We start from the raw sequence: 56,397 nt of genomic DNA, 5'->3' as shown, positions 1-56,397 counted from the left end.
CGTCAGCAGCGTGTCGAGCCGGTAGTTGGGCAGACCCGGTACGAGGTATCTGGCCAGCGGGACCGTGTCTAGGAGGTCGATGCGGGCCAGCGCCGGGCAGTGCTCACGCTGGTTGTGAACAAGGTTGGCCTCGGTGGCGGCGTGTTGAGCGACCAGCAGGTACGGCTTGCCCGCAGCGAACCGCCGATCGAGCGCGCCCAGCGCCTGGGCCGGGCTGGGGGCCTGGCTCACCTGCTCGGCGGTCAATCCGGTTTGGGCTGTGACGGCCGGTGTCACCGGGGCGAACGCGGGCGGCCTGATGAGCGAGGAAAACGGCTTGCCGGCTGTCGTCCAGGCGCCCGCCTGGTAGCGGAGTGCGAGAGCGGCGACCTCAATGGGCTGGGCCGGGTAACCCTTGGGGGTTGTCGCCTCGAAGTCGATGACCACGAACGTCGTCGCCGCGAAGGCGGGGTCGTGCGTCAAGCCGCCCATGTGCCCACCGTTCTCCCGGGTTCCGTCGCGGTGCCGGCCCGCGCCCGCCACATCGAGGAGAGCATGCCTGAGTGCTGCCCGTCGTGTGCCGTCATTGACCGATGAGGTTGGTTACTGCCTGTGTGGCGGCGTGCAGGTCCGGCGCGTTCCACCGGCGCTCGCCAGTCCAGGTCTCGCTCAGGGACCGGTAGAGGTCCGACATCGCCGGCAGGAACTCGGGCGGAAGGGATGCTGGCTGTGGCCACTGGCTCCGGGGCACGCCGTCGGCGATCAGTTTGCCAGTCGGCACCTCGAGCCCGTTGGCCACGTACCAGTTTCGCAGGACCTGCTTGCCGCAGTGGACGCCGTCGTACATCAGGCGGCTTTCGTCGGGTGTGCCGGGACTGTCGGCCAGCACGATGCGCGCATCGCTCGACACCAGGAACTCGGCCTTGCCGTCGCAGTGGCTCAGCCCGAGCTTGGCGGCGTGCCCGGTCAGCACCTCGTTGACCTTGATGGCGGTGTCGTGCATCGCCTGGAAGGGCTCGTCGCTCAGCCCGGCCAGGCGCTGGGCCTCGGGCCCATTGATGAACTGGTTGACGTCTTGGAGCATGGTGGCGTACTCGATGAACGGTCGTTCCAGCTTCTCGCCGGCTTCGGGAATGGTGCGGAGCCCGACCTCGGCCGCTGTGAGCTCGCCGGTGGCGAGGCGGCGGTGCACGGAGCTTCCTTGCGGGAGTTCGTTGCGGAAGAGGACCTGCACGGGAACGAGGTAATTGCCTTCGCCCGGGGCGAGCGGCCCAGCATTCGGATCCGGGACGCGCGCGAGGTTGAACTCGATCGTGTTCGGGGGGATGAACCGGCGGAAATGCGTTGGCACGCCCGCCTCCTCCAGCATGCCGAAGTTGAAGACGGCCATGCGGCAGATCGCCTCCCCCTTGCCGGGGATCGGGTCCGGCATCCGGCCGTAGTGAAACACCGTGTAGGTGTCGGTGTACTCGAAGTGTCCAATGCCCTCCCGGGTTGGCGTGGGAGGTTCGACGATCTGGAGGTTCTTGGTCGAGTGGAGGACAGGCATCATGCTCCCCTGGAGCGACGGCACATGCCGTCATCGGGCGGAATCTGTGCATCGTGGCGTCGTGCTGCCGGGCGCGGTGCACGGCGCGGTGTCGTGTCTTCGTCGGCGGGGGCCAGGTGGCCGTCGGCCACCGTGATCACGTGCTGTATTCCGGCGGCGCGAGCGGAGGCGACGCCGTCAGGAGCGTCATCGACGGCCAGGCAGTGGCCCGGCGGGACGTCGAGGCGTTGGGCGGCCGCGAGGTATAGGTCGGGGGCTGGCTTGCCGTGCGTGACGTCTTCTCGTGCGACGACAGCTGCGAACTCGTGCCTCAGCCCCACAGCGTCGAGCCCGGGATGGACGAGGACTCGGCTGGCGCCTGAAGCGACGGCGCAGCGCAGTCCAGCCCGGCGTGCGGCGTGCAAGAGCGAGACGACGCACGCGATGGCGGTGGTGTGGTGCACGGTGGCGAGCAGGTGGGCGCGGCTGGCTCGGATGATCTCGTCGTAGGGGAGCGACCGGCCGCCCGGTAGCGCGGCCAGCAGGTCGTGGATGGACAGGCCGACGTGCCGGCGATACCAGTTGTGGTCGAGGTCGTGGCCGTGCGGCTGCAGCGCCGCTCGTAGTGCCTGCTCGTGGCTGGGCGTCGTGTCGGCGAGAGTTCCGTCGAAGTCGAGGATCAGGGCCTCGATGCCGTCGGAGATCGCGGGCGCACAGCACCTCGCGCAAGGCGGGCCCAGGCAGCGCGAGGGAAGGGCCGCCTCGTTCATGCCGGTGCCAGTTCCGCGGGGTGGCCGCAGCACATGCAGCGGGCCCCCGAGCCCTGCCATGGCTCGCGCACGCAGCCCAGGCCGGTCCTGGCGTTGTGAATCCAGGCCCGGATGAGCTCGGCCGCCTCGTGCTCGTCAACGGTGCGCCGGTCGACGACCCGGTAGCGTGCCGGGTCGGTGGCGGCGAGGCGCTCGTAGAGCGCGCACGCCTCACCCATGAACGCGGCTTGCTCGGAGGTGAGGACGCGCCGGTCACGCTGGTGGATGCGCGCGATGGCCTGGCGGGCGTCGTCGGTGATGAGGATGGTGAGATCGGGCAGGGGCCGGTAGGCCGACGCGAAATCCAGCAGAGCCTTTGCCGTCTTCAGGGCCGCGTCCGGGTTGTCGGGGTGCAGCAGCAGAGCCTGGCACACCGCCGTGGTGTCAACGCTTCGGCCCTCGACGACGGCACGCCCGCGCGACAGCTCGGCTATGACGGTGTCCAGGTCATAGCGCTTGATGGCCAGCAGGAGCCAGGTCTCGGCCAAAGGGGTGCCCCCGCGCAGGAACGGGTCCCCTGCGCTGGCCTCCCGCAGGGCGCGGAGCAGGGCTTCGCCCAGGCCGGGGTGCCCGTCGGCCCGCTGGGAGAACCCGTCGAGCAGCACCGGCTTGGCGCCAGGGGCATCAATGGCCTCGATGGCGCGGTGGGTGAGATACGTCTTGCCGACTCCGGTGATGCCATCGACCGCGATCAGCGGGCCTCGGGTGCAGGAATGCCGTACCGGTGTGATCGTCATGCGGCAGGATCCGTTCAGGAGCGCGGGCAGGGCGGCGCCGGAAGGGTCGATCCGGCAGCGTTCGTCGGTGTAGGTTCCGGGGCGTCGCGGCATGTGTTCCATGCGGCGGCCGCGTGGGCGATGACGGCGGCGTAGCGGTCGAGGGTGGCCTCGGTGTCGCGTTCGGTGAGGATGACCGCGAGCGTGCGATCGAGGATCTCCGCGGCGCCGCGGCACGGCCGGTCACTGAGGGCGAACATGGGCCGGCTGTCGCACGGCACGAGCCCGAAGCTGCCGGTGGAGTTCGGCACTCCCTGCTGCGCGAGGTGTTCGGCGAACCCCCGGGGGTTCGGCAGGTCGATGTGCAGCAGGGGAGCGAATCCGTTCCACTCCTCGCGCGTCGCCGGGGCGACGGCGGCCAGGCCGGGCACGTGCTCCAGGGCGTGCAGCAGGTGGCGGGTCTGGGCGCGGCGCAGTTCCACCAGGGTTGGGAGCTGGCGGAGGTTGGCCAGGGCGATCGCGGCGAGGGGAGCGGCGAGGCGGGCGTTGGTGGCCAGGCGGCTCTGCGGGGCCTGGCCAGGAGGGGGCGGCTGCCAGTGGCTGCGGAACGCGGCCGTGTGCTCTGCCACGTCGCGGCTGGCGGTGAGCAGGAAGCCGCCCTCGCCGCTCCAAAGGATCTTGCCGTCCTTCATGCTGAAGCAGCCAGCGGTGCCGACGGTGCCGGCCCGCTGCCCGTCGCGTGAGGTGCCGGCGCTCTGCGCGGCGTCCTCGACCACGGCGAGCCCGTGCTCGGATGCGAACGCCGCCAGGGCCGCCGGGTCGCCCATCCGGCCCCATAGGTGCACCGGGATGATCGCCCGGGTCCGCGCGGAGACCTTGCGGGCCGCGTCGTCGTAGTCCAGGTCCAGGGTGGCCGGGTCGCTATCGACGAACACCGGCGTTGCCCCGACGGCGCCCAGAGGCGCCACCGTCATGACGACGGTCAACGCCGGCACGAGCACTTCGTCGCCGGGGCCGATGCCGCAGGCCGACAGGGCGACATGCAGGGCCGCAGTACCGGAGGAGACCGCGATGGCGTGCGGGACGCCGAAGGCCTCAGCCAGCTCACGTTCTAGCTGCCCAGCGACCGGGCCGCCGCTCGGGTCGGGCATCTGCCCGAGCACGGCGGCGAGCTGATCGGCGAGCAGCAGTGCGCCGTCAGCGACCGCGGGGAGCGTCATCGGACGGCCCTCGCGTTCAGCAGCCGCGGCATGTCCAGCACGAGCGGCCACATGTTCACGCAATCCCGGCTGAACAGCTCGCAGTTCGTGCACGCGGGCCGGTCGGCGAACAGGATGCGTGCGTCGGCGTCTCGGATGGTGCGCCGACGCGCGGTCGGGGTGGCGGCGATCCGGCGATCGGACGGGCAGTCCCAGACCGAGCCGTCGGGCTGGATGAAGAACAGGCGGGCGCCGCCGAAGCAGTCGGGCACGTGCCCGCTGTCCTGGGTGGAGACCGCGTCGATGAAGCGCCGCACGTAGGAGGGGTCCGGCAGCGCCAGCATGCCCGGCTCGTCGTAGAGACGACTGAGTTGCTCGGCCACAGCGGGGACGTCTTCGCCGCGGTGGGTCAGCGCGGCGAAGAGCTTGTGATCGGGCGCCAGGGAGATCGGCTGGGGAACGTAGTAGTCCACGCCGAGCTGGTCGGCCAGATGGGCCATGTTGGTGATCTCCTGTGGGCGTTCCCGCATCACCACGGTGTAGATCCCCACCCGCGGTGCTTGCCGGTCGCCCCGGGCCTGAAGCAGGGCGCGGATACCGGCCACGACATCGTGGTAGCCGAAGCGGCCCGACCGCGAGGGGCGCAGCCGGTCGTTGACGGCCGCGTCCGCGCTGTCGAGGGAGACCGAAACGCCGTCGACGCCGAGATCGATCAGCCGCTGGACCACCTGCGGGCGAGTGAGCGGGATGCCGTTGGTGGCGATCACGACCTGACAGCCTGCCTGTTTGATGAGGTCGATCACCTCCAGCGTGGGGGGCCAGTCCAGCGGTTCCCCGCCGGCGATGACCACCCGCTCGACCGGCGAGCCGGCCAGGGTCCGTGCGAACGCCTTGAGCGTCTGAGGCGGCAGGTCGGTGCGGGACAGGTGGGACAGGACGCCGGCCTCGGTGGGCAGGCCCTGCTGTTTGTGCTCCTCGATCGTGCCGAAGTAGCAGTGGGGGCAGGCGAACGCGCAGGGGGAGCGGAGGCCCCACAGCAGGGTCGCGTCAGGCGTCCGAAGCACGTCAGGCGGTGAGAACTCATCAGGCGGCACGGTAGGCCTCCCTCTGCTTGGCGAGGTTCTGCACGACCGCGCCGACCGCGTCGGCGACGGCCTCGGCCGACCGCCCGGCGGTGTCGATCACGGTGTAGCGGCCGGGCTCGGCGGCGGCCAGCCCGATGTAGAGGGCGTCGGCCTGCTCGATCACGCGCGCGTCCTGTGGGGCCAGTGTCCGTTCGATCCGGTTGGCGAAGCGCTGGATGCACACCTGGCGGTCGCCGGTCAGCAGGACGGTGGCGTCGGGCCGGGGCAGCCAGGCCGACATCGTGGAGAGGATGTGCCGGGCGATGTGCGCGGGATCGGCGTCGGGGGCCTGTTCGCAGAGGATCGCAGCCTGGTAGACGGCGACAGTGTCGACGCCGCGGTCCTCGATGATTACCTCAGGCATGATCGGCAGGCCGGCGAGGAGTTCGGCCTCGCGGATCTTCAGCGCGAGCAGCGCCAGGGTCTCCGCGACCGGGTGCCCGGTGCGCAGACACACGGGGTCCTGCGCGGCCAGTGCGGAGATCACGCGTCCGGTCAGGGTGTCGCTGGCCTGGTCGGTGATCTCGTCCAGGAGCAGGCATCGCTCGCCGAGGCGGGAGGCGACCGCGCGGGCCGCAGTGGTCTTGCCGACGCCGTTGATGCCTTCGATGGTCACCCACAGCGGCCGGGCGGGGGCGCTTTCACGGCGTGGCGCGGGAATGGCGGAGGTCATGCGGGCCTCCGGCACACGTACAGCAGTTCGGTCGCCGTCTTCGGCGCCGACACCGCCGAGATCGTGTTCAGCAGCGCCGCAGGGACGCGCTCGGCGGTGTCGCGGTACCAGTCGGCCGCTCCCGGCCCGTACCGTTCGGCGAGTTCGCCGGCGACCACGTCCGGTTCGGGCGGCAGCAGGCCCATCACGTCCTCGATGAGCAGGCCCGCCTCGCTGACCACCTGCTCCACCTCCTCCCGTGACCACTCGCAGACGTGGACCCGGTACTGCAGAGGCCGCGGGCGCGGGCCGAACCCTCGCGGCGTGGACAGGTACAGCACCCCGCCGGGCGCGAGCGCCTGCGCCGTGCTGGCCAGGCTGCGCGCCCCGAGATCGAAGGGCAGATGCTCCAGCGCGGAGGTGTACAGCGCCACGTCGAAGGAGGGCAGGGGCGGCCAAGGCTCGGCCACATCGCATTCGACGAGGTCGATCGGGAAAAGCTCGCCGTACGTCTCGCGTACGAACGCGATGCGTTCGCGGGCCTCGGTCAGGTTGCCGGGGCTGATGTCCAGCCCGACGTACCGTCCGATCTGCGGCGCGTACCGGTGCAGCAGCGGCAGCGCCAGCCCGCGGCCGCAGCACACGTCCAGCACCGTCGCGCCCGGCGCGCACCGCTCGGCGACGATGAGGTGCTGCATCAGGTTCATCAGCCCCGACGGCTTGGCCTCCCCGCGGTGCAGCGCCGCGTAGAAGTCGTCCATCTGGTTGACGCTGTACGGGCCGATCATGGGGGTCCCGGGCCGGGTGCGGAACTGCTCGGGAAGCTGATCAGTGCTCGTGCTCATCGTTGCTCCTCCCAGGGGAAGACCGTCCACCCGCGGGTGGTCGTGCCGATGTAGGTGACCGTCGCCTCCGCCGGATGGCGGCCGGTCCAGTTGTCCTTGTTCACCACGCATACCGCGGTCCGCACTCGCCCGGCTCCGGCGTCGGTGGCCAGTTGTGCCGCGGCGTTGAGGGTGTCTCCGGTGCCGGCGACGTCGTCCACGATGAGGACGTCCCGGCCGGTGAGGTCGCCCAGCGAGGCCGGGTTGACGACCAGGGGCTGCGGCGTCTTGGCGGCGTTGGTGCTGTCGTCGGCGGTGTGGGTGACCTCGACCGTCCGGAGGTCTCGCAGCGGGAGTTGGTGGGAGAGGCAGACGGCCGGGATGGCGCCACCGCGCAGGACTGCGACCAGCGTCTGGGGGGTGCCGTCGTTTCGGATCGCCTCGGCGATCTGGCCGATGAGCTCTTCCACTTGGGGCCACGTCAGGTGTGTGACCGCGCGCCCGTCGCGCCCCGTCGCCGTCGCCGTCGCTGGCAGGATTGCGGCGGCGAACCGCCCGGGGTTGATCGGCATCACGCTCTCCTCCCGCCGCCAGCGGTGGTGAGGGTGAGGAACTGCTGGGAGAGCAGCGGATCGGTCCTGAACCGGCCGGCGGCGTGGACGGTGGAGGTGCGAGCACTTTCCATCCGGACGCCGCGCATGCTCATGCACAGGTGCACGCCGTGCACCGTGACGGCCACGTCCTGGCTGCCGATCGCTGTGGCCACCTCGTCGGCGAGCTGGCGGGTGAAGCGTTCCTGCATCTGGAGCCGCCCGGCGTAACGCTGCGCGATCCGGCCGAACTTCGACAGCCCCAGGACAGTGCCGTCGGCGAGGTAGCCGACGTGCGCGTCCAGCTGCATCGGCAGCAGGTGATGCTCACACAGCGACCACACGTTCAGCCCGCCGACCACCACCAGCTGGTCACTGGCGCGGGTTTCGGTGAAGCGGGTCGCCGTCGCCAAGGGGTCCGGCGACAGGAAGCTGTGCCACCAGGACGCGACGCGGGCCGGCGTGTCGAGCAGGCCCTCGCGCTGGGGGTCCTCTCCAAGAGCGATGAGCAGTTCGCGGACGAGTTCGGCCACGCGCGGCGTGTTCACCGTCGAGCCTGGGACGTGCTCGGGTGGCTGTGAAACGGCTCGGCCGAGATGCGCCGTCTCAGGGGACCGCACGGCGTTGGTGGTCATGGTCCTTCCTCGCTTCCAGGGGCGGGGCCGGTAGGCGCGGAGCGACGGCTGTCATCGGCCACGTTCGTCACCCCACAGCAGGACGTGCAGGCGCAGGGACAGCGACCAGCCGCGGGCGATGACCGCCTCGGCGAGCTTCTGGGCGCGGCCCAGTACGTGCTCGGCGGAGACGCCTTCAGGCATCACCCACACCTGCTTCATCCCGAAGCGCTCGGCGAGTTCGGCGATCTCGTCCAGGTCGGCCGGGTCGCTGACGACGAACTTGAACACCGCCTGCCCGCTGGCCGACAGCGCTTCCAAGGCGGCGGGCTTGATGCGCCGCTTGCGTGGAACGTTCGCGTTGGCCAGTTTCGGGGAGACGTTGAAGCGCAGCCCGTCCACCAGCAGCGCTGGATCGGGAGCAACGGTACCGTTGGTCTCGATCTCCAGGCGGCGGCCGGCCTGCAGCAGCGGCTCGGCCAGCGCGGGCAGGTGGCGCTGCTGCAGCAGAGGCTCTCCACCCGTGATGACGATCAGCGGCACAGGGTGGTCCAGCGCCCACGTGACCAGGTCGGCGACGGAGACGAGCTCGCGCTGCTCCCGCAGGTTGAACCGCCTGGTGTCCCACGTGTACGGGGTGTCGCACCAGCTGCATGACAGATTGCAGCGTGATAGCCGGATGAACAGCGCGTTCATGCCGATGCTGGGTCCTTCGCCTTGCAGCGTCGGGCCGAATCGCTCGGCGATCAGGAGCGTCGCGTCGCGGGACGGGGCGGACACGGTGGTGGTGGTCACGTGGCGTTTCCGATCGTGCAGCGCGCCCACGTTTTCGAGGTCTCGCTCACGGTGACGGCTGCCAGCCGCCCGGGGATGCCCGGCTGCACGTTGTCGAGGAACCACCTGGCCAGATGGAGAGCCAGGTGTTCGGAAGTCGGCTCGACCTTGAGCACCTCGTTCAGGTCGCGATGATCGAAGTGCTCGGCGAGGTGGGCGGCGAACGGGGTCAAGTCCCCGAAGTCGGTGATGAATCCCGGGTCGACGAGCGCGTCGGAGGTGAGCTCGACGGTCACCTGGTAGCTGTGACCGTGCCGACGGCCGCACTTGTGCCCATCAGGTAGTCCGTTCAGGCGGTGGGCCGCCTCGAAGGTGAAGGTCTTGCCGATGGTTAGTCCGACGCTGCCCAGGTCGCGCAGATCAGGGTGCGACTCGACAAGAGCTGGAGAGGGGCGGGGCGATGTCATCGTGGTCTCCGTTCTGCTGCCGGCCGTCTCATGGGGATGGCGACGTGAGGCGGCTCGTGCTGCGGCACGGCTGTGGCCGTGGGGTGAGGGTCTGATGAAATCCGCTGCTTTGCTTGATCTCCGGGCTTACGCTCCGATCAACCTTCTGTAACGCATCGTCACCCGGCGGGGTGCGGTCCGCTAGAGGAGCGTTGGGGCAGTCTTGGGGCATGCTCCGAGCCGCGATACAGCAGAGGAGCTGATCGGGGTGTCTGAGCAGGTGGATGAGCGGCGCGCGTGTGTGGCGCACCTGATGGGACTGCTCCTGCGGCATCTGCGCGAGAGCGCTTGCCTGACGCAGCGTCAGCTCGCGGAGCTCGCCCGTTACGATCGGGCCTGGCTGGGCAGAGCCGAACGGGGCGGGTACCTTCTTCCCGAGCACCAGGCCGCAGTGTTGGACGCACTGTTCGACACCCAAGGGCTTCTCTGGCGGTGCGGCCTGGCGGCGTAGCGCATGTGAGCCGCTGACGGCGCACGAGGCGCCGCCGGGTGAGAACGGGCGCATGACCACCACCTCTCGGCTACTCGCACCTGAGTCAATGGCTGTTAGTGCTCTGGTCTTCACTGAACATGGTGGGTATTGGCGGGTCGACCCCGGCTCGCGGGGAGAGCCCCGAGTTTCGCCGCTCCCCGCCACGAGGGGAGGACCGCGCCCAGCGGGGCGGGTTACTGTGGGGAACGAGCCTCGCCCGCGATCCGGGAGGTGCCGCAGATGGGCGCTGAGGCGCGCAAGATGATCAGGGAGCTGGTCACGACGATGCGCCGCACCGGCTCGACCACGCCCACCATCGTCCGCACGATCATGGATCGCTGGGGGACGCCTCCTCTGGTGGCCTACCGGCACGCGTTCGCGCTCAGCCAGACGCAGATCGCCGACCGTTACAACGAGCGCTGGCCGGAAGAGACACCGAAGACATTCAAGCAGGTCTCCTACTGGGAGAGGTGGCGCGGCCCGGGAGCGCCGGCATCCGGTTCCGCGCGGCCGCCGTCCTTGCAGGACCTGGGCCGCCTGGCGGTCCTGTTCGGGTGCCGCGTCGATGACCTGCTGTATGGGCCGCGTGACGCCTCGGGCCCGCCTGCGCTGATCGTCTCTCACGACGTGATCGGCCACATCGTGTCCGCCCTTCAACGGGATGGGCAGCCGGACTACCCTGAAAGTGACGACGGCAGCGAGCCTGTCGCCGTGCGTTCCATCCTTGGCGAAGGGACCATCACCGTGACCATGTCCCGCCGTGCGTTCAGCTCGCTGCTCGCAGGGGGCGGGTTGGCGGCGCTGCTGCCGGGCGCCGTTTCCTCCCCAGCATCCGCCGAGCCGGGCACCGCGGCGTTCTTCCGGCGGACCCTGGTCGGCCATCAGGCCGGCCATCACCTGCTCACGCCCGGCGCTCACATTGCCTCGCTCGTGGAGACCTTGCGCGACATTGCCGACCGCCGCGACACCGTCAGCGGCCCATACCGCCGTGATCTGCGCGCGGTGCAGGCCGAGATCGCCGAGCATCTGTCGTGGTTGCATCGTGAGATCGCCGACACCGAAGCGTGCCGCCACTGGGCTGGCAAGGCCAGCGCGTGGGCGATGGAGGCCGGAGACACCAGCATGGCCACGTACATGATGCTGCGCACGGCATCCCTCGCTCTTGATCACCGTGATTTCGCCCGCGTTCTCGACATCGCCCAGACTGTCCGGCATACCGAGTGGCCCACCCCTCCCGTCCTGCAGGCTGTCGCGTGCCTGTATGAGGCGCGCGCCCAGGCAGCGGCCGGCACGATAGATGCTGCAGCGCTGGATGCCGCTGATGAGCTTCTCGCCGCTCCGCGCAGCGCCGATGACCCGCCTTACCTGCGTTTCTATGGCACCGCCTTCGGCGATCTCCAACGAGCCACCTGCTACGTGTCGGCGGGCGAGCACGAGCGAGCGGTCACCATCTTCCAGGCGCAGCTGACTGGATTGCCCGCCACGCACTATCGTGATCGAGCCGTTCATCTGGTCCGACTCGGCCTGGCGCACGCTGTCGGCCAGGCGCCCGACGCTGCGGCGCTCGCCGGGCTCGCGGGTCTGACCGAGGCACGCCGATCGGGCTCCAAGCACGTCCTCACGGAGTTGAAGCCGCTTGCCGATCTGCTGCAGCGGCGCTGGCCCGACCAGCAAAAGGTACGGGAGTTCCGTGCGGCCCTTGCCGCGGTGTGACCGTTGCCCACCGGTGCAGTCCTGCCACGCTGGACGGTGATCTTGTCCGGAGGTGGCCGGGGTCATGTCGCCGCGGCGACGTTCCATGACGCTCTTGTCAGTGTGTGAGCCTGCCGCCGCATGCGGCAGGTGGCGCGTCGGATGGGCAGACATGAACGCCTCTTGTCTGATCGGCCTACGTCGGGTTCTTAGCGCGTGCAGGAGCGGCATGGTGCGTGGCGGGCTCCCCCGAACGTCCTCAGGCGGGATTATTGCGGCGGGTTCTGAAAGTCTCGGGCCAGAAGACGGCGACGCTTCCGTGCCACTTGCGCAGCAGCCCGCTCTGCTGCGGCGCCCGCTCAGGCGCTGTGGCGGCGGGGGCGGGCAGGTACCGGATGGAGGCGGCACTGTGGCCGTCTCGCGGGCCTTGCGCCCGAGGCGGCTCATTTCTTGATGTCCTTGGCCGGCAGTTTGACCCCGGCCTTCTGTAGTGCCTCAGCGTGCTGGGGTGCCAGGCGGCCTTTTCCGTGGCGGTTCTTGCGCTGGGAGAGCCATCGGCCGAGGGTGAGGTTTTCAGGTGGAGGGGTGACATATTTGACTGGTACGTCGACGCTGCCCTTGTTGGCCTTCTTGTAGGCGTACAGCGCTTTCATGTAGCGCTTGAACCGCCACTCCGGGGCGTTCCAGATGAAGCCGAGCTGTTCGAGTTCGTCGACTTCTTCCTGTGCCAGGGTGCCTTCTCGTCGGTTTCGGCGTACGCCGACGACCTGTTGGCCCAGCTTGCGGCCGTTGGGTCCGGGGGTGACGTAGTTCTGGGGGACGTCGAGATCGCCATGTTGGGCGCGGTAGTCGATCAGATCGGACAGGAGCTGCTCTCGCTCTGCGTCGCGGACGTTCCAGACCACGCCGAGGGCGGTCAGCTCTGCGGCGAATGCGGGATCCAGGGTTCCGGCGCGGTAGCGGCTGCGGAAGCCGTAGAGGTTGGAGCCGAGCGGGTACGGAGGATCGTCGTCAGTATCGTCGTGAGCGACGTACGCCTTGGGGACGAGCAGGTTGCCGTACTTTTTGCGGTACTTGCGGCATTCGGCGAGCAGACGCTGCCGACCGTCTGCGCGGACATCCCACACCATGCCGATGGCGTCCATGCGGGCGGACCACTGGGTTGAGAGGCTGCCTTCCCTGCGCAGGATGCGCAGCCGCTGGACCCAGCGGCCGAGGCGAAGACCGGACGGCGTTTCCCAGGATTCCGGGACGAGAAGGTCTCCGGACTCGGCCACGTAGGCTTCCGCGGCGCCGAAATACTCCTCCCAGGAGTGGCTGCCGGCACGGATGGTCTGCACCGTGATGGCTCTGGCGAAGTCAGGTGGCACGGGCACGCCGGTAATGGCAAGCCACTCGGGAAGCTCCGGCCCGCCATCCGAAGCCGCAGCGCCAGCGGTTGACTCGCTGCCCAGACGGCGGCGCAACCTGCCCAGATGGGTGGCCAGGCTGTCGTCATGGGCGGCCAGGGCGCGCACGATCTGCCACACAGGAGCGAAGGCAGAGCCTTCGAGAGCGGTTTCGGGATCCTCGTCGGGGCCGAGGAGAGCCGGGACGATGATGGAGGCGATTTTGGGTCCGGCCTCGGGGTTGCTGCGCAGGGCCCGTCCGATGGCTTGGATGATGTCGATGGGAGATTCGCGGGCGTCGATGAAGGCGACCGCGTCGATGGCAGGCACGTCGATGCCCTCGCCCAGGACGCGGGCGTTGGAGATAACGATCAGGCCGTCGTCGTCGGAACGTAGCCGGTCCAAGATCGCGCGCCGTTGGTCGAGCGGCTGGCCGCCGTGCACATGTCCGGTCCATAGGCGGGCCGGGCGTTCGGCCGCATCGAGCAGCGCGGCGGCGTGGCTCAAGGTGGCGGCGAACCACTTGGCGCCGGCTACACGACTGTGGAAGGTGATCATACGGCGGATGCCCTTTTCGTGGGCGGCCCGCAGCACGGCGATCTGGGTGGCGAGCATGTCGGGCGACAGCGCCGATGTTCCGTGCTGGTAGAACTCCTCAGGCTGAGGCTGACGGGCGGCGGCGCGAATCTGCTCGTCGGTCACCACGGGCACCACGGTCTGATACCTGGCCAGCAGTCCCATGTCCTGCGCCGCGGAGAAGGTCAGCGGGCGGGTGACCTGGCCGAAGATCTTCGCATCGTCCATGCTGACGACATCGTCATCGCCGCTGCCGCCGATCACCTTCGGCGTAGCGGTCAGGTACAGCCGCCGATCCGCCGGGATATGCGCGTTGCTGTGCACGATGGCCCACGGATTGTCCATTCGCCCGACGCTGCGATGGGCCTCGTCGACGACGATCAGGTCAAACATCGGTAAGCGCTGCTCGTGCGCGGCGGCGATCACCGGCAGGCTGTGGTACGTGCTGGCCACGATCATCCGGCCTGGGCCGGAGGCGAGCTGTACGAGCTCCCCGGCGTCACAGGTGACGCTGACGCGCTCGTCGCGCAGATCACCCCGATGCTCATCCAGCACCCGCTGATCGGAGCAGACCGCGATGAGCCGGCCCAGCATCGCATCACCGAGCAGCGCCCGCCACTGCCGGATCGTCTGCGTCAGCAACTCCAGGAACGGGGCGACGATCAAAATCCGGTCAGCGTCGGCGCGTTCCATCCGGGCGGCGGCGACAGCAGCGCCGACCCAGGTCTTGCCGCCGCCGCAGGGCATGGCGACCGTTGCGCGTTCCTCATGGGTGAACGCGGCCGCGGTCGTGCTGACCGCGTCGAGTTGGTGCGGACGCAGCTTGTCGGCCCATGTGCTGGAGTAAGAGTTCATGACTTTCTGAAAGGGAGGAGGAAGGGGGCAGCCGCCGGACGCCGGTGCTGAACCCGTGGGACGTCAGCAGAACCCGCGGGACTGGGACAGACCCGGCAGAACCTCGCGGGCCAGCTTGACAACGTCCGCTCGGCCGGGCCGCGTACCGGCCATCGCAAGGTGTGGAGAGCGTGCTCGGCCGCTTCTCGCCGGGTGCGGCACGCGTGGGTCATTCCCAGTCGATCACGAGTCGGCTGTTCGGCCGGTCGAAGACGAACTGGCCGTCGATCTGCTTGCAGGCGTCGGCGCGTTGCAGATCGATCCGCACGGAGTTCTGGCGGTACTCCCGCGCCCACAGGCAGATCGCATCGGCCACGCAGGTGGCCAGGCTGTAGCCGTCGCGGCCGTGCCCGACGACGCCGATCTCGTACATCAATTCGCTGGCAGCAGTGGTGGTGTGGGTGGGCCGCAGAGTGATGTAAGCGAGGTCGCCAGCGCCGGGGACGGCCATGGCACCCCACTCGAACGGCGGCGTGATCGTCGCGGTGGTGATCGCGTCCGTGGTCGCCGTCATGCGTGACAGGCCCGCCTCCATGGCGCACGCGAGGTACAGGTGGAGCAGCTCGATGCTGTCGGTGTCCCTGGGGATGCGCACGCCTGTCCACACGTCGCTGCGCTTGCGATCCAGGACACCGAGGAGGTCGGCCGCGTCGACCTGCTGGTCCTGGTGGAGGTGGAGGATGACCGTGTAGGTCTCGTTCAGTGCCGCCAGGCGCAGGGGGTCGTCGGCGATCCGGTCCTGTGGCGGCGTGAACGCGGCCGTGTCGGAGTATTGCGCGGTCCAGTGGTCGTTGGTGCGGTCGAATCCGATGAGGCGGTACATGCTGCCGCGCAGGCGCAGCGGCATGACCAGGCGGCCGTTCGGTGAGATCTGCGGTAGCCAGGCCGGTGGCACGTCCCAGGTGGCGTCGGAGGTGATCAGCCGGTCGTATGGAGCGCCGTCGGCGTAGCCGGCGGCCGCCTGGCTGCTGACGACGCGGATGGTGCTGGAGCCGGTCTCGGCCAGGCTGGCGATGGCTGTGCGGACGAGGTCGGCGTCGGTGTTCACGGTTGTCACGTGGCCGTGCTCGCCGACCAGGTGGGCGAGCAGGGCGGCGGGGTAGCCGGTGGTGGCGCCGATGTCCAGGACCCGCATGCCGGGCTGTACCTGTGCCTGTTCGAGCAGGGCGGCGGCGACGGCCGGCTCAGCGGTGATGGAGCTGGTTGCGGTGGAGTCGGCTGCGGTGTGCGCGGGCATGATCGCGTAGGCCTGCTCCAGCGGCACGCCGGGCGCGAACGGGTGGCGGGGCACGGTGCGTAGCGCGTCCTGCACTGCCGGGGTCCGGACGATCCCCTGCTGGCGGAGCCGGTCGGCGAAGGCGCTGCGCATCCGCTGGATCGTCTGGCCGGTGTCGTGGCTGGTCTCGCCGGCGGCAGCGCCGCTCGGGACGGTCGTCGGGATGCTCGGCGTGGTGTTTTGTGCGGTCATGATGACCTCTTTCGGTGGTGGGCCATTTCTGGCGCTTAGCGGGTCCAGGAAGAGGACTGCGGGGATGGCCGGGCCCAGTTGGGGTCCAGCGCATCGAGCACGGCACGTTGCTGGGCCGTGAGGGGACGGTAAAAGGAGGACGAGCGCCAACGGTTCAGCCGCCTGCCGAGGGGGTAGCCGTCGCTGGTGACGTAGCGGGCGACCGGGCGGAGATGGCCGTGCTCGTTGACGTAGGCGGTGGCGGCGGCCACGGCTGCTTCCCAGTCGGCCTGGTGCGCTTTCGCAGCCTCCTGGCGCGGCTTCCAGATCATGTTCAGCGCGTCCAGACGCTGCCGCTTCCCTCCGGGGAGGCCGTCTCCGGCGGCCCGCATGGTCCGGATCCACAGGCCCAGCCGGATGCCGTCCGGGGTGATGTAGGCGATGGGAACCTTGAGGTGGCCGTGCTCGCGGTGGAAGGCTGCCGCGGCGGCGTAGTTGCATTCCCACGCGCTCGGGCCGTCGTTGATCTTCACGCCCAGCATGTCGAGTTCGGAGCGCTGCTTGGCCGTCAGCGCCTTGCGTCCGCTGTGCAGGCGGCTGGCCCACACGCCCAGGCGGAACCCGTCTGCGGTGACGTACGCGTAGGGCACGTCGGCGTGGCCGTGCTGGCGGTGGTAGGCGGCAAGCGCGCCATACTGGCGTTTCCACTCGGCCTCGCGCACGCTCCAGGCCATGGCGATCGCGTCCAGCAGCGTGATCCGTTCGGGCCGCAGGTGGCCCCGCGTGCGCTGGGCGCGCTGGGTGATCAGCCACTTGCCCACGCGCAGCCCGGTCGGGCTCACCCACTCCTCGGGAATCAGGAGGTCACCGTGGGCCTCGGCGTAGGCGCAGGCGGCCCCGTAGTACTCCTCCCACGAAGCGGTCGCGGACTCGACGATGCCGACCGTGATCTGTTCGGCGAACGCTTGCGGCGCGTCGGCGCCGCCGTCGATGGTCAGCCAGCGGATCGGCCGCGGCCGGCTGTCGCCGCGGCCGCGAGCGCGGCGCCGCTGATCGACGTCGGCGGCCACCTCGTCGTCATGGCTGCGCAGCGCGCGGACCACCTCCCACACGGGGGCATAGTCGGAGCCGTCCATGGCCGCGGCCAGATCGGCGTCCGGGTCGGCCATGAGCGGCACGATGATTGTGGCCACCTTGTCCGGGCGGTCGCCGGGACGCAGGGCCCGTCCGATGGCCTGGGCGATGTCCACGGTGGAGCGGCGTGGGTCGGCGAACAGCACCGCGTCCACGGGCCGCACGTCGACGCCCTCGGACAGCATCCTCGCCGACGACAGCACCGCCAGCCCGCCGGCGACTCCGTCGGCGAGCCGTTGCAGCCGCTGGCGGCGCACCGCGGCGCTCTGCTCATAGCGGATGTGGCCGGCCCACAGCGCGGCGGGCCGCGCGTCGGCGGCCACCAGGCCGGCGACTTCGGGCAGCGTTGTGGCGAAGTGCTGGGCGTCGTTGTTGGTGGTGTGGAAGGTGATGGCGCGGCCGACGCCGTACGTGGCCGCGGCGCGCAGCATCGCGATCTGCGCGGCGAGCATCCGGGCCGCGATCTTCTTCCCGCGTACGTGCACGGCGGCGCGGCCGTGGGTCTGGTCGGTGATCGCGCGTATCTGCGCGTCGCTCACCAGCGACACCACCAGGCGGTACGGGACGACCAGCCCAAGGTCTCGGGCGGTTCCGTATCCCAGCCGGTAGACCGTCGGCCCATACACGGCTTCGTCGTCCATGCCCACCACGCCGGCCTCCCGGCGGGCGCCGACGAGCTTGCGCGGGGTGGCCGTCATGTACAGGCGTTTCCTGGCCGGCAGATAGGTGTTGTCGTGAACCCGCCGCCATTGCAGCCCGGACACCGTCCGGTGGGCTTCGTCAGCGATCAGGATGTCCACCGGCGGCATGGCGTGCTCGTGATGGGCTCGGCTCAGCGTCGCCACGCTGGCGTACGTGGACAGCACCGTCACCGGGCCGGGTTGCGACGCCGCTGCCGCGATCACGGCCGGATCGGTGGTGACGCGGACATGCAGGGCCTGCAGCTCCTCGACACCGGCTCGTTCGGCGGCATCGTAGTCGGAGCAGACCACCAAGACGGTGCCCAAGGCGGCATCGCCGAGGGTAAGGCGGTACTCGCGCAGCAGTTGGGCGAGCAGCATCACGGTCGGCGCCAGCACCAGGCGCAGCCCGTTCGCGGCGAGGGCCGCCGCGACGGCGGCGCCGATGCGGGTCTTGCCGGTGCCGCACGACAGCACCTGGGTGGCGCGGTCGCCGTCGGCGAAGGCCTTGAGGGCGTGCTCGACCGCTTCGAGCTGGTGCGGCCGCAGCCGGTCGGTCCACGTGTCGGACGAGGTCATGGCTTTCCGCGTGGGAGAGGTGGGAGGGGCGGTCGTCAGGGTGCGAGCTGCGAGGCTGCGCTGGAAGAGCGGCAGCCTCGCAGCCCGTTCCGCCCCGGCCGGACCACCGCCAGTCCAGCGGCCCGGGGCGGGTCGGCTGCGAGCTCGCCTCAGCTCGCAGCGTGGAGCAGGGCGGCGAATCCTCCGGATTCACCGCCGGAGCTCTTTACTGGTCTGCCAGCCGGGCGACCATGAGGGTCTGCCCGCACGGCAGCGGGTTGGTCCTTCGGATGCGCAGCCCGGCCTGCCGCGTCAGGCGGTAGTAGTCATCGGAGACGCGCACCCCGTCTCCAGGGAACAGCGCGAGCATCCGGATGTCGGTGCTGTACCAGCGGCTGCGTGCGCCTGGCAGCCTCGGCAACATGCCTTCGGCGATCCACAGCTCCGCAACGTCGCTGGCGCGCGCCATCGCATCGGCCACCATGGTGAACAGGTCGGCGACCTGCTCGTCGGAGTAGTTGTGGCAGACCGATGACAGCAGGTAGATCTGCGCGCCGTCGGGGATGGTGTCGAAGAAATCTCCGGGGGCGAGTTGGACGCGGTCGGCCAGTCCGTTGTGGGCCAGGCGGTCGTGCGCGCGAGCCAGGACGTCTTCGCGGTCGGCGAGGATTCCCCGCAGGTGCGGATGCGCCTGCATGATGGCGGCGAGGACGCCGCCGAGGCCGCCTCCCAGATCGGCGACCGTCCGTGCCTTGGCGAAGTCGTCGAACGCCGCCAGGTCCTGGCCGAGGGCGGTGCTGCGGGCGTCCATGAACTTGTCGAACTCGGTGCCCAGCTCGGTGTTGTGCGCGAGGTAGTCGTAGGGCGACAGGCCACGGCCCGACCACGTGGGGTGGCCACGGCGGACGGCCTCCGTCAGGTCGCCGGTGGCCTCCCACCAGTAGGACGAGCCGGTGACCAGAACGGCGTGACGCATGGACGGCTGAGCAGCGGCGGTGAGGACCTGGCCCAGTTCGGTCAGCTGGTAGCGCTCGCCGTAGGTGGCGACGAAGTCGCGGCTGTGCAGCCAGCGCATCAGCCGGCGCATCGCGTCAGGGTCGGCTTCGCAGGCGTTGGCCAGTTCGTCGCTGGTCAGTTGGTCGCTGGCCAGATACTCGAAGATGCCGAGGTCGACCGCGGCGTGCAGGGCCATGAAGTCCGGTACGCCGTCCATCATGAACTGGACCAGTTCGGCCGCGGGGATGTCGAGTTCGTCGAGCAGGTGGGCGGGGACGGTGGTGGAGCGTCGCCGCTGCGGCAGCGCGGGTGTCGTCTCCAGGTCGTTGCGGGGTTCCTGCGTGTCGGTGGACGGGTCGGTGGCGGTCATGGAAGCTCCTGCTGAAGTCGGCTGGGGGATGGCGGCGGCGGGAGCGTCGAAGCGGCCGGTGTGGCTGGCAGTGGGGGCTCGGGTATCAGCAGGTTGCCGGCGTCGACGGTGCCTTCCTTGATGTAGCCGTACTCCGCCATGAGGTCGATGACTCTCTGGATCCTGCTCTTGGCGAGGCCGAGGGGGAAGGTGCCGATGACGATGGTCGTGGCCGCCTTCTTGTCGATCTTGGTGTAGGTCGGCAGCAGGTTCGTGACGAGCTGCCGGTCATTGGCGACGTCGCGCTGGGCGCGCAGCATGGCGCGTTGGAAGGCTCGGACGGTGGCGGGGTTGCTCTTGGCGAACTTGCCGGACGTGGCCCACCCGGCGATGGGCAGGTTTTCGGTCTGGCCTTCCATCATGTCTGCGAGCTTGCGGCCGCCCTGCATGGCGTAGGCGGTGATGAAGGGCTCGGTCATCCACGCCGCGTCGATCCGCCCGTACTCCAAGGCACTGATCATGTCCGTCACGGGCATCTCGGAGACGCTCACGTCCTTCTTCGTGAGACCGTAGATTTTCAGCGCGGCTTCGACGGTGAGGGTGCCGACCGAGTTCAGGGTCAGCACTGAAACGTGCTTGCCTCGTAGGTCGCCGACGGACTGGATGGGGCTCTTCTGGGGGACCATGAGGACGAATGCGCCCTTGATCGCCTGGTAGGCGTCCGAGACGAGTTTGATCGTGCCGGGCTCGCGGGCCTCATCCTGGATGGCGGCCACGTGATTCATGATCGAGAAGTCCAGTGCGCCGCTCTTGAGCTTGGGCAGGGCGATGCCGCCGCCTTGGACGATCTCTTTCTGAACGCGGAGGCCTTCGGCCGCGAAGTAGCCCTTCTGCTCGGCTACGAAGAGGGGGGCGCAGTCCGGGATGGTCATGATGCCGACGTTGATGGTCGTCACGTTGCCGGTGTTCTGCTTGGAAGGGGTCGCGGAGCTTCCGCACCCCCCGATGGCCACAATTAGTAGCGAGGCTAAAACTGTGCGTAACAGTCGCATGCGTCGTTGATTTCTCTGAGGGGATGAATCGAACTTCAGGCGCCCGGGGCGCTGGGTGCGCTCACAGGCGCTTCGGGCCAGCCGCTGACACCTGCGCCGCCCAGCGGGCACCGTGGGTGTTGGCTGGAAGCCGTCATGGCGCCTCGGACAGTTCCTCGGCCGACCGCTCCGGAAGGCCACACCCACCGTTTGCGGTGCTCGAGGAGCCCTTAGCCGCCGCCGCGTAGGACGCCGCCCAGGTGGCGGCGTTTCCGTAGCGCTGCCTCAGCTCCTTCTCCATCAGGTTGAGGGCGATGATGATGGCATCCATGGCGGCGGTTCTCCTTTCCGAGTGGCGGATGTGGAAGCGCGATCGCGTCGCACGCCTGCGCCACTCGCCCGGGCGGAGCGGTGATCCGCTGATCCGGGCGGGTCGTGCGAGGGAGTCGCGCAGGGCGGGGCTGCGCGACGGATTCGGGCCGCGAGGCAGGCGAAGGTGTGCGGCCTGCCTGCCTCGCGGCCGGTGGGAGCGCGGCGGCGGCTCGGCGCCGGCTCCGCGGGGGTGTGGCACGGCTTTGGGCGGGGTTTGGGGCGCGTGCCACGTGAGGTCTGATCATGCCGCCGCTGCTCCTGCCGGGCTGGGCTTGCGTGGAGGCGGGATGGCGATACCGCCGACGACCTTGGCCCGCGTCGCGTTGTTCTTCGCCTCGTCTGCGTGGGTGCGCCACTCCGCGACGGGAACGAGCCCGGGCGGCTCCCATTCCCACCCCGGCAGGAGGGCGACGATGCGCTTCTCGTCGCGCGGGGTCAGGGGCGCGTTCGTCCCCTTGTAGAGCTGCGTGCTTGCTCTCAGCTGGTTGTCCGTGAGCCCTTCGGGGCTGACATGTGACAGCACCAGCCGGCTCTTGTCCGCCAGCTTCTGGGCGAGCACGTCGTAGATTGCCGCCACTTCCGCGTCGTCTTCGATGAAGTGCGTCAGTGCCACGGTCAGCATGGCGACGGGCTGGTCGAAGTCGATCCGTCTCGTGACCTCGGGCATGAGAAGGACAGACTGGACGTCGCGCACGTCCGCCTGGATCATGACGCTGTTGCCGTCGTAGGCCAGCAGCGCGCGCCCGTGCACGCACACCATGGGGTCGGTGTCCACGTAGACGGTGCGGGAGTCGGGGTTGACCCCTTGCGCGATCTCGTGCACGTTCTTCGCTGTCGGCAGCCCGGACCCAAAATCGATGAACTGGTGGATGCCGGACTTGGCCAGCGCTCGTACGGCGCGGCCCAGGAATCTCCGGTTGGCTTGGGCGACCAACCGCACCTCCGGCACTTGCTTGGCGACCAGTTCCGCCTGCTCCCGGTCGGCGGCGAAATTGTCCTTGCCGCCGAGGAAGTAGTCGTACATGCGGGCCACGTTGGGGATGTTGGGGTTGACGCCCTCGGGCGCCTTCTCGACCTGTGCGGCAGCGGCGTTCATCGTTGCTCCGGCCTGGGCGGGCAGTGGCACGAGGGACAGGCGTGGCCGATGACCAACGGGGCGAGGAGGTCGTTGCTGCGCAGGCTTGTCGGTGGCGTCGCCCCGGCTCCGGCCGTGTTCGAGGGCAGGCGGCCGGTGTCCACGCGCCACTGCAGTCCGGGCGGCTGGAGCGGCAGTCCCTTGAGCGCCAGGAGGAGGTCCAGGGTGAGCGCTTCAGGGTGGCCGGTCGGTATGAGCAGGTCGCCGCTGGATGTCCACGCCTGTCCATGATCGGCCGACCAGTACACGCGGGCTCGGGAAGACTCGCCCGGCGTCCACGCGCGGCCGGCAGCGCGGAAGCCGCCGTAGCCGGGCGCCGCGTTCGATGCGACGGCAGCGGTATTGCGGACGGCGGTTGCGGCGCCGCCAGAAGGCAATGCGCATGGCACTGCCGCGGCAGCCGATGCTCGTCTACTGTTCGTCATTGTCGGATCTCCTACATCCGATGGGGCTGGGTTACGCCGCTGCGGTGGCGTGACCCAGTTCGTTTACTGTCCAGGGCGCCGTATGGCGGGGGCCTGGTTGCGCAGGTGGCCGCGGACGAAATGGAGCTCGCCGCCTGCGGCGCGGATTCGCTGCTCACGTCCGGCACGGAGCGGCGTAGGCCCGAGATGCGCGGGCGACGGCATCACCACGCCCACGACCTCGGGGATGGCGAGGACATCGAGCAGCGCGGTGAACGCGATCGGCGGCTGGCCGCACGCGGGTCGGACGCGTTCGGTGCACACCGCTGCCAGCAGCAGGCCGTGCTGAAGGCAGTAGTCCTCCAACGCGGCCCGAAGACCGGTCGCCTTTCTCGTCGGCACCCCGATGAGCCGGAGATAACCGCATACGACACGGTGTGGGGTGCGCTGTTCGACAGGCGTCATGGTGCATCCCCCAAGGTGTCGACGGAGTTTTGCCTGGTGAGAGGTGCGTGCATTGATGATGCAGCTCCTCTTCTGATCCGGGGAGAGGAGCGGTGCTGCAGTTCCGTTGCAGGTTGCTGCAGGTCCCCTACGTCTCACAGGGCGTGGCCGCCTCGGACAAGATTGACGGCGCCGCCCCTCCACCGTCGGCTCCCCCATCTGCCCGTCGCGCACGACGGTTAGATAATGGGATTTGCGGAAGTCCACAAGCGACCGGACGAGGCACCGCGACGCCCGCGATCTCGCGCATGGCGATAACGCCGAGCGGTGGCACGGATCCTTTTCGAGGTGCGGCCGCAGTGGCTCTGTCAGTCATTGTTGCTGCAGCCGACCGAGGGCAAATCTCGGCAGGTGCCGCGGGCGGGCCGCGGTTGACGTACCTGCGCAGAGTGGCGCCGTCGGCAGGGATAGTGCCTGGAGTCCCCTGCCAGGCTGCGCAAGAGATAATCACGCTGCCCTCCGAATCCGATCCGAATCTCGTGCTGGCCACAGGCGCGCTGCCCAGCTTTTTTGTGGCCGTTTCAACCTTTCCATTAAAGCGCGATTAACGCGCGTATTGAAAGGTTATTCGCACTGGGCAATGCGGAAGGATGCGGAAGAATGCAGGAATAAATGCGAAAGGATTGCTCCTCAATGTTTCCGCGTTTCTTCCGTACGGAGCGGACGGCGCTTCCGGCGACGGGGCTGACACGACCGTCGGCGAGGTCCGACTGCTGGACATGGCCCATCCCTGGCAAGCGGGGGGCGTGGAAGACCTCCCTGTGCGATCGAGCGGGGTAGCGACAGCCGCCGAGTTCGGCAGTGCCATGGTGGTGGGCGGCCGAACGGAAGAAGATGGAAGCGCAGTGTTTCCGACTTCTTCCGGGACGAGAGGTGGCCATGGGTGAGGCCGTGCCGACGTGGGCTCGACGGTTGCGGAGGTTGCGCGAAGACCACTTCGTCGACACCCGGGAGTTCATCAGCCGTCTGTACGAGGTCGCCGACAAGAGCCTCAAGCTGCCCAGCCGAGCCACCATGGAACGCAACCTGCGCAGCTGGGAGTCCGGTACGACGCCTCGCGGCTACTACAAGAAGCTCCTGGCCACGGCTCTGGGCATCACCGTGCGGGAACTTTTCGGAAGCGAGCAGCCGCGGGCGAGCGCCACCGTCGACGACATGGCTCTACCATCAAGCGGAGCGGATGCCGACGGTCGCGCACCCTGGCTGCCCCAGCCACCACACCTCGCCGGCGACCTCGCCGAGCTCGGAGGAACTGCCCTGTTCCAAGCCCTCGTCGGTCCGCCGGCGCCGCCGGACGACGGGCAAGAACTGGAGCGCCTGGCCGCGGCCTTGGTCGGCATCTCCCCGGTGCAGGACGGGCAGATGGATCTGGCGGCCTTCGCGAGCCGCGTTGCGGCGGTCCGCCGCCAGTTCCAACGGTCTCAGTATCGGCAGGTCATCGGCGCGTTGTCCGTCCTGCTACCGCTCGCCGATCACGCCTGTGACACCTTGGACGGCGATGAGCGGCTGCTCGCCCATGCGCTAGCGTCGCAGGTCTACCACGTCGCGGGATCGGTGCTGCTCAAGCAGGAGGACCAAGGGCTGGCGTGGCTTGCCGCCGACCGGAGTGTCCGAGCGGCGCAGGCGAGCGGAAACGCGCTGGCCCTCGGGGCGAGCACGCGCGTGATCGCACGGGCGCTCATGGACGGCCAGCACCATCAAGTCGCGGCCGATACAGCGCGTACCGCTGCCGAGCGCATGGACTCCGAACTTGAACAGCCGTCCGCTGAAGAATTGTCGGTGTACGGCTCGCTGCTGCTGTGCGGAGCGGTCGCGGCGGCTCACCTCGGGCAGCGGCACGTCGTCGGGGATTTCCTCGACGAAGCCGAGCAGGCGGCTCAGCGGCTCGGCCATGACGGCAATCACGAGTGGACGGCGTTCGGACCGGCCAACGTGCGATGCCATCGTGTCAACGTGGCGTTGCGTCTCGGTGACGCCGGCACCGCGATCGACCACGCTCGCCATGTCGCACTCGAGCAGCTGCCCACGCCGGAGCGCCGGGGCACTGTCTTGATCGACACCGCCGAGGCGTTCTACATGTGGGGCAAACACGACCGGGCGCTGCACGTGCTGCGGGTCGCAGAGGAAATCGCTCCCCAGGAGGTGACCAGCCGACCGGCCGCGCTGCGGCTGGTGCGCGACATCGCCGTCACCGCGCCGCCCACCGTGCGCCGCGCTGCCCAGGAGTACGCCACCCTGCTCGGTGTCCCGGCATGACGGACCACGGCAAGACGCTGTACATCGTCGTGTGCGCCGCCGGAGCGGCCCGAGACGTCGGCCGCCTGGTCGGCCACGCGCTGAACGCCGGGTGGACGGTTCAGATCATCGCCACACCGGCGGCGCTGGATTTCATCGACGTGGCCGCCCTGGAGGAGCAGACCGGCCAGCCGGTCCGTAGCCAGTACCGCAAGCCCCACGAGCCTCGCCCGCCGCGAGCCGACGCCATCATCGTCGCCTCGGCGACGTTCAACACCATCAACAAGTTCGCCGGCGGAATCGCGGACACCTACGCGCTCGGGCTGCTCGCCGAAGCGCCAGGGCTGGGAATCCCTGTGGTCGTGTTGCCCTTCGTCAACAGTGCCTTCGCCGCCCGGGCGCCGTTGCGTCGAAGCATCGACAGCTTGCGTGCTGAGGGAGTCACGGTGCTGATCGGTCCCGGCCAGTTCGAGCCGCACCCGCCCGGCAGCGGCGATGACCAGCTGAAGGACTACCCGTGGGCGCTGGCGTTGGAGGCCATCGAGCGCGTCTGAGCCAGTAGGTGCCCCGGCGGGCTTCCTGCGCGCTGTGGACCTGACCTGCGTGGGGTCGGCCTGAGCGCAGTCGGCAGGAACGGACGTGGCGGGCACGCCGAGCGAGTCGGCGCACCGGCCCCCAGTGGCGATCGTTGTGGGCGATGGCCTTCCGACGCCGGGGGGAAGCTGGCGCGAGCTGGGTCTTCGAGGGACGAAGGGTGATACGGGCCTGAGGATGTCGCCTGGCGGGTGATGCAGTTCCGTTGCAGGTTTCTGCAGTTCGGCGTCTGCGCGTGTTTCCATAGGGGGTGTGGCGACGGTCGTGGAGTGGACGGGCGCAGAAGCCGCCGCGCTGCGCAAGGCGTTGCGGCTGAGCGTTCGCGCCTTCGCCGACTTCGTAGGCGTAGCCGTGCGTACGGTGGCCTACTGGGAAGACCTGGGGGCGCTCACGCGCCCGAAGCAGGACACCCAGGCACTTCTTGACGTGGCGCTGCGTCGCGCCGACGACGATGCGCACCGCCGGCTTGAATCGCTTCTGACCGCCCTGGGCCGGTCGCAGTCGCTGTCGTCCGGCGGCAGCGTGGAGCGCGTGAAGATCGGCCAGCCGGCACCGGGGCGCGGTTCTACGCCGGGCGGCAGCGCCTTCGCGGCCGCTGGCGGAGGGCTGGACTTCCTCACCTCGCGAGGCGACATGCTCGCCGCAGCGCAGATGCTGTGGCTGAGTGACCTCGACCAAGCGGAGTGGTTGCGAATCGATGAGGTGCCTGCGTCGATGCTGCTGGCGCCGATGGGCAGGTGGCTGGTTGCTCTGCCGCCCGCTCCAGCGGGGCAGGTGAATCGGACCCGTCACGTTACCGCCGCCGATGTCGAGGGGGTGCGCGCCACCGTCCGCCGATTCGAAGCTCTCGATCATCGCTACGGCGGCGGGCATGCCCGCAAGGCGGCGGTGCTGTTCTTGCAGGGAGAAGTTGCGTCGCTGCTGCACGGCTCCTACACCGACCGGGTCGGCCTGCAGTTGTTCGCCGTGGCGGCCCAGCTGACGTACAAGACCGGCGCGATGGCGTACGACCTGGCCCTGCACGCGACCGCTCGGCGGTACTTCCTGCAGGCGCTCAATCTCGCCCACGCGGCCGACGATCGGCCGCTGGGCGGCAAGGTCCTCGCCTTGGCCTCCCATCAGGCCAACTTCGTCGGCGAGTACCAGGAGGCGGTCGATCTGGCCCGGGCCGCCAAGTACGGCGCCGCCGGCCGGGCGACGCCGACCGTGCACGCGATGTACTGCGCGATGGAGGCGCGTGCGCTGGCCAGCCTCGGTGACCGGCGCAACTGTTACGCCGCCTTGGCAGAGGCCGAGCGGGCGTTCGCGCAGCGGCGCGAGGGAGAAGATCCCGACTGGATCGGCTATTTCGACGAGGCGGAATTCCACGACGAGTTCGGCCATTGTTTCGCGGCCCTGCGGGACACGCGCGAGGCCCTCGTTCACACCGAGCTGGCACTCTCCGAGTCGAGTGCCACCTACCGGCGTTCGCGGACGTTCTGCCGCCTCATTCAAGCCGGCGTTCACGTCACCTCGCCCAAGCCCCGAAGGTGCGACGTGGAACAGGCGTGCGCGACCGCCACCACGGCGCTGGCCATGGCCGGCGAGCTGAAGTCGAAGAGAGTCCACACCTACGTCGATCGGTTCAACGCCCTGCTCGCCCCTTACGCGCGCGAGCCGATCGTGGCCGACTTCCGGGAACAATGGCACGACGCCCTCGTGCCCGTGTAGCGCCCCGAGACTCGCGGTGCGCCGCTGTCGCCGCGGCGCGGGCCACCTGCAGGACCAGTCAGGTGCCCGGCATCCACGGACGGTGAGGACCCCCCGGGTCGCGCAGCGTCGCGATGCGGTTGAGCGCCTCCGGAATCAGCCGCGGCTCCCGGCCGGTGCGGCCCGCCAGCCAGGTCGTCATCCTCAGCTGCCGCACCCTGGCCAGCGTGGCGAACCCTTCCCACTGCGTGATGTCGGCGCCGTACGCGTCAACAAAAGCGCCGTACTCGGCGGCGGTGTACCAGCCCACGACGTGGTAGTTCGCTACGACGACCAGGTCCCATTCGACGGGGCCGATGGCGAACCGTTCGAGGTCCAACATGACGGCGTGGCCGTCGGAGCTGCGGACGAGGTTCTTCCTGTGCGGGTCGCCGTGGATGGCGCGCGGCGCATGAGCAAACGGCAGGGCGGCGTACGCGGCCCGCAGCTCCTCCAGGAGGTCCAGCAGGAAGCGCCGGTTGCGCTCGTCCAGGCCGGCGGCGTCGCGGATGTGGGAATCCTGGCGGTAGAACGGGTCGAACGCGGGCAGCATGCCGTTGGGCGGGGCGGGGAGCGCATGCAGGCGGCGCAGCAGCGCGCCGATGTCGGCTGGCCGCCCCTGCTGCGGGTCGGGGATCTCCTCCCAGAACGTGATCACCCGGCCGTCACTCAGCACCGGCTGTTTCGCCACCACGAAAGATGGCCGCACGGCAGGCAGATGATGCTCAGCGAGCCACGCGGCCACGCGAAGCTCCCGCTCGACCGATTCCAGTGCCGACATCCCCCATGCCACCCGGGCTACGATGCGTTCGTTGGGAAGCCTGAAGACGCCGTTGTCGCCGACGGGGCCGAGCAAGGTGGCGCCCGACCAGTTCAGTTCCTTCTGCTCGCACACGAGCCGAAGAGCGTGGAACGCAGCCGCTGCAGTAAAAGATGCGGCTTGGCCATCAGTCGTCATGGCCTGGGGCAAGGGGTGCTGAAGTTGGTCATCGCGTCAAGGATACGAGCGGGCCTACCATTGGCCGCAGGGTGGTCGACCAACAGGTACCGCAATCTGCCTACCTAGGGGGTCAGTTCCCACATAAGCCCAAGACCCACATTGGGATGATCTTGGTGACAAGGGCTGAGTGGCGGGCGTTCGTGCTGGCCGGGGCCGGGTGTTGCTACGGATAACGCCCTATTATCTGGGCATCGTTGATCGCGACCTGCGGCGACGGTTCCGATTGCTACGCGAAGCGGCCCTGTTATCTGTGGCAAGGGGAAGCGGTGGCCACCGTCGCGCAGCTGCCCGCTGGGAAGGGGCCCCTGAGCAGCAACCAATCCGTCAGCGGCGATAGCGGGTTTACACCAGCGGACCTACCGCTCGCCGAGCGTCGGTGTCCGGCGGGCGCCGGACACTCCCCCGCTCACTCCCGCCCCTCGGTCGGGCCCGAACCGGCGCCGTGGGCGAGCGCCGCGTGGGCGGCGTCCTCGGCGCTCCAGGCGGTGCGCACCTGGCCCAGTAGCGCGCCGTTGCGCTCAAATCCCGCCTTCGCCAGCCTCGCCATCTCGCGGCGCAAGGCGCGGCCAACACGGTCACAGATGGCGCTAGCCCCATCGCGAGCTTGGCGGGCACTGGCGATCCGGCCCGGATCGCCAGCGGCTGTCGCGGCGGCCAGCTCGGATTCCGCCTGCTCGTACCGCTCGTGTAGCGCCTGGTGCTCGGCGACGAGGTCGGCTACCCGGACGCGGGAGACGATGCTCTCGGCTTGGCTGATCGTCACGATCTCGTTCACCGCTTGATGTGCGGCGTCGGCCCGGTCGAGGAGCGCGTCAACCTCGGGTTGCCCGGTCCGGCGCCGGTCTGGATCCGCCATCACGGCTCTTCGAAGTTAAGCGGGGTTGAGGCAGCCGCGGCTTTTTCGTGTGGTGGCGCAGCGAGTGCGCAGTCGTTGTGATTCGGGGTTGCGGAAACCGTAGGCGTCACGGGCGACGGTCTTGATCACGCGGTTGGTCCCCTCGGAGCCCGCGTTGGTGATACCGGTCCGGATGAAGGCGAGGATCTGTGGCCACCAGGTCTCGATGGTGCTCGCCAGCCGTTCGAGTTCGGGCAGGCCGGAGGCTGCGCACCGATCGTAGAAACGGAACAGCCGGTCGGCGATCACGGTCCGGTCGGGGTGGGTGCGCGCCAGCGCGAGCACATCCAGCAGATCTTCCTTGGCATTCCACGCAGCCAGAATCGGCGCTCCGAGCCGTCTGGGCAGGGCCGTCAGATCGTCGAGCATCGGGTCGAGCTGCGAGCCGTGCATCCGGGCGGCCGAGCGCGTCAGCCGGTTGCGTAGCTCCCACTCCCGGTTGCCCTTACGGCCACGCCGCCCGCGCACCTGCACGGTCAGGCGCCGCCGGACCTCGGTGACAGCGGCGTTGGCCAACTGCACCACATGGAAGTGATCGACGACCAGGACCGCGTGCGGCAGCGCAGCCCGCACGGCCGCCTTGAAGATCGTGCACATGTCGATCGCGACGTGGGCCACCTGCTCCTTCCACTCCTGGCCACGTGCCTCCAGCCAGTCGACGACCGCCTGCATGGTGCGGCCCTCAACCTGGCCGAGCAGGCCCTGACCGTGGGACAGGTCCACGAACCCGACATGCCAGCGGTCCACCACCGCCTTCCACGCCTGCGCCGCCTCGTCATAGACCCAGCGGGGACGGCCACGGCGCGTCTCATCGATCCCCAGTACGGCGACCGGCTCCGGCTCGGCCGGCAGCACCCGCCCGGCATGGACGGTGAACGCCGCCGAGACCACCGGCCAGGACACACCGTGATCCCGTGCCGACTGCACGATCGTGCGACCGCCGTCGGCCACCGCCGCACCACTGGACCGGCGTAACCGCTGGGTCAGCCTCGCCCGTGCCGGGATCTGCGGCACCTGCTCGGTGAACGTCTTGCGCGGACAGGCAGCTGAACAGATCCAGCGCCTCTTACGCCACAGCAGCCGGCAGTGGCGGCCGGCGATCGGCAGATCCCGCGGCTGGGTGGTCACCCACTCCTTCATCCGGGTGGCCATCACCCCGCAGCCGGGGCACACCCGGGCCCGCTCGTCCATCGTCGCCAACCAGACGATCGGCCCCTCACCAGCGTGTTCATCTCTTGCGATGACCTCGACGACGACCAGGCCATCCAGGCCCAGCAACCGCGTCGTATCGTTGACCATGCTCGCGGCTCTTCTGTTGTGATCTTCTGCGTAGACAACAGAAATGATCGACGGGAGCCGCGAGCTCCCTCAAGAGGCGATCTCACCCCAGCCACGCGACCGGGGGCGGCAGGCAGGCCTCAACCCCGATCAAGTTCGAAGAGCCGCCATCACTGACCCGCTTCCCTATTATCCACTGAGTTTCGCCCCGGCCCAGAATCCGCAGATGGCGCCATTATTCACTGAGATCGTACTTTCTCTCAGTGGATAATTCGGCTTATCCAATGGGCTGCCGTCGTGGTCCGCTACCGCCACTGACCGATTGGTTGCTGCTCAGGGGCCGAGACGCTGCTGCGCGGGCGCGCATTGGACACGTCTGAGACTCACCAGCGCTCGGCGGTACGCCATGGCGCCTGGCTCAGTCTCGCCTACGTCCGCGCTGGCGATCTTGACCAGGCCGTGGCTACAGAGCATCTCGCGCTGCAGCGGCTGCCTACGTTACCTCGGTCCGCTGCGCCGCCCTCTTTGCCGAACTCCGATCCGAACTCGCGCCGCACGCCCATCGGGATCGCAATGTACGGAACCTGATCAACGAGGTGGATCAGCAGGTGCCGCGCTCGACACGGCGTTGAGCCGATCTACCTCAGCGCGGCCGGTCGGTGTACTGACTATTGCCGGAGGAGCTGTCGAGGCATTCTTGGGCGGCCGTGAGACGGGCCCTCGGGGGTAGGCCCCGTCTCACGGCCGCCGAGTCCGCCCCGGGAGTGGGCCCGGCACCCAGGGCGGGGAAGCGCTGCGAGCCCGGGGGCAGAGCCCACAGCGCCAAGGCTTGGTCACGCAGGGACGTATCGCCTGTGGGCCGCGCAGGTCGCCCCAACACACCGAGGCATGCATTCTGCGCCTATCAGCCGCCGCAGGCTAGGCAGCAGAGGCGCGACCGGCCACCGGCACGCGGCGGCCACGAGCATGAGCTCGGCACCCATCGGCCCCCACAAGTGCCATTCGCTGGCGGTCTTGAGTTGCACACGGCGGCGAGCCTGGCACCCCTCACACATCTGCAACGGATCCCGCGAGGTGAGCCGGGACACGGCCGCCGCCGTTGGCGGCAAACTCACCGCGGTGCCGATCCCCCACAGCAGAGCAAGAGCCTGAACCAAGGCCATCACGCAACCCTTTCTCTGAAAGGCCACCGGAATACGGCGGGGCTGGGCGAGCCTTTCGGGCGCAGGTTCACGGACGGCGTCTGAGGCAGGTGACGCTCGAGAATGCAGACGGACACGACGCCACCTGACCAGCGGAATCGCAGGCCACGGAACTGCCGTAGTCCGATGGCCGCCTGATGCTGGTGCCCCGCGGCGAGGGACTGCCACACCCCGACCGCATGGGCGTAAGTGCCTCTGCCGGTCTCCTCATCGCCGCGCACACCGCGCCGCAGTACGAAGAACGCGGCGTCCTTATGGCACAGCCGGAAGGCCTCACAGCAGGAGGCTTCGACCACCCGCCAATTAGTCTCCGGGATGTAGGGCTTCCAGTCATACATGTCACACCGCCCTCGTCCGCGCGGACAGGAGCGGGAGACGGCCCATCCGCCAGTCCGGCGGTGCGACACGATCCATCAGCATGAGGAGCTGGTCAGGGACGGCCGCCCGAAGGATGAGTCCGCCTGGGGGGCAGTCGCGTCCCTGGTAGTAGGCGATGAACTCACGCCCATGGAGGGCGTACTCCACGTGGAACCAGCCGCCCGCCGTTTGCTGGAGGTCCTGCAGATGCTCACGTGCGGCCTCGTCGGCAGCGGCATCGACCTCGCGGGCCAACATTGGCTATTTCTCCTTGAGGATGGTCGATAGGCGCAGGCCGGGCGCGGATACCGGATTGCGCCAGAGGTGCGTGGGGTCAGTTCCGGTCTAAGGCTGGCCGCAGGTGGGCTAGCCACTTGCGGCCAGCGTCGGCAAAGCGCGCCTCCAGGGGGCGCTGCATCTCGGGTCCCTGCCCGGCCTGGTGCAGCCGCGCCAGCGTCCACAACGCCGTCAGCGCTGCTGCCTGGGCGGCGGGCGCTTCCGCCCACGCGGGCGTGTCGGCCAGCACAGCCGCGGCCTGCTTGGCGCTGTGGCCGGCCTCGATGAGAAGGGGAGGAAGCAGGGCGAGGTCGAACCAGGCGGGGCCTCGCGCTGCCTGCGACCAGTCCACCGCGTAGACCAGGTCGTCCTTGATGCGCAGGTGGCGGGGGGTGAGGTTGCCGTGCACCAGGGTGTCGCCCTGTAGAGCGTCGGGGGTGAACTTGTGGAGCGCAGCATCGAATAGGTTGCGGTCGGGCAGCGGGGTGACCTGATCGTCGAGCGCTCGGCGCGCCATCGTCCGCAAGTCGGTGACACGCTCGACCACCGGCCGGGCCTCCTCCGGGGACGGGGTGAGCATCTTGCCTAGCCGCTCCATGGCGTCCAGCACGAGCGGCACGTCGAGCGAGTTCGGCGCCAGATACGCGTGCTCGGCATGGTCGTTGATGAGTTCCCAGGCCAGGACCAGCCAGCCGTCTGCGGCGGTGGCCCACTGCAGGCGCGGCGCAGGAGCATCCAGCGGCAGATGCAGGCTCGCCCACCGCTCCCGCTTGTAGAGCAGCGTGTTGGGGTTGCGGAGCGGGGTGGCCTTGAGGAACACGTCCTGCTCGGTGCCGTACAGGCGCAAGTAGACGCCCCGCCGGGAATTCCCGATGGCCACGACCTTGCGTACCGGGCCCGTGTGCCCTTGGACGATGACGCTACGAACGCTGGAGGGGATCCTCCCCCATTCGGAAAGGTCGTTCACTGTGCCTCCAGGGTGCGGTGAGATAGATGGCGGTCTCGCACCCCAGGGAGAGGAACAAGGCTCGTCTCTGGGGTGCGAGACCGTTGACGACACGAGCCGCCCGTGCCCGTTGGGGTTCCATGCCGCCAAGCGAGCGGCGCAGCGCGAGGTCTTATCGCGCCGCTGTGGGGCCCTGTCGTCGCGCCATCCACATGAGGAAATGCGGCGCATTCTTGGATGGCGGCTCCTCCGCGGCTGGCATGAAGTCGATCGTGCGGACGACGCCCGGCGGGAGAATCTCGAACCCGCTGGCCAGGGCCCTGATCTCCTCCTCGGTGCGGGGGTGGATGCGGATGCCGTGCGCGGCCTCGTTGGCGTCTTTGCCGCGAGCCAACATTTGCGGGTCGGCTCTGATGCTGGTCACGTGCGTGACGACCACAACGGTGCCCTCGGCGAGGCGCCCCCACAGGGCGGCCATGAGCTGGGCGGCTTCCCAATCGGTCAGGAAGTGCAGCACCGCGCCGAGCAGCACGACAACGGGCCGGTCGAGGTCCAGGTGCGTGGCGAGCACGGCGAGAACGTCGGTCGGATAGCGCAGGTCTACCTGCTCCGCCTGCGCAATGCCTCTCAGGAGTGCCCGGCCCGCCGTGATCGCGGTGATGTCCGAGTCGAGGAGCAGCCACCACGTTCCCGGTCGCTCGTGTGCGGCGACCGCCGCCAGGTCCGGGAGCTTACGGGCGTCCAAGCCTTGCATGGGTCGGCCGCCGCCAAGGTCGGCGAACTGGTCGAAGCCGGTGCGGGCGAGGTGGCGAACCGCCCTGATCAGCGCTTCGGCGTTCTCCTGGACGACGTCGTCCACCTGGTCGATGGTTCGGCGGAGCCCATCGACGGCTTCACGGTCTGCCGCGAACGCGTCGTTGGCGGAGCCTCTCAGCGCGGCGTACGTGCGGGAAGGCATGGCGGTGCACGAGTCGACGGTGCTCCCTGGTCCATCGCCTTTGGGGCGTTCTTCGGTCACGGGAGCCTCGGATGGGACCAGGTTGGATGCGTTCAGCATCTGGTTGTGGGCGGCGAGACGGTCGGCGGCCCTGCGCGGGTCTAGGGCGTAGGTGTGCAGGGGGCGGGGGCGCTCGCTGGCGGGGTCGGGCACCCGCCAGAACACATGGGCGCCGTCACAGCGAGCCACGAGCCCGGTGTTGAGGGATACGAGAGCGGCGCCGGAGCGAACGACATGAACATCGGTGTGGAGCTGATGCCTCGCGGCGAGGAGGCCGGCGAGGTGAAGTGCCATGCGTTCGGCGGCGCCCGTCCCTTCTACAGCAGTGATCGGGGTCACACTGTGACCGTAGGACTGGCGCCACCGTGCGTCATTGGTAGTTTGCGGTGCGGCGCTGCGGAAGTATCAAAACCGCAGGCCCAGCCTGGGTTTGGGCTGTCAGTAGGCGAGCCCCACAAGGTCGGCGAGTTGCCGCATCTGCGGCGTAAGCGTGCGTCGGCGGGACGTCACCCGCGACAGGATGTCACGCGCGTACCGCTGAGCCGGAAGCCATTCCGGAGCGACGTGCGCCAAGTCCTCAAGTACGTTCAACGCTTCGTCTTGGCGGCGGGTTGAGAGCAGAGCGGACGCGACGTCGAGCCTGTGCCGGTTCCTGCTGGCGGAGTGGGCGTGCAGCACGTCCGTGGGGATGCGCTCCGCGATGGACAGCACCTTGTCCGGTTCGTCCCGGATGGCCGCGTTCTCGGCGCGGATCATCGCCACGGTCACCGGGCCGAACGTCCTCGTCGTCGAGGTGTCGGAGACCGCCTCATGGCCGATCCTCGTGGCCGCCGCTCGTGCGAGGGTGATGGAGTCCTCCGCCTCCCCTGGCCGGTTGTCCCGGATCGCAGCCGTGCTCACGCCGAGCAGCAACCGACCCCACAAGGTGAGTTGCGCCGTGGTGGCGCGCGACAGCCTGGGCTCGATGTCGTCAGCCCAGCGCGTCGCCATGTTGCGCGCTTCATCGAGGCGGCCCTGCCGCAGATACAGCCAGACGAGCGTGTTGACGGCGGCTGCGGCGTCGAGCTGGTCGGTGGCGATGTCAACCGCCTGGTGCAGCGTCGGCTCGGCGTCGTTGAAGTTTCTGGTCTGGGTGAGGACCCAGCCGGTGGCGTTGAGGACCCGGGTACGGACGGCGCGGCCAGTCCCGTTGAGTGCTTCGGAGTCGCGCAGCAGCGGGGGCAGGAGGAGCGCGATCTCGCCGTACTGGTTGTCCGCCAGCAGCGGCCGCAGCTCTGTCAGCCCTTGCTGCACACCTTCCACGGTCGGCTGCTCGTCGGAAGGGTCGAACTGGCCGAGCAGCGCGCGCCGGGTCGGTTCCCACAGGTTCGACCGCGGCTGTTCGGTGGCTTCCTCGGCGTCGCCGGCAGTCCCGAGCAGGTCACTGGTCTTGACCCGGAGGGCGATGGCCAACCTGCGGACCGTCTCCAGGCGGGTGCCGTCGACGGCTTCCTGTTCCAACTTGGAGATGAGACTGAAGGAGACGCCGGAACTTCTGGCGAGGTCTCGCTGGCTCATGCCGCGCCGCTTTCTCATCGCGCGGAGTCGTGGAGCGAGACCGGGCATCGTGCTACCTTCGGGCATAGCCCTACTCCCTTACCTGGGGGCTCGACATCCTCAGGCTACGGCGGTAGGGCTTACTCATGTCTAGGGTTAGGCGCTAAATCCCCGTGGGCACAGCCGTTTTCGGCACTGTAGCCAGCGACTAATCAGTCGTGGTTCTGGCCAGGGCCATAGTGCTTGTCGTACTGCTCGGCCACCTTTCGCGCACACCACCAGGCGACCGGCAACGCCCCGCCCCCAAGGTAGAGGCTGAGCTTGTCGGCCTGGTCCTCGTGCGCGGAGATGATCCCGAACAACGCGATGAAGACCACCATCAGCACCTGCGCGCGGATCAGCAGGAGCTTCTGCTGGTGGGTGAGGCCGCCGGGGTTGAAGACTTCGTCGCGGGTGATGTAGTGCTCGAACGCCTGGGGCCTGATGTCGTAGGCCGGCGCACCGCAGTACTGAGCCAACAAGCGGATTACGTCGTTGGGGATCTCCTCGAACGTCACCTGATCCAGGTCATACAGCGACACGAGCTCTTGGATGGCCTGGCGCATGTTCTCCTCGGAGAAGCTACCCGAGAGGGGACGGAGGTATCCGGCGAAGAACGCCTCCCAAACGGGGGACAGCTTGGCGGTAGTCATGCTTATGAGGCTATGAGCTCTCCCCGACAGATCAGCAGGCTCACATATACGCACGCACGGTGCCGACGCCGGGTAGATCAACTCTCGGCAACGATCGGCGACACGCCCAGCCACTTCAGTAACTCTGAATCAGAATCAAGGTAGTGTCTGCGGCCATGAGTGGACGTTTGAAATCGGGACCGGCTCCCAAGGGTGGCAAGCGTCATTCCATCCGTTTCCGGAACCTGGACGTGTACGAGAGCCTCAAGGAGTCGTGGCAGAAGCTGGGGTTCGAGGACCTCAGCGCCTACGTGGACTTCACGGTCAGCCTCGCCCACGGCAAGTGGGAACCGTACGGGTTCGAGAGCGCCGACGAGGCTGCGGACTACCTGCTCGCGCTGTCGCGCGGAGAGATGACTCCGCCGCCGCACCTTCGCGGTCAGCCGATGCTGCCACTCACCAACGCCGCCGCCGCCTAAAGCCACGCGGTCTACCAGGAGCCTGCCTAGACGAAGAGCAACCCAGACGCTGAGAACAGCGTCCTGAACAGCCACGAGGGCCTCTGCGCGTCCTACCGCCAAGCAGATCGCGCAAAGACCCTCGAAATAACCGCCGGCTCCGGCGGGGCTTTCGCGTGCCTGGAGCCGGACCAGTAGCTAGGAGCCAGAGTAATCGATGGGCCCCCGGCTCTGCCAGTCGTGCCCGAATCCGGCGTGTCGTATTCGGGTGAAACCGGCACGGCCGTCCCGTACAACGTCATACCCGCCCCGCACGGGGCAACCGAGTGGGAAGCGCTCCGCGCCGAGGCCGCCCAAGCGTGGGCTGCGCTCGCGCCGTTGATCGCGCAGGCCCCGCGCGTCCGCCACTCGGCGGACGGCGGGCTCAACTTTCCCGCCCGCTACGAGCGGCCGCTCACCACACGGCACCCGAACCGCCCCACCACCGTGCCCACGTTCGACCGGCGCACGGGAACGGGCTGCCTCCTGGTGCTCGACCACGACGTGAGCCGGGCCCACGCTCTCGGCGTCGCCAACCCGGCCGCCCGCGTCGCCGCCGAAGCCGCCGCCGCCATCGCCGCGGTCGAGCGGTGCGGCGGCCGCGCCATCCCCGACGTCTCCCCCTCCGATGGCCGCCACACCTACGTGCTGTTCGCCCGGCCGGTCCCGTGGACGGATCTGCACCGGGTGGCGTGCGCGCTCGCCGTCCGCTTCCCCACCATCGACGTCGCCCCCATGAACAACCCCGCCGGGCAGATCCGCATCCCCGGCTCCCCCCACAAGGTGAAGGACGGCCGCCCCACCGGGTTCATGCGGCTCACCATCCCCCTCGCTGAGGCCGTCGCCATCGCTGAACAGCCGTGCTCAATGCGCGTGTGGGAGCTGCTGCACGACGAGCTCGCCGTCGAACTGGGCGCCTACTCCCCCACCCCGGGCGGCCGGAGTACGGCCGAAACGGGCCGCCCGGTAGTGGCCGGCGGCGGCTGGATGGTGGAGGACGAGGACGGGATGCCGTGGCTCCCCCGCCCGCGCGGCCGCCGTGCTCCCCGGCCTGATCTCGGGCAGCGCGCCCGTACGGGCGACTGGTCCGGCTACGACTCCCGCTCGGAATGCCGCCTGGCCATCCTGAACAGCCTCGCCGCGGCGGGCTGGAGGTTCTGCCAGGTGGTCGAGGAGATGGAGCGTGGCATCTTCGGCGGCCTGGCCGTGCTGCTCGAAAAGAAGGCCGCCCGCGACCGTGAGCGCGCCCTGCGAGCCGACTGGCGCGAGGCCGTCACCAGCGTCGACGGGTACGCAACGGGAAGCCTTGATCGCAACTTCAACACTAGCCCGTCGAAATCCTCGCCCCCCCTCCCCTCTCCCCCGCTCTCCTCCGTCGACGGGGTGACCGTTCCGGATCCTGAGCAGGTTGTGCAGGGCGGTGAGCTTTACGACGTAGATTCGTACCCACCCCGTCCTGGGCAATCCCTCCTCAACCCGTGGCAGGAGATCCTGCTGTGGCTGAACGCGGTGTGGGTGGCGGAACGGGACAAAGACCGGCGGGCCGACTGGGGACGGGCCGGGCCGGCGATCCGGATGCTGCTGCGCGCCATGGCCGTCGCCGCCCGCCTGAACCAGGACACCATGCCAGCGTTCGGGACGAGGCAGCTCGCCCGCATGTCCGGGTACGACCACACGACCGTCGCAAAGCACCTCAAAAGGCTAAGGGAGGAGGCGCATCCGCTGATCGAACGCATCGTCGTCGGCCGCGGTAAGGAGGGAGACCGCTACCAGCTCGTCGTGCCCGACCTGTACCGGGCCGACGCGGTCGCCCGGATGTGGCGGGGCGGCCGAATCGAGACGACCCACCAGGCCCTCAACCTGGAAGGGGCGTGCGTCGCACTCACGTTCGAGGCGCTGTCGAGCGCCCCGACCAGCGCGGCCGACGTCGCCCGCCTGGCTCTGCTGTCCCGTACGTCGACCGTGGAGGCACTGCGCACGCTCGCCGCCCTCGGCCTGACCGAGCGAATCGCGGGCGGGTGGGTGCGGCGCGACCGGCCGCTGAAGGAGGTCGCCATCGAGACCGGCAGGGAGGACGAGTATCAGGCGACGTTGGCCGAGCACCGTGCCGAGCGCGAGGAATGGTGGGGTGTGATCGCCTCCTGGAGCCTCCCGGCGGCGACGGACGATGATCGTCCCCCGCGTACCGCCAAAATCCGTCCTGATCTTCCTCAGTCCCGCGCAGACGCCGATGCGGTGCCGTGGCCGACCGGCCCCACCGACGACATCGAGGGCCGCGCCGTCCCGCCCGACGAGCCGGGCCCGCCGGCGGACGATCCGCCCCCGAGCGAGATCGAGGCGATCGTGCTGCTCGAACAGATGCTCGGTGCCGTAGTGATCACCCCGGCCTGGCCGGAGCGACTGCCGCGCCGCCGGGCGCGGCAGTCCAGCACGGGCCCGCCTGACGGGTAGACCGAGGGCGCCCCCACTCGTTTGGGCCGGGTGACGCGATTCTTACCACCGGGCCTACTTGCTCTTGTCGAGCCCACGCTCGGCGGCGCGCAGCTGCTCGGCCTCGGCGCGGGTCTCCGTGAGCTGTCTGTCCCGTTCGGCCAACTTGGTGCGCTCCTCCTGCAGCGCGGCACGGGTGGCGCGAAGCTGCGTGGCCAGGTCCTCCCGGGCGGCGCGCTCGCGGCCGGCTTCCTGCTCGGCGGCGTCGGCGCGGCGCCCGTGCGCGTCGCTGGCGGTGGTGAGCGCTCGGATCTCGGCTTCGTGCGCCTTGAGCAGGGTCGTGCGTTCGCGCTCGGCCGTCTTCTCGACGCGTTCGAGCGCCCGCCGGGTGTCGGTCTCGCTCTGCTCGGCGCGGGCCTGAGCGAGCTGAGCGGCCTGGACGTCGCGGGCCGCCTCCTCGCGGGCGGTGCGCACCGTGTCGGCGGCCGCCGTCTTGGCCTGCTCGGTCTCGGCGCGGGCCGCCGCGGCGTCGGCTTGGGCCTGGCGTACGTCGTCGTCTGCGCGCTGCCGCACCTGAGCGGCTTCATCCTGGGCGCGGCGCACATCCTGCGCGGCCCCCTCTTCGGCGTTCCTGACGAGCTGGTTGGCGTGGGCGGCCTGCTGCTCGGCTTCCTCCCGGACGGTATGGATTTCGGCCTCGGCGGCCTTCCTGGCTGCGGCGATGTTCTCCAGGCTCCGCTGGCGGGCGTCTTCGATTTGCGCGGCCGAATGCTGTTGCGCCTGCTCGATCTCCTCGCGTGCGAGGCGCTGCGCCTCGGTCACCAGGGCTTCGGACTCCTGCCGGGCTCGCTCGGCCTCGGCGCGGGCGGCCTCGGTCTCCTGCTCGGCCTGCTCGGCGCGAACGGTGGCCTCCTCGGCCTGGCGTAGCGCGTCCTCGGCAACGGTGTCGGCCTCTTCCTGCTCGGCCGTGGCCGTTCGCGCACGCTGTTCGGCGGTGCGCTGGCGTTGCTCAGCCTGCTGGGCGCGGTTGTCGGCCTTGGCGACCTCCTCGCGCGTCTCGCTGCGGATGTTCTCGACCTCGATCTGCGCCGCTTCCGGGTCTCCAGCGAGCTGGAGTTCGGTCACGAGCCGTTGTAGATCGGTGCGCAGGGCCTCGATGCGTTCGACCGTCGTGCGCTGGATCTCGGCCGCTCGGGCTGTGCCCATGGTGACCGGCCTGCCGAGGTCTTCGGGCACCTGCTCGCCGGCCTGGCGGGCAGTTTGCCTGCGTCGCCGGAGCCTTTCCCGGTAGGCGGACTGCCGCGTGTGCTCCGGGTCCTCGCAGTATTCGGGAGGCCGTCCAGGCTGCTCCGGGTCCGCAGGCGCGGGCGGTGCTCCGCAGTCCGGATAGTTGCAGGTTTTCGCGTCGGCGACGGCGCCGGACTCGGTCATGCCGACCATCCTGGCCTGTTCGGACGCCTTTGTCAGCCGGTCGCCGGACGCCGCGCCGGGCTGTTTCGTAATTCGTAATTCTGTCATTGATGACGTTACGTAATGACGAAACGAAATTACGAAATCACGTGTCCGATTTCGGACGTTTCGGGATCTTTTGTGGTCTCCCCTGAAGTGGCCGGGTGGATTGCGCTTGCCTCCCAGGGGTGTGTGAGCAGTCTTCGCCGAACTCGTCGCGCGAACAGGTGGAGAAACAGATAAATAACCTATATGCTTTCATTTGCAAGCCGATGAGCTAGCGGTAGCTCATCGGCGCACACATCCACGTTGCCCCAGGGAAAGGAAGGGTCCCACTGTGACCATCACGGCCATCGCAGCGCCCGCGCCCGACGACCACGACCCGGAGGCCATCCACCTTCTGCCGCTTCCGGTGGGCGTGAAGCTGCCCGCGCTCGCCGACTACGCCGTGCCAGCCACCGTGCCCGGCACGGCCGCCAACAGCCACCTGGAAGCGCTCGCCCTCGCCGACCTCGCCATCCAGAAGGCCCTTGACGAAGGGTTTGACGGGACGCCCGAGGACGCCGAACGGCGCGAGTCCGCCCTACTGCGCTTCCACGCCGCGCTGGCGGCGGTCACCGCCGACCTCGGGCCGCTCAACCTCGCCGTTGACGCCCGCCAGGCCCGCCAGATCGCCCAGGCCGCCTACGACCTCGCCCAGAACCGCACCGCCCAGGTGATCGAACTCGACCCGGGCGTCATCTGGGACTTGCTCGACGCCGCCGGACACGACCACCACGGCGGGTGGACCCACGATTCGCGCTGGCCGGAAGTGGTGTGCGCCTGCGGCAACACCGTGTTCCGGATCACCGTACCGGCCTGCCCCGCCAACAGGTAGCCCCCAGATGAGACGCTGCGCTTCCGCCGTCGCGGGAGCGCAGCGTCTCCGGCCCAGCCCCAGACCGCTACCACCGGTTTCTCGTGCTGGATCGGCCCGGCATCACCGCCGCCATCGCCCGCGAGCTCGGCGTGTCCGGGCGGACGGCCGAGCGGCGGGCGAACGGCTGTGCGTGCCGTGCCTACAGGCCGAGAACCGGCACCGCCAAGACCTCTCTGCCAGACCAAGAATCGGCGCAACCGCGTCGCCTGACCCACTCCCCGATAGGAGACCTCATGTCCCTCTCTACCACCCCAGGCCGGATGGCCGTCGTGCTCACCATGACCGCCGCCGTCCTGGTCGCCTGCTCTGGCGACCCCGCCCCTGCCTGCGCGGCCGTGGCGTACGGTCCTCCCGGCTCCTCCTCCAGCAACAGCAGCAGCAGCAGCCGCTCCAGCACAAGCACGGGACTGGGCCGGACCAGCACGAGCACCGGGCAGACGCAGCCCCAGCGGCAGATTCCCGTCCAGCCGCCGCAGCAGACCCAGACGAGGCCGGTCCAGCCCCAGGGCAAGCCGACCACCGGGCAGGCCAGTCAACAGGCCCGGCCCGCACCGACAAGCACGACTCTCCCCAAGTACGTCCCCGCCCCGCCGAAGACGGTCACGCCCTACAGCCGCGACCCGTTCGGCAGCTACCCGACCCAGAAGAACCCGATCTGGCACGACGGCTACCGGCAGTACCCCGGCTACGTCGGCTGGTACCCCTTGTACGTCTACCCGATCGGCTACGCAGAGGAGTACGGCTGCACCATGACCGGCGTCGAGGGCGTCCCGGCCGCCGACGTCAACGCTGACGGCATCCCAGATGAGGCGACCGACTGGTGAGGTACGAGCCCGTCCCCGACGACGAACGCCCCGGCACCGGCCTGGTGTGCAACCTGTGCCGGACATCGGTGGAGTATGCGCCATGCCCCGATCATGTTCACCTCGGCGCGGACGCTGACTGGTTCGCGGCGACGGGCATGTGCGGTCGGTGTGGGCGCGGTGGCCGGCACTGTGACGGCGAGTGCGGCTGCCGCTGTGCGAACCTTCATCAGCCCGGCACGCACGCCCCCATCCGTTCGATGGACGGCCAGATCAGTCTTGACCTCGGAGAAGGCTTGGACCAATGGATGTTCCGATATCGGAAGTCTCCCCTTGCCGGTGCTGTATGACTCGGCGCGTGGACGGTGCCGGACCTATCCCTCGCCGTCCGCGCGCCCTCCAACCTGGGGAGGGAGACGCGTGATCGCCACCATGACGGCGGGCGAACCCCGCCCGTGGGTGCTCGAAATGCCCGCAGGCATGGAGTTGCTCAACTCCAACCACCGCTACCACTGGCGCAAGGAAAACAGGATCAAGAAGCCCCTGCGCGAGACGGCATGCTGGCTGGCCAGAGCAGCGAGGATTCCCGCCATGCAGCGCGCCAGAATGGTGGCGGTGTACGAGCCGCCCGACCGGCGGCGCCGTGACCCCGCCAACCTCTACCCATCGTGGAAGGCCGTGGTCGACGGTGTGGTTGATGCCGGGGTTCTTCCTGACGATGACTCCAAACACCTGGACGGGCCGTACATGGAGCTCAGTGAGACCGTCCACCCGAAGGGCAGGCTTGTCCTGTACGTGTACGAACTCACGGACGCCCCACCCGCGCCCTCAGATGGACGTCCGTTCAGGCTGATCAAGAAGCCGGTACGGGTCCGGTCGGGCGGCTGATCCGTTTCAGAGTTCCCAAGAATATAAACAACCCCTACAATCGGCGGTGTGTGCAGCGGAGCGCACGCCGCCCGCTCCTTGGAGCGGGAGGACGCAAGCCCCAGGAAACAGTAAGGACTTACCGTGAACACCACCCTGCCCAAGGAAGCCCAAGACACAGTCGCAGCGACGAAAGCCGCCCACGACACCCTCATGGACGCCCGCGATCAGTACGCCAAGGCCGTCCAGTCCCGGAACATCGGTGCCCTGGTGCTCATCATGACCCACGATCGGCCAGCCGCGACGATTGCCAAAGTCGCCGGGATTACCGTCTTCTCGCTGCTGGAGGAGACGGTCCCGGAGGCACCCGTCCCGGATACGCTGCCAGCGCTCGCCCTGGAGGATGCTGAGGCCAAGGTCACCGAAGCGGTCAAGATCCTCGCTGACTTCACCACCGCTGAAGAGGCGGCCCGCGAAAAGCGCGTCCGCGGAGTCCTGAAGCTCTCCCACACCGAGGTGAACGGCAAGCGCCTGACCAATGCGGCGATCGCCCGCCTGACCGGCATGTCGGCGCAACTGGTCGGCAAGGATCTGAAGAACGCGGAGAAGCTCGGGTACCGGGTCGACGACCCCGAGCCCGCGGGGCCGGCTGGCGTGCCAGTGGCCGTGATGGCGGAACGCCTCGGCGTCACCGTGAAGCGGATCATGGACCGGGTCGGCACCGCGCGCAGGAACGGTATCCCTGTTGAGGGCACGACGCTGGCCACCAACGGCCGTGTGCTTCTGTACGACAGGGACGTGTTCCCGGCCTGGTGGTACCGGAACCGGTTCCACTGGGTGACGCTGGCCGAGTTCGCCGACAGCCGCGACGTCCCGTTCGGCGAGCTGTACCGGCGGGTGCGCACCGCCCGCAAGAACGGCGTGGAGTGGGAGACCACCAGCGAGTACGGAGGCGTCACTCTCAACGACCCCGAAGCGCTCGCGGCGTGGTGGGAGCCGGTGGCCAAGCGCGAGGAGTGGCTGGCCCGTGGTTACGACGACCAGGGGCGGCGAACCGTCTCCGAACTGGCGCGCCTGCTGGGTATGCAGGAAGACCAGGTGGAATGGAAGATCCGGGCCGCGCGGGCGCAAGATGACATGCCGCCTCATGTGGTGGACGAGCGCGGGGTCCGCTGGTTCGAGCCACTGCCGGTCGTCGCCAAGGTGCGCGACCTCGACGCCAGCGTGCTCGACCAGAGCCCGGCCGCGCTGGGCCTGACCGCGCGGACGGTCGACGCCCTGCAGGAGGCCGGCATCGACACAGTGACCGAGTTGCTGAGGCGCCAGCCCGAGCACCTGGTCAAGCTGCCTGGTCTTGGCAAGCCATCGGTGACGTCGATTGTGCGGAAGGTGGACGAGGCTGGTTGGCTGTTCGTGTAGCTGCTGCTCGGCGTTCTGGAAGCCCCGGCTGGACCTTAGTCCGCCGGGGCTTCACCATGCCGGGCCGGGATCACCGGTCCGCGGGCGTGCGCCCGCTCCCCCGTGTGCCACCCGAGACGAGCTCGACCAAGTTGAGCACTGGAAGGTGCACGAAGTTGTCCGCGCCCGGGGCGGCACCGAGAGCAGGGGCACCATGGCGCTGAATTGGGCTTTGAACGCGTGGCGGCAGACGGATCCTTGCCGTGGAGTAGAGGCGCACGGTTTAGAGCGTGTGTTCGATACTGGAAGTGTGAAAGCTGACGAGTTGTTGCGTGTCGACCTGGCCAACTGGCCGCACGACCGCGGCGCAGGCGGATGGGTCGTCCCGCACGATGCTGAGCGGATCGGATGGTGGGTGGTCACGCGTGTGCACGCCCGCTATGTGGCGCCCCGCCGTACGGTGCGCCGGTATGAGCCGCTCGTCCGTCAGGAGGTCGATGTCGTGGTGCAGCCGTTCCCGTTGCGCGCCTACCTGGTCGACCTGGATGCAGACTGGCTGCCGGAGTGGGAACTGGAGCCGATGGAGCACGTGCTGTTGCATCAACGGCCGCCGGGGTCCTGGTGGTATCTGCGCCACGTGAGAGAGGACGAGTTGGTGGAGATGGAGAAGTTTCGGCAGCCATGACGGATGTGCCCTGCGTCCCCGCCCCCGCCCCCCGCCAACATCCCGCACGGCTACGTTTCCGAGGATCGAAAAGAAGCCCGGCGTCTCCTGGAGTACGCCCAGCGCCTGCCGGACTTTGCCGACCCGTGTGGTAGAAGACCTACCCGGCGACCTATCCCGTGGCCTACCCGACCTAAACCAGGGCCCGGCAGCGTGGTGGGACATGAGGAGCGGACAGCGACGCGACGCGCGCGCCACGTGCCTGGCACTGGCCGGGATAGCACCGCCGGCCACGGCTTGGCTCGGCCTTCACCCTGCAGCCGCCTTCGGCCTGTCGCTCATCCAGGCGCTGCTGGCCGTTACGATCGTCGGCATCGCCTTGTTCGGCTCACATGAGCGAAGCGAGCGAGCGTTCCGTCTGCTCAGATGGGTTGCAGGCCAGCCAGAGCCACGGCGTCCGCCCTCTCGCCAGCCTGGTGGATCGGCCTTGGTTCAGCGTGACAACCATTGAGGCTGGCCCGTCACGCGCGTCTGCTCGCAGAACTCACGCACCCCTGCATGAGCACGGTCACCGTGCGAGAGCCGAGCTCCTGGGTGCAGGCGTTCAGCCCTCACGATCTGCTTCACGCGAACCGGACCATGGGCCAGCCGCTGGCACCGCCTGGGCGCAATTCGGCAGCACTACCATCCCTACCCCGCATCGGTCGCCACGGTCATCTGCGTCGGCGAGGCGGCAGCGGTGCCCGGCACCGTGATCACGGGCATGGCGGGCGAGGACGCGATGAGCGAGGCGTCCACATCCTTGATCTGCCCCCAGCCGGTTTGCATCATGGCGTCGACGAGTTCCTCACTCATCAGCGACAGCAGACTACGGACGCCGTCCTCGCCGGACACGGCCAGACCGTAGAGGACGGGCCGTCCGATGAAGACAGCCTGGGCACCGAGCGCACAGGCGATGAGCACGTCCATGCCGTTGCGGATCCCACCATCCATCATCACGGGTACGCTGCCGGCGACAGCCACCACCTCAGGGAGGACGTCCAGGGTGGAGCGGCCCCGGTCGAATTGGCGGCCGCCGTGGTTGGAGACCCAGATAGCCTGTGCCCCGGCGTCGATGGCAAGGCAGGCGTCGGTGGCGTTCATGATGCCCTTGGCGACCACGGGCAGGGGGGTTCGCTGAATCAAGTCGGCGACGTCATCCCACGTCACGGACGGGTCCATGGCGTTGCGGCTGTACTCCTCGACGGTGAAGGCCTCGAGGTCGGCGCCGAGCGAGAGCGCCAGGTTACCCGCGTGGACATCGGATGGTGCCCGGAAGCCAGCGTGCAGAGCAGGGTGGCGTTGACCGAGTTGCGGCGAGTCGAGGGTGACCACGATGGCGCTGGCGCCGCACTGGCGAGCCCGGTCCATGAGGGAGTAGGTGACGTTGCGGTCCTTGAAGAGGTACACCTGCGCCCAGAGCGGGATGGGGTCGTGGGCCTGGTGACGTTCGGCGGCGATCTCCTCGATGGGGTAGTGGGCGAACGCCGAGACCACCATGGGCACCCCGCAGCTCTGGGCGGCGCGCACGGTCGCCAGCTCCCCCTCCGGATCGGCCAGGGTGTGCAGTGCCGTCGGCGCGATCCCGAGCGGCGTCGGCCAGGGCCGCCCGAACACGGTCACAGCCGTCTGCGGCGAGACGGCATCGACCAGGGTGCGGCCGTTGACGATGGTGTCGGCGAAGACCTGCTGGTTGCGCCCGAGCGTGAGGCCGCGTCCTGTGCGGCCTTCGATGAAATCCCAGATGTCGGGTTTGAGGAGGTCGCTCGCTGCGGCCTGGTAGGCGTCGATGCTGTGGAAGTTCATGCGAGTCCTCGTGGTTCTGTCGGTGACAAGTGACAGCGCGCTCCGCTCCGGAAGGTGATCGAGCCCGTGCGGACGACCGCTGAAGCAGCAGTTATCGGCGGACCGTCAGCGTCGCAACTCCCGCCACGGTGATGGCCGCCCCCCACAGGTGATGGCTGGTGAGCGTGTCGCCCAGCCACAGCACACCGATGGCAGCACCGATCACCGGAATCAGATTCAAGATCACCCCCGCTTCGGCGATCGGCATCCGGCGGATGACGTGGTTGTAGAGCACGCAGGGCAGGGCCAACAGCAGCCCGCCAACGGCCGCCGCCGCCCACGCCGACGGGGCGGCATCCGCCAGGTCGGCCGCCAGCGTCCTCGGGCTGGCCAGGGCGTGACCGAGGGCGAGCGCGGCCACGCACGCCAGGCCCGCGGTGAACTGCCAGGCCGTGGCACTGAGGGCGGCGCTGAGGGTGTCACGGGCGCAGGTGCGGGCCAGCCCGGCAGCGGCGGTGGAGTAGATCGCCGAGGCTGTGGTCGCGGCCAGCACCAGCAGCACGCCCAGGGAGATGTGAAGCGGACTGGGCATGCCCGACAGCAGCCACAGGCCCGGAATGCAGACCAGCAGGCCCGCCCATCCGGCCCGGCCGAGCCGCTCCCCCAGCACCAGCACGCCCAGCGCCGCCACCAGCGCGCTTTCGCCGGACAGCAGCAGGGAACTCTCGGCCGCCGGCAGGATTGTCAACGCCCCCGCGAAGAAGACGCAGTTGGCGCCGGGTTCCAGCACGCCCAGCAGCGCGACCCGCCCCAGCGCGGGCACCGGCCGGTAGCCGCGCAGCGCGGTCACCAGCCAGAGCAGCGCCGCGGCGACCACGACCTCAGTCAGCAGCACCACCGTGAGCGGCAACTGGGCGAGGGCCACCGCGGTGACGGGGGTGTAGGCCGCCCACCCCACGGCTACCAGCACCAGCAATCCCGTCCCCGCCGACAGGCCCCGTCGGAGGGGACGGGAGTACGTTGCGGGTGCCGCCTCGATCATCCAGGCACCAGCGCCGCCTGTTGAGCGGCGGCGGGGTAGAGGCTGGCGGCCACCTCGACAAGATCGACGGGCAGCCCGTCGGTGTCGACGGCCCACCGGCCGGGGTCGTGGGAGTGGAGATTGAGCCGTACACCGGCGGGGTCGTTCACCCACATCCGTTCCAGCGGGAACATGCCCGCCTGATACATGCGGGCGTTCGGGGTGCGGGCCTGGATCGCTTCGGCCATGTCGCGGGCCCGCCGAAAGATCTTGACCTCGGCGGGGTTTTCCACCTGCACGGCCAGGCGCGGCGCGTGCTCGGTGCCGAGCGCGGCCCGCATTTGGGTCGCGAGGTTGGAGAGGTTGGCCAGGTCCACCGGGGTGGCTGGTGGGGCGATCTTCACCAGCTGGCCCAACAGCCGATCCTCGCCTGCGGCCAGTTCGGCCAGTTTGGCGGTCTTGGGAATCTGGCCGCGGTTCAGGGCGTGGCGGAGATAGGTGAGCATCGTCTCCAGTTCCGGGGCGGTGCTGATGCGTACCGGCCGAGAGGTCGGCGCGGCGGCCAGAGCGCTCTGCCAGCGTGTGGCGCTTCGCGCCGTGACCTGCTCGTGCCGCCCGGCTGACTCCTCGCACCACTGCAGCAGCAGCTCCGGCGGTACCTCGCCGTCGTGGGTGGCCTTGAGCAGGAGCAGGGCGGTGGCCGCCTTGGGCACCGCCAGGTGTACGGTGACGTCGACTTCGGCAGGGATGCGTGCGGCGAGGGCGGCTCCCGCGCTGGCCAGGCGCAGACATGTCTCTTCCTCGGGCAGGGTCAGCGCGTCTTCCACGAGCAGCGCCACGGCGCGTTCCCCGAGCCCGCCGTGGCGCAGGTCGATGATGGGGACACGTCGGCGGCTTTCGGTGCGTATCTGTGCCGCCCGGCTGCTGAACAAGCACAGGCCCGAAATGATCGAAACTTCGGCCAGGTCGCGCACGCTGGCCGTGGGCGGGTAGCCCGCGGTGAACAGGTGATGCCTGCTGCCGTCTGCTGCGAGCCCGCTGGAGGCGGTGATCCCCTGGTGTCCCGGCCGGGTGTCATGCTGGCACACCACATCGGCCGAGCACGGCAGCGACTCCTCGGTCAGGTAGTCGGCGAGCCGCTGCAGGCGGCGCACCGCGCGTCCGGCCGGCCGGGTCAGCCAGGCGGGCCCGGCCGTCGCCTCCGGTAGATGCCACCAGCCGTCGGCCAGCTCGCGTGGCGGCCCTGCGGGCAACGGGATGCCGGTGATGGAGGGAGGGAAGATCGGGTCGAGGTCGAGGAGGTAGAACTGGTCATTCGCGGTGCCCGCGTTGCTGCGGCCCAGGCCCAAGGCCGGGGCGGGGGCGGGGGCCGGGATGGGGGTTCGGGCGGCGGCTAGAGATGACACGAACGGGGTCCTTCGAATGTGATCAGGGGAGGCGGCCGGCGCGGACAGTCAGCGCGGACATATCCGGCGTGGACAAGCGGTGGGGTGGTGTCACGCGCGCAGCCAACCGGCTACTTCGGTGGCCCAGTAGGTGACGACGAAGTCCGCGCCCGCGCCGCAGATTCGGGTGAGCGTCTCGTGGATGGTGGGTTGGCGCTTGACCCAGCCGTGCATCGCGGCGGCCTCGACCATCGCGTACTCGCCGGAGGTCTGGTAGGCGGCGACCGGCACGTCCACGGCATCGCGCACCTGGCGGATGATGTCGAGGTAGGGCAGGGCGGGCTTGATCATGACGGCGTCGGCGCCTTCGGCGATGTCTAGGCGGACCTCGCGGAGCGCCTCCCGGGCAGAGCCCGCCGGGTCCTGCTGGTGTGTGGCCCGGTTGCCGCCGTTCAGGGAGGACTCGACGGCTTCGCGGAACGGGCCGTAGAAGTTGGAGGCGTACTTGGCGGAGTAGGCCAGGATCGACACCTGCTGCCAGCCCGCGTCATCCAGCGCGGAGCGGATGGCCGCGACCTGGCCGTCCATCATCCCGCTGGGCGCCACCATGTGCGCGCCCGCCTCGGCCTGCGCGAGCGCCACCGAGGCGTAGCGCTCCAGGGTGAGATCGTTGGCGACATCTCCGTCGTCGGCGAGAACGCCGACCTCGCCGTTGTCGGTGGCCTCGCTGAGGTTGACGTCACCGATCACCACGAGGTCCTCCCCCACCTCGGAGACGACGTCCCGCAGCGCCACCTGCGTGATCCCGTCCGGGGCATCGGCGGCCGACCCGCGTGCGTCCTTGACCGCGGGCACGCCGAACAGCATGATCCCGCCCACGCCCGCCTCGGCTGCCTCGAGAGCGGCCTTGCGTAGCGAGTCACGCGTGTGCTGCCACACGCCGACCATCGAGCCGATCGGTCGCGGCTCGGAGATGCCCTCCCTGACGAACATCGGCAGGATCAGGTTGACCGGGTGCACCCGGGTCTCGGCCACCATCTCGCGCAGGGCACTGGTGCGGCGCAGCCGACGAGGCCGGACCAGGGGCGGGGGCGTCGTCATCGGCGTGCTCCGATCGCATGGTGCAGCGTCTGATCGACGCGCCGGATGAGGTCGCGCGGGGCGCGCGTGTGCCAGTACCCGGTGGTGGGGCGGGCGATGATGCCTGCGGCGCGCATCCGGCAGAGCTGTACGGCGGTGTGGATGGCCGCGCTGCCGGGGTCGACGACGGGCAGGCCGCTCAGTTCCTGGACGCCCAGGTGCGACAAGATCACATTGATGTTGCCTTCGGCGGGTACCAGCCACTGAGCGCCAGCCTCGGCCGCTGCTTCGGCGGCGGCGGTGTACGCCTTGACGAGTTGGTCGAAATCTTCCTCGGCCAGGGCGTGCTCGACGAGCTCGGGGCCGTTGTCGATCACCTGATAGTCGGCCAGGTCGGCGCCCGCCACGGCGATGTTGGCGGTGATCAGCTCCCGCAGGCCCGGGTGGAACCCCAAGACGCCCAGGCGGATGCCTTTCGCGAGGCGCCAGGTCGTCTCGCCGTACCCGACCACCGGGATGGAGGTCTGCGCGCGGGCCGCGACCAGGCCGGGATCTTGGCCTGCGCCGCTGATCCAGGCGTCAAAGCCTGCCTCCTCGGCCCAGAGCGCGGTCTGGGCGAAGTAGTGGCCGAACCGCAGCCCAACCTCGCCGTAGCCGACCAGGTGCTCGGGCAGGATGCCGTCGTAGGTGCCGGGCGGCAGGCCGTGGAATTCGACGGTGATCTTTTCGGTGGTGGCCAAGGCGGTGATGGCCTTGGCGGCGTGCTCGGCATACAGCGTGTCCAGCAGGGCCGAGTGGTCCGGGACGCGGTGCTCCTGGTCGGGGACGACGATGTGCTTTTGGTGCCAGATGCGCATGAACGGTGTGCCTTACCGGGTCAGAAGTGGAGAGGGGAGGGTGGTGTCGAGCAGCGAAGCTTCGGCCAGCCAGCCGCGCGTGGCGGCCGGGTCGGCCGCGATGGCGTGCACGTGGGTCATGGCCGCCTCACGCCGGTGCCGGTCGACGTTGTGGGCGTCGGCCAGGTCTTGGACTCCGGCCACGCGGGCCTCGCTGCGGGGAATCACCTTGTCGAGGATGATTTTGCGGCGGCGGGTGGCCCAGCCTTCGAGCGCCGCGGTGCTGGCCCCCTCGCCCAGCACCGCGGCGAGCACTCGGCCGACCTCGACGGCGTCGAGGATGCCGGCGTTCATGTTGAGCCCGCCGGCGGTGGAGGTCAGGTGAGCGGCGTCCCCGGCGAACAGCACCCGGCCGCGCCGGAAGCTGGGCAGGACGGCGCGGGCGAGGCGGTAGGTGTGCGTGTCCAGGATGCGCGGGCCCCGGCCGGTTGGTGGTAGCGCCCGGCGGGCGAGCGCGGTCACCGTGTTGCGGGAGGGGACCGTGTCGGAGATGGGCAGACGGATGACGATCCGCCAGTGATCCGGCAGTTGGAGCAGGCTGCAGGAGATGTCCCGATCGCGGACGTAGGTCAGCGGGGCAAGGTCGGGCAGGTAGTCGGTGAGCGGCGTGCCGGTCATGATGCGCAGCGCCTGGGTGGGGTACGGCACGGCCGGGAAGGGCAGCCCCAGCAGGGTGCGGACCGTGCTGCGCGCGCCGTCGGCAGCGACCACATAGCGGGCCGATGCCCAGGTCCCGCCAGCGCGGACCCGCACCCCCGGCCCGGCATCGGAGACCGCGTCCACGGCAGTGCCGAAGTGGAGGCTCGCGTGCGGGTGACGCGCGAGTTGCCGGGCCAACAGTCCGGTCAGCGTGCTCTGCTCGGCGTGCAGCCGGAACGGATGCCCGGTCAGGCCCTTCAGGAGGGTCATGTCCACGGCGGCCAGCACCTCGCCGCGGCGGGTCCGCCACTGCACCTGGTGGACCGCAGTGCCCTTGGCGATCAGCGGCTGCGCGACGCCGAGGTCGGCGAGCAGGTCCAGGACCGCCGGGTGGAAGGTGCAGGCGCGTGAGTGGCTGGTCAGCGCGTGCGCCCGCTCATACACCGCGACCGGCACGCCGGCGTTGGCCAGGGTGAGGGCCGCGGCCAGTCCGACCGGCCCGGCGCCGACCACGATGACCTCAGGGCCGCTCATGCGGGTAGTCCTTGCCCGGCCAGGCGCTGCAGCGGCCAGGGCAGGCTCTTGCGGGGAATCGGGCCGGTGCGCTCGCTGCTGCGCCGCAGCGCCCACCAGGCGCTGCACAGGTTCGAGGTGAGCAGGATGCGGTCATTGCCCTCGCCGAGCGGCTTGAGCACGTTGAGCGTGGCCATGCCGGTGCCGGTGCACAGCACGACGGCATCGGACGGCAGGTGGGCCTGCTCAATCTGGCGGAGCAGATCGGCGCCGCTGACCTCGTAGGGGGCGAAGCGGCCGTCGGCGGTCTGGATGGTGACGACCCGCACGCTCATGCCTGCCCGCCGCCAGTACGTGCGGGCGCGCTTGGTCAGCCATTCCGCATACGGGCTGACGAGCACGAGATCGCGGGCGCCGAGCAGGTGCAGCATCTCGGCGGTGGCGAGCGTGGCGGTGGCCACCGGCATGCCGAAATCGGCGCTCCACTGCTGGCAGATGTCCCGATCCCGGTCGGGGCCGAGAAGGTAGCGCGATCCGCTGCAGGCCATCACGACGGCGTCGCACGAGCGTCCGGCGAGCGAGGTGAGGATCGCAGGGACGGCCTCGTTGTAGGACGCCAGCCGCTCCTCCAAGGGGCGTTCCAGCGCAGGGAAGCGGGTGACGTGCACGGTGGCGGCCACTTCGAGCAGCTGCGCGAGCTCCTGCCCGGCGGTGACGTTGACGGGCGGCACGAGGGCCTCGACCCGGCCACGGGCCGGGTACTGGTCCAGCGGGAACAGGGGCAGGGTGTCCGTCATCGGCCGGCCTCCGCCACATCGAGGGCACACACCTGGGCGAGCGCGTGCGCGTACCAGGCGCCGGTGGGCGAGGCGGCCTCGTGCAGGACGCGTTCGCAGGCCGGGCCGAACAGGGTGTGGGCCGCGCGGTGCGCGGCTGCGGTGACCTCTTCCCGCGTGTGAGGATCGAGGTCGACACGGCTGTTCAGCCGGGCCATCTCGACCGCGATCACGTCGGCGAACCTGTCGCGGAGCGCGGCGACCACTTGGGCCGCCTCCGCGGGGGCGGCTGGTGCTGGGGGCACGGTGATAGTGGGCGCGGTGTTGGTGGGCGCGGTGATGGTGGTCATGGTCATCAGCAGCCCGTCCACGACGCGTGGGCGATGGCGTCCTGCCGCGCGGCATGGGCGGCCTGGGCGGCCGTCATGGGCTGGGCCCGGCTGATCGTCATGTGGAACTGGCCGGGGCCGAGGTGAAGGAGGTCGCCGGCGGCCTCGGTCAGGGCGTTGAGGAAGCGGTCGAGCTGGTCGTCGGTGGGTTCGGCGGATATCTCGGCGGTGATGCGCACGGTGATGCTCCTGGGGGCTGCCGAAAGCGGGTGGCAGAAGTCAGCTGGCTGGTGCCAGCACCTGATCGATCAGGGCGATGGCGTCGGTGGCGATGTCGTGCACCTGCCGCAGCCGGTGCACGGTCGAGACGGTGCTGGCCGACACCGGTGGAATGCTCGCGGTCGGCGTCTCGTCGGGGTGGTGTTGAGGCGGCACCAGCTGCTGGAAGGTGCTGAGGTCGGCGGCGTACGGGCGGCGGCGGGGGCCATGGCGGGGGCCGTGGTCGGCATGGTCGGCATGGTCGGCATGGTCGGCATGGTCGGCGTGGGCGTTCTGTAGCTCGCTGGGCGAGGCGGCAGCGTCGTCGCGTGTCGGGTGGCGCATCGCGGGTCCCTTCCGGGTCATAGGTGGCTCCAGGCGTCGCGGTTTCGGGGGTGGGCGCGGGCGTGGTCGACGGAGCGGAGGTGGGCCAGTTCGGTGTCGGCTTGCTGGCGGACGTTGACGAAGGCGACGCGCAACTCGGCCACCAGGCGGCGGAGCCTGGCCACCTCGTCGAGTGCGGAACGGTCAAGCGCGGAGCGGTCGAGGTCGGTCACGCTCGGGGCAGGGCGGGTGCGGCGGATCAGCTGGATCAGCGCGCCCAGCGCGATCAGCGCGGCAAGGGCGAGACAGCCGATGAGCACGGAGGCGTATCCGGAGGCGGGGCCGGGCAGGATCGGGTGCTCCAGCAGCGTGGTGGAGGCGGCCACGCCCACCGTGCCGCCCAGCATGCGGGCGGTGGTGACGGCGCCGGCCGCCGCGCCCCACTCATCGGCCTGGACGCTACTGGTGGCCAGGGTGGCGCTCGCCGCCGACAGCCCGCCGAAGGAGACACCGAGCAGCAGCGCGGCCACCATCGTCCAGACCGTGAGGTGCGCATCGGCCAGCAGGATCGTGCAGGCGGCACCGGCCGCAAGAGCGCCAGCGTGCAGGACCGTGTTCGGCCCCCACCGGCGCCCGACCCGGGCCGCCAGCGGGCTGGTCACGATCAACGCCAGCGAGATGGGGATCATCCAGGCGCCGGTTTGGCGGGCCGGGATGCCGAGGTGCTGCAGGTAGAGAGGGCCGATCGCCAACACGGTGTAGCAGGCCGCGCCGTACAGGGCCGAGGCCAGCCCGCCCCAGGCGACGGCGGGGCGGCGCCACAGCCTCAGGTCGATCGCGGCCGCCGGGTGACGCCGCGAGGTGGCCAGCGCTCCGGCCAGCAGCGCGGCGGCGGCCGCGCAGCATCCCAAGGTCTGGGGCGAGGTCCACCCCCAGGCGGTGCCGCGAGAAAGGCCCAGGACCGCCGCCGCCAGCGCGCCTGCCAGCAGCATCGCTCCCACCACGTCCGGCATGCGCCGCCCGGCCGCGCGGGAGGAGGGCAGCGCCGGCATCGCCATCAGCAACACGATCGACAGGACCGCGCTGGGCAGGAACAATCCGCGCCAGCCGAAACTGGACAGCAGCCCTCCCCCAACCGTCTGCACCAGCACGATCCCCACGCCGGAGGAGGCGCTCCACCACGCCAGCGCGCCGGGGCGTCGTTCGGCGGGCAGCTTGCTCAGCAGCAGGGCGAGCGAGGAGGGAAACATCATGGCCGCCCCCACGCCCTGCACCAGCCGGGCGGCCAGCAGGATGGGCCAGGTCGGCGCGCAGATCGCGGCGGCCGCGCCGATCCCGAAGATCGCCACGCCGATGGCAAGCACACCGCGCCTGCCCAGCGCGTCCGCCAGGCGGCCGGCGGCGGCCAGCAGGGCGGCCAGGGCGGCGGTGGAGGTGGTGCTGACCCAGCTCAGCTCGGCCAGGTCGACGCCTTGGCTGATCGGGGCAGTGCGGAGGGCGACGAGGGCCAGCATGGTCGCGGCGCTGTCGGCCATGAGCGCCACCATCACCCCGCAGGCCACGAGGCGCAGCAAGCCGGCGTGGGCGTGGGCTCGATGCCGCGCGGGCGCGCTTCTGCGGCGCCCCGGCGCCCGGGCGGGTGCGACGGCGCGGCCCACGGCGG

General features: G+C 69.5%; 54 protein-coding genes (1 of these 54 cut by a window edge). 12 read left to right on the top strand and 42 right to left on the bottom strand.

Annotated features, from left to right (window positions below):
* From ACWDRB_RS47930 to ACWDRB_RS47875, 12 genes are all read right to left on the bottom strand, one after another.
* Nucleotides 1-471: the 5' portion of a 3'-5' exonuclease gene (locus ACWDRB_RS47930; protein WP_449905807.1), read on the bottom strand. 231 nt of this gene lie to the left of the window's left edge; 471 of the gene's 702 nt are visible here — the first part of the coding sequence; the start codon lies at nt 469-471; its stop codon lies beyond the left edge, outside the window.
* A 91-nt stretch (nt 472-562) separates the two neighbouring features.
* The gene (locus ACWDRB_RS47925; protein ID WP_449905865.1) at nt 563-1,528 is read right to left on the bottom strand and encodes a phosphoribosylaminoimidazolesuccinocarboxamide synthase; all 966 of its coding nucleotides are present in this window, start codon (nt 1,526-1,528) and stop codon (nt 563-565) included.
* A complete protein-coding gene (locus tag ACWDRB_RS47920) occupies nt 1,528-2,277 on the bottom strand; it encodes an HAD family hydrolase (protein ID WP_449905804.1) in 750 nt (249 codons plus the stop codon). Before ACWDRB_RS47920 ends, ACWDRB_RS47925 begins: the two co-directional genes overlap by 1 nt.
* Nucleotides 2,274-3,053, bottom strand: coding sequence for a thymidylate kinase (locus ACWDRB_RS47915; RefSeq protein WP_449905801.1), 780 nt, complete (start codon nt 3,051-3,053; stop codon nt 2,274-2,276). Before ACWDRB_RS47915 ends, ACWDRB_RS47920 begins: the two co-directional genes overlap by 4 nt.
* Nucleotides 3,054-3,067: 14 nt before the next feature.
* Entirely contained in the window at nt 3,068-4,252 is a 1,185-nt protein-coding gene (locus ACWDRB_RS47910) for a DegT/DnrJ/EryC1/StrS family aminotransferase (protein WP_449905798.1), read from the bottom strand.
* A complete protein-coding gene (locus ACWDRB_RS47905) occupies nt 4,249-5,325 on the bottom strand; it encodes a radical SAM protein (protein WP_449905795.1) in 1,077 nt (358 codons plus the stop codon). The genes ACWDRB_RS47910 and ACWDRB_RS47905 overlap by 4 nt, the downstream gene beginning before the upstream one ends.
* Nucleotides 5,315-6,028, bottom strand: coding sequence for a dTMP kinase (locus ACWDRB_RS47900; RefSeq protein ID WP_449905792.1), 714 nt, complete (start codon nt 6,026-6,028; stop codon nt 5,315-5,317). The genes ACWDRB_RS47905 and ACWDRB_RS47900 overlap by 11 nt, the downstream gene beginning before the upstream one ends.
* On the bottom strand, nt 6,025-6,852 hold the full coding sequence (locus ACWDRB_RS47895) for a class I SAM-dependent methyltransferase (RefSeq protein ID WP_449905789.1): 828 nt from the start codon (nt 6,850-6,852) through the stop codon (nt 6,025-6,027). Before ACWDRB_RS47895 ends, ACWDRB_RS47900 begins: the two co-directional genes overlap by 4 nt.
* Nucleotides 6,849-7,403 carry a phosphoribosyltransferase gene (locus tag ACWDRB_RS47890; protein ID WP_449905786.1) on the bottom strand — a complete coding sequence of 185 codons (555 nt, stop codon included), beginning with the start codon at nt 7,401-7,403 and terminating at the stop codon, nt 6,849-6,851. The genes ACWDRB_RS47895 and ACWDRB_RS47890 overlap by 4 nt, the downstream gene beginning before the upstream one ends.
* Entirely contained in the window at nt 7,403-8,056 is a 654-nt protein-coding gene (gene folE, locus ACWDRB_RS47885) for a GTP cyclohydrolase I (RefSeq protein WP_449905783.1), read from the bottom strand. The genes ACWDRB_RS47890 and folE overlap by 1 nt, the downstream gene beginning before the upstream one ends.
* Nucleotides 8,057-8,107: 51 nt before the next feature.
* Complete coding sequence (locus ACWDRB_RS47880; RefSeq protein ID WP_449905781.1) at nt 8,108-8,830, bottom strand: 7-carboxy-7-deazaguanine synthase QueE; 723 nt, start codon at nt 8,828-8,830, stop codon at nt 8,108-8,110.
* Nucleotides 8,827-9,276, bottom strand: a complete 450-nt coding sequence (locus ACWDRB_RS47875; protein ID WP_449905779.1) for a 6-pyruvoyl trahydropterin synthase family protein — start codon at nt 9,274-9,276, stop codon at nt 8,827-8,829. The genes ACWDRB_RS47880 and ACWDRB_RS47875 overlap by 4 nt, the downstream gene beginning before the upstream one ends.
* Nucleotides 9,277-9,523: 247 nt before the next feature.
* Between ACWDRB_RS47875 and ACWDRB_RS47870 the strand changes: the two genes are divergently transcribed.
* On the top strand, nt 9,524-9,766 hold the full coding sequence (locus ACWDRB_RS47870) for a helix-turn-helix domain-containing protein (protein WP_449905777.1): 243 nt from the start codon (nt 9,524-9,526) through the stop codon (nt 9,764-9,766).
* Between the two features lie 261 nt (nt 9,767-10,027).
* Nucleotides 10,028-11,500 carry a hypothetical protein gene (locus ACWDRB_RS47865; RefSeq protein WP_449905775.1) on the top strand — a complete coding sequence of 491 codons (1,473 nt, stop codon included), beginning with the start codon at nt 10,028-10,030 and terminating at the stop codon, nt 11,498-11,500.
* 422 nt (nt 11,501-11,922) lie between these two features.
* Here ACWDRB_RS47865 and ACWDRB_RS47860 read toward each other — a convergent pair whose 3' ends face one another.
* The 9 genes from ACWDRB_RS47860 to ACWDRB_RS47820 all read right to left on the bottom strand — a co-directional run bounded on the left by ACWDRB_RS47860 (nt 11,923) and on the right by ACWDRB_RS47820 (nt 22,908).
* On the bottom strand, nt 11,923-14,298 hold the full coding sequence (locus ACWDRB_RS47860; protein WP_449905773.1) for a Helicase associated domain protein: 2,376 nt from the start codon (nt 14,296-14,298) through the stop codon (nt 11,923-11,925).
* A gap of 208 nt (nt 14,299-14,506) precedes the next feature.
* Complete coding sequence (gene fxlM, locus ACWDRB_RS47855) at nt 14,507-15,805, bottom strand: methyltransferase, FxLD system (RefSeq protein WP_449905771.1); 1,299 nt, start codon at nt 15,803-15,805, stop codon at nt 14,507-14,509.
* Between the two features lie 35 nt (nt 15,806-15,840).
* Nucleotides 15,841-18,177: a Helicase associated domain protein gene (locus ACWDRB_RS47850; protein ID WP_449905769.1), complete on the bottom strand. Its 2,337-nt coding sequence runs from the start codon at nt 18,175-18,177 to the stop codon at nt 15,841-15,843.
* A 205-nt stretch (nt 18,178-18,382) separates the two neighbouring features.
* Entirely contained in the window at nt 18,383-19,522 is a 1,140-nt protein-coding gene (locus tag ACWDRB_RS47845) for a methyltransferase (RefSeq protein ID WP_449905767.1), read from the bottom strand.
* On the bottom strand, nt 19,519-20,457 hold the full coding sequence (locus ACWDRB_RS47840) for an ABC transporter substrate-binding protein (RefSeq protein ID WP_449905765.1): 939 nt from the start codon (nt 20,455-20,457) through the stop codon (nt 19,519-19,521). Before ACWDRB_RS47840 ends, ACWDRB_RS47845 begins: the two co-directional genes overlap by 4 nt.
* 229 nt (nt 20,458-20,686) lie before the next feature.
* Nucleotides 20,687-20,863, bottom strand: coding sequence for a hypothetical protein (locus tag ACWDRB_RS47835; protein ID WP_449905763.1), 177 nt, complete (start codon nt 20,861-20,863; stop codon nt 20,687-20,689).
* A 282-nt stretch (nt 20,864-21,145) separates the two neighbouring features.
* Complete coding sequence (locus ACWDRB_RS47830) at nt 21,146-22,000, bottom strand: SAM-dependent methyltransferase (protein ID WP_449905761.1); 855 nt, start codon at nt 21,998-22,000, stop codon at nt 21,146-21,148.
* Complete coding sequence (locus ACWDRB_RS47825; RefSeq protein WP_449905759.1) at nt 21,997-22,287, bottom strand: hypothetical protein; 291 nt, start codon at nt 22,285-22,287, stop codon at nt 21,997-21,999. Before ACWDRB_RS47825 ends, ACWDRB_RS47830 begins: the two co-directional genes overlap by 4 nt.
* Nucleotides 22,288-22,527: 240 nt before the next feature.
* Entirely contained in the window at nt 22,528-22,908 is a 381-nt protein-coding gene (locus ACWDRB_RS47820) for a hypothetical protein (RefSeq protein WP_449905757.1), read from the bottom strand.
* Between the two features lie 960 nt (nt 22,909-23,868).
* Here ACWDRB_RS47820 and ACWDRB_RS47815 point away from each other — a divergent pair.
* From ACWDRB_RS47815 to ACWDRB_RS47805, 3 genes are all read left to right on the top strand, one after another.
* Nucleotides 23,869-25,203: an XRE family transcriptional regulator gene (locus ACWDRB_RS47815; RefSeq protein WP_449905755.1), complete on the top strand. Its 1,335-nt coding sequence runs from the start codon at nt 23,869-23,871 to the stop codon at nt 25,201-25,203.
* A complete protein-coding gene (locus tag ACWDRB_RS47810; RefSeq protein ID WP_449905753.1) occupies nt 25,200-25,736 on the top strand; it encodes a flavoprotein in 537 nt (178 codons plus the stop codon). Before ACWDRB_RS47815 ends, ACWDRB_RS47810 begins: the two co-directional genes overlap by 4 nt.
* A gap of 292 nt (nt 25,737-26,028) precedes the next feature.
* Complete coding sequence (locus tag ACWDRB_RS47805; RefSeq protein ID WP_449905751.1) at nt 26,029-27,486, top strand: helix-turn-helix domain-containing protein; 1,458 nt, start codon at nt 26,029-26,031, stop codon at nt 27,484-27,486.
* A gap of 58 nt (nt 27,487-27,544) precedes the next feature.
* Here the strand turns inward: ACWDRB_RS47805 and ACWDRB_RS47800 are convergent, their stop codons facing one another.
* From ACWDRB_RS47800 to ACWDRB_RS47760, 9 genes are all read right to left on the bottom strand, one after another.
* The gene (locus ACWDRB_RS47800; RefSeq protein WP_449905749.1) at nt 27,545-28,399 is read right to left on the bottom strand and encodes a phosphotransferase family protein; all 855 of its coding nucleotides are present in this window, start codon (nt 28,397-28,399) and stop codon (nt 27,545-27,547) included.
* 511 nt (nt 28,400-28,910) lie between these two features.
* A complete protein-coding gene (locus ACWDRB_RS47795; RefSeq protein ID WP_449905747.1) occupies nt 28,911-29,360 on the bottom strand; it encodes a hypothetical protein in 450 nt (149 codons plus the stop codon).
* A gap of 15 nt (nt 29,361-29,375) precedes the next feature.
* On the bottom strand, nt 29,376-30,698 hold the full coding sequence (locus tag ACWDRB_RS47790; RefSeq protein WP_449905745.1) for an ISL3 family transposase: 1,323 nt from the start codon (nt 30,696-30,698) through the stop codon (nt 29,376-29,378).
* Between the two features lie 1,141 nt (nt 30,699-31,839).
* Complete coding sequence (locus tag ACWDRB_RS47785) at nt 31,840-32,217, bottom strand: hypothetical protein (protein ID WP_449905743.1); 378 nt, start codon at nt 32,215-32,217, stop codon at nt 31,840-31,842.
* 1 nt (nt 32,218) lies between these two features.
* A complete protein-coding gene (locus ACWDRB_RS47780; RefSeq protein ID WP_449905741.1) occupies nt 32,219-32,494 on the bottom strand; it encodes a hypothetical protein in 276 nt (91 codons plus the stop codon).
* 76 nt (nt 32,495-32,570) lie between these two features.
* Nucleotides 32,571-33,479 (bottom strand): hypothetical protein, encoded by a 909-nt coding sequence (locus tag ACWDRB_RS47775; protein ID WP_449905739.1) that lies wholly within the window; start codon nt 33,477-33,479, stop codon nt 32,571-32,573.
* A 151-nt stretch (nt 33,480-33,630) separates the two neighbouring features.
* Nucleotides 33,631-34,515, bottom strand: a complete 885-nt coding sequence (locus ACWDRB_RS47770) for an SAM-dependent methyltransferase (RefSeq protein ID WP_449905862.1) — start codon at nt 34,513-34,515, stop codon at nt 33,631-33,633.
* 378 nt (nt 34,516-34,893) lie between these two features.
* The gene (locus ACWDRB_RS47765) at nt 34,894-36,060 is read right to left on the bottom strand and encodes a helix-turn-helix domain-containing protein (RefSeq protein ID WP_449905859.1); all 1,167 of its coding nucleotides are present in this window, start codon (nt 36,058-36,060) and stop codon (nt 34,894-34,896) included.
* Nucleotides 36,061-36,203: 143 nt separating this feature from the next.
* Nucleotides 36,204-36,683 (bottom strand): hypothetical protein, encoded by a 480-nt coding sequence (locus ACWDRB_RS47760; RefSeq protein WP_449905737.1) that lies wholly within the window; start codon nt 36,681-36,683, stop codon nt 36,204-36,206.
* Between the two features lie 155 nt (nt 36,684-36,838).
* Between ACWDRB_RS47760 and ACWDRB_RS47755 the strand changes: the two genes are divergently transcribed.
* The gene (locus tag ACWDRB_RS47755; protein WP_449905735.1) at nt 36,839-37,141 is read left to right on the top strand and encodes a hypothetical protein; all 303 of its coding nucleotides are present in this window, start codon (nt 36,839-36,841) and stop codon (nt 37,139-37,141) included.
* Nucleotides 37,142-37,360: 219 nt separating this feature from the next.
* Nucleotides 37,361-39,610 carry a hypothetical protein gene (locus ACWDRB_RS47750; RefSeq protein ID WP_449905733.1) on the top strand — a complete coding sequence of 750 codons (2,250 nt, stop codon included), beginning with the start codon at nt 37,361-37,363 and terminating at the stop codon, nt 39,608-39,610.
* A gap of 54 nt (nt 39,611-39,664) precedes the next feature.
* Here the strand turns inward: ACWDRB_RS47750 and ACWDRB_RS47745 are convergent, their stop codons facing one another.
* A complete protein-coding gene (locus tag ACWDRB_RS47745) occupies nt 39,665-41,020 on the bottom strand; it encodes a hypothetical protein (protein WP_449905731.1) in 1,356 nt (451 codons plus the stop codon).
* A 355-nt stretch (nt 41,021-41,375) separates the two neighbouring features.
* Here ACWDRB_RS47745 and ACWDRB_RS47740 point away from each other — a divergent pair, with 355 nt between their 5' ends.
* The 5 genes from ACWDRB_RS47740 to ACWDRB_RS47720 all read left to right on the top strand — a co-directional run bounded on the left by ACWDRB_RS47740 (nt 41,376) and on the right by ACWDRB_RS47720 (nt 45,710).
* A complete protein-coding gene (locus ACWDRB_RS47740; RefSeq protein WP_449905729.1) occupies nt 41,376-41,915 on the top strand; it encodes a hypothetical protein in 540 nt (179 codons plus the stop codon).
* A gap of 275 nt (nt 41,916-42,190) precedes the next feature.
* Nucleotides 42,191-42,781: a hypothetical protein gene (locus tag ACWDRB_RS47735; protein WP_449905727.1), complete on the top strand. Its 591-nt coding sequence runs from the start codon at nt 42,191-42,193 to the stop codon at nt 42,779-42,781.
* Nucleotides 42,782-43,180: 399 nt separating this feature from the next.
* Complete coding sequence (locus ACWDRB_RS47730) at nt 43,181-43,648, top strand: hypothetical protein (RefSeq protein WP_449905725.1); 468 nt, start codon at nt 43,181-43,183, stop codon at nt 43,646-43,648.
* 123 nt (nt 43,649-43,771) lie between these two features.
* The gene (locus ACWDRB_RS47725) at nt 43,772-45,046 is read left to right on the top strand and encodes a DNA-directed RNA polymerase subunit alpha C-terminal domain-containing protein (RefSeq protein WP_449905723.1); all 1,275 of its coding nucleotides are present in this window, start codon (nt 43,772-43,774) and stop codon (nt 45,044-45,046) included.
* Nucleotides 45,047-45,335: 289 nt separating this feature from the next.
* Complete coding sequence (locus tag ACWDRB_RS47720) at nt 45,336-45,710, top strand: hypothetical protein (protein ID WP_449905721.1); 375 nt, start codon at nt 45,336-45,338, stop codon at nt 45,708-45,710.
* A 669-nt stretch (nt 45,711-46,379) separates the two neighbouring features.
* Here ACWDRB_RS47720 and ACWDRB_RS47715 read toward each other — a convergent pair.
* From ACWDRB_RS47715 to ACWDRB_RS47665, 11 genes are all read right to left on the bottom strand, one after another.
* Complete coding sequence (locus ACWDRB_RS47715; protein ID WP_449905719.1) at nt 46,380-47,534, bottom strand: alpha-hydroxy acid oxidase; 1,155 nt, start codon at nt 47,532-47,534, stop codon at nt 46,380-46,382.
* 91 nt (nt 47,535-47,625) lie between these two features.
* Nucleotides 47,626-48,555, bottom strand: coding sequence for a DMT family transporter (locus tag ACWDRB_RS47710; protein WP_449905717.1), 930 nt, complete (start codon nt 48,553-48,555; stop codon nt 47,626-47,628).
* A complete protein-coding gene (locus tag ACWDRB_RS47705) occupies nt 48,552-49,940 on the bottom strand; it encodes a hypothetical protein (protein ID WP_449905715.1) in 1,389 nt (462 codons plus the stop codon). Before ACWDRB_RS47705 ends, ACWDRB_RS47710 begins: the two co-directional genes overlap by 4 nt.
* Before the next feature lie 90 nt (nt 49,941-50,030).
* Complete coding sequence (gene hemB, locus ACWDRB_RS47700; RefSeq protein ID WP_449905713.1) at nt 50,031-51,020, bottom strand: porphobilinogen synthase; 990 nt, start codon at nt 51,018-51,020, stop codon at nt 50,031-50,033.
* Nucleotides 51,017-51,856 (bottom strand): aspartate/glutamate racemase family protein, encoded by an 840-nt coding sequence (locus ACWDRB_RS47695; RefSeq protein WP_449905712.1) that lies wholly within the window; start codon nt 51,854-51,856, stop codon nt 51,017-51,019. Before ACWDRB_RS47695 ends, hemB begins: the two co-directional genes overlap by 4 nt.
* Before the next feature lie 12 nt (nt 51,857-51,868).
* Nucleotides 51,869-53,068, bottom strand: coding sequence for an FAD-dependent oxidoreductase (locus ACWDRB_RS47690; RefSeq protein ID WP_449905710.1), 1,200 nt, complete (start codon nt 53,066-53,068; stop codon nt 51,869-51,871).
* Entirely contained in the window at nt 53,065-53,844 is a 780-nt protein-coding gene (locus ACWDRB_RS47685) for a maleate cis-trans isomerase family protein (protein WP_449905708.1), read from the bottom strand. Before ACWDRB_RS47685 ends, ACWDRB_RS47690 begins: the two co-directional genes overlap by 4 nt.
* Complete coding sequence (locus tag ACWDRB_RS47680; protein WP_449905706.1) at nt 53,841-54,179, bottom strand: hypothetical protein; 339 nt, start codon at nt 54,177-54,179, stop codon at nt 53,841-53,843. Before ACWDRB_RS47680 ends, ACWDRB_RS47685 begins: the two co-directional genes overlap by 4 nt.
* Nucleotides 54,179-54,391: a hypothetical protein gene (locus tag ACWDRB_RS47675; RefSeq protein WP_449905704.1), complete on the bottom strand. Its 213-nt coding sequence runs from the start codon at nt 54,389-54,391 to the stop codon at nt 54,179-54,181. The genes ACWDRB_RS47680 and ACWDRB_RS47675 overlap by 1 nt, the downstream gene beginning before the upstream one ends.
* A 40-nt stretch (nt 54,392-54,431) precedes the next feature.
* The gene (locus ACWDRB_RS47670; RefSeq protein ID WP_449905702.1) at nt 54,432-54,776 is read right to left on the bottom strand and encodes a hypothetical protein; all 345 of its coding nucleotides are present in this window, start codon (nt 54,774-54,776) and stop codon (nt 54,432-54,434) included.
* On the bottom strand, nt 54,773-56,397 hold a 1,625-nt coding region (locus ACWDRB_RS47665), incomplete at its 5' end, for an MFS transporter (RefSeq protein WP_449905700.1). The genes ACWDRB_RS47665 and ACWDRB_RS47670, both read right to left, overlap by 4 nt.

The sequence above is a fragment of the Nonomuraea sp. NPDC003707 genome, from assembly GCF_053587055.1.
Note: the sequence above shows the minus strand (reverse complement) of the source record. Positions and strands in the feature narration are given on the sequence as shown.

Bases quoted from the DNA above. Each gene is read 5' to 3' on its own strand.
- ACWDRB_RS47925 (WP_449905865.1), bottom strand. From the start codon at position 1,528: ATGCCTGTCCTCCACTCGACCAAGAACCTCCAGATCGTCGAACCTCCC.
- ACWDRB_RS47920 (WP_449905804.1), bottom strand. From the start codon at position 2,277: ATGAACGAGGCGGCCCTTCCCTCGCGCTGCCTGGGCCCGCCTTGCGCG.
- ACWDRB_RS47915 (WP_449905801.1), bottom strand. From the start codon at position 3,053: ATGACGATCACACCGGTACGGCATTCCTGCACCCGAGGCCCGCTGATC.
- ACWDRB_RS47910 (WP_449905798.1), bottom strand. From the start codon at position 4,252: ATGACGCTCCCCGCGGTCGCTGACGGCGCACTGCTGCTCGCCGATCAG.
- ACWDRB_RS47900 (WP_449905792.1), bottom strand. From the start codon at position 6,028: ATGACCTCCGCCATTCCCGCGCCACGCCGTGAAAGCGCCCCCGCCCGG.
- ACWDRB_RS47895 (WP_449905789.1), bottom strand. From the start codon at position 6,852: ATGAGCACGAGCACTGATCAGCTTCCCGAGCAGTTCCGCACCCGGCCC.
- ACWDRB_RS47890 (WP_449905786.1), bottom strand. From the start codon at position 7,403: ATGCCGATCAACCCCGGGCGGTTCGCCGCCGCAATCCTGCCAGCGACG.
- folE (WP_449905783.1), bottom strand. From the start codon at position 8,056: ATGACCACCAACGCCGTGCGGTCCCCTGAGACGGCGCATCTCGGCCGA.
- ACWDRB_RS47875 (WP_449905779.1), bottom strand. From the start codon at position 9,276: ATGACATCGCCCCGCCCCTCTCCAGCTCTTGTCGAGTCGCACCCTGAT.
- ACWDRB_RS47865 (WP_449905775.1), top strand. From the start codon at position 10,028: ATGGGCGCTGAGGCGCGCAAGATGATCAGGGAGCTGGTCACGACGATG.
- ACWDRB_RS47860 (WP_449905773.1), bottom strand. From the start codon at position 14,298: ATGAACTCTTACTCCAGCACATGGGCCGACAAGCTGCGTCCGCACCAA.
- fxlM (WP_449905771.1), bottom strand. From the start codon at position 15,805: ATGACCGCACAAAACACCACGCCGAGCATCCCGACGACCGTCCCGAGC.
- ACWDRB_RS47850 (WP_449905769.1), bottom strand. From the start codon at position 18,177: ATGACCTCGTCCGACACGTGGACCGACCGGCTGCGGCCGCACCAGCTC.
- ACWDRB_RS47845 (WP_449905767.1), bottom strand. From the start codon at position 19,522: ATGACCGCCACCGACCCGTCCACCGACACGCAGGAACCCCGCAACGAC.
- ACWDRB_RS47835 (WP_449905763.1), bottom strand. From the start codon at position 20,863: ATGGATGCCATCATCATCGCCCTCAACCTGATGGAGAAGGAGCTGAGG.
- ACWDRB_RS47830 (WP_449905761.1), bottom strand. From the start codon at position 22,000: ATGAACGCCGCTGCCGCACAGGTCGAGAAGGCGCCCGAGGGCGTCAAC.
- ACWDRB_RS47820 (WP_449905757.1), bottom strand. From the start codon at position 22,908: ATGACGCCTGTCGAACAGCGCACCCCACACCGTGTCGTATGCGGTTAT.
- ACWDRB_RS47810 (WP_449905753.1), top strand. From the start codon at position 25,200: ATGACGGACCACGGCAAGACGCTGTACATCGTCGTGTGCGCCGCCGGA.
- ACWDRB_RS47795 (WP_449905747.1), bottom strand. From the start codon at position 29,360: ATGGCGGATCCAGACCGGCGCCGGACCGGGCAACCCGAGGTTGACGCG.
- ACWDRB_RS47790 (WP_449905745.1), bottom strand. From the start codon at position 30,698: ATGGTCAACGATACGACGCGGTTGCTGGGCCTGGATGGCCTGGTCGTC.
- ACWDRB_RS47785 (WP_449905743.1), bottom strand. From the start codon at position 32,217: ATGTATGACTGGAAGCCCTACATCCCGGAGACTAATTGGCGGGTGGTC.
- ACWDRB_RS47780 (WP_449905741.1), bottom strand. From the start codon at position 32,494: ATGTTGGCCCGCGAGGTCGATGCCGCTGCCGACGAGGCCGCACGTGAG.
- ACWDRB_RS47770 (WP_449905862.1), bottom strand. From the start codon at position 34,515: ATGCTGAACGCATCCAACCTGGTCCCATCCGAGGCTCCCGTGACCGAA.
- ACWDRB_RS47765 (WP_449905859.1), bottom strand. From the start codon at position 36,060: ATGCCCGGTCTCGCTCCACGACTCCGCGCGATGAGAAAGCGGCGCGGC.
- ACWDRB_RS47760 (WP_449905737.1), bottom strand. From the start codon at position 36,683: ATGACTACCGCCAAGCTGTCCCCCGTTTGGGAGGCGTTCTTCGCCGGA.
- ACWDRB_RS47755 (WP_449905735.1), top strand. From the start codon at position 36,839: ATGAGTGGACGTTTGAAATCGGGACCGGCTCCCAAGGGTGGCAAGCGT.
- ACWDRB_RS47745 (WP_449905731.1), bottom strand. From the start codon at position 41,020: ATGACCGAGTCCGGCGCCGTCGCCGACGCGAAAACCTGCAACTATCCG.
- ACWDRB_RS47735 (WP_449905727.1), top strand. From the start codon at position 42,191: ATGTCCCTCTCTACCACCCCAGGCCGGATGGCCGTCGTGCTCACCATG.
- ACWDRB_RS47715 (WP_449905719.1), bottom strand. From the start codon at position 47,534: ATGAACTTCCACAGCATCGACGCCTACCAGGCCGCAGCGAGCGACCTC.
- ACWDRB_RS47710 (WP_449905717.1), bottom strand. From the start codon at position 48,555: ATGATCGAGGCGGCACCCGCAACGTACTCCCGTCCCCTCCGACGGGGC.
- hemB (WP_449905713.1), bottom strand. From the start codon at position 51,020: ATGACGACGCCCCCGCCCCTGGTCCGGCCTCGTCGGCTGCGCCGCACC.
- ACWDRB_RS47695 (WP_449905712.1), bottom strand. From the start codon at position 51,856: ATGCGCATCTGGCACCAAAAGCACATCGTCGTCCCCGACCAGGAGCAC.
- ACWDRB_RS47690 (WP_449905710.1), bottom strand. From the start codon at position 53,068: ATGAGCGGCCCTGAGGTCATCGTGGTCGGCGCCGGGCCGGTCGGACTG.
- ACWDRB_RS47685 (WP_449905708.1), bottom strand. From the start codon at position 53,844: ATGACGGACACCCTGCCCCTGTTCCCGCTGGACCAGTACCCGGCCCGT.
- ACWDRB_RS47680 (WP_449905706.1), bottom strand. From the start codon at position 54,179: ATGACCATGACCACCATCACCGCGCCCACCAACACCGCGCCCACTATC.
- ACWDRB_RS47670 (WP_449905702.1), bottom strand. From the start codon at position 54,776: ATGACCCGGAAGGGACCCGCGATGCGCCACCCGACACGCGACGACGCT.